Annotated in this window: 44 protein-coding genes, 3 tRNA genes and 4 riboswitches (2 of these 51 only partly in view); of the genes, 22 read left to right on the top strand and 25 right to left on the bottom strand. The window is 59.9% G+C overall.

What is annotated here, in order from left to right; translation table 11 throughout:
• On the bottom strand, window positions 1–2,215 hold the 5' portion of the coding sequence (locus tag BN1969_RS02420) for an S-layer homology domain-containing protein (RefSeq protein WP_050622827.1). It extends 1,289 nt beyond the left edge of the window; the window shows 2,215 of its 3,504 coding nt (coding positions 1–2,215); it begins with the start codon at window positions 2,213–2,215; its stop codon lies off the left edge, out of view.
• A 526-nt stretch (window positions 2,216–2,741) separates the two neighbouring features.
• Here BN1969_RS02420 and BN1969_RS02415 point away from each other — a divergent pair.
• From BN1969_RS02415 to deoC, 3 genes are all read left to right on the top strand, one after another.
• Complete coding sequence (locus BN1969_RS02415; protein WP_050622826.1) at window positions 2,742–3,347, top strand: cytidylate kinase-like family protein; 606 nt, start codon at window positions 2,742–2,744, stop codon at window positions 3,345–3,347.
• Window positions 3,348–3,422: 75 nt separating this feature from the next.
• Window positions 3,423–3,520, top strand: a riboswitch (SAM riboswitch).
• Window positions 3,521–3,591: 71 nt separating this feature from the next.
• The gene (gene metK, locus BN1969_RS02410; RefSeq protein WP_050622825.1) at window positions 3,592–4,773 is read left to right on the top strand and encodes a methionine adenosyltransferase; all 1,182 of its coding nucleotides are present in this window, start codon (window positions 3,592–3,594) and stop codon (window positions 4,771–4,773) included.
• A gap of 203 nt (window positions 4,774–4,976) precedes the next feature.
• A complete protein-coding gene (deoC, locus tag BN1969_RS02405) occupies window positions 4,977–5,636 on the top strand; it encodes a deoxyribose-phosphate aldolase (RefSeq protein ID WP_050622824.1) in 660 nt (219 codons plus the stop codon).
• A 121-nt stretch (window positions 5,637–5,757) separates the two neighbouring features.
• Here deoC and BN1969_RS02400 read toward each other — a convergent pair whose 3' ends face one another.
• The 3 genes from BN1969_RS02400 to BN1969_RS02390 all read right to left on the bottom strand — a co-directional run bounded on the left by BN1969_RS02400 (window position 5,758) and on the right by BN1969_RS02390 (window position 8,561).
• The gene (locus BN1969_RS02400) at window positions 5,758–6,510 is read right to left on the bottom strand and encodes an SDR family NAD(P)-dependent oxidoreductase (protein ID WP_050622823.1); all 753 of its coding nucleotides are present in this window, start codon (window positions 6,508–6,510) and stop codon (window positions 5,758–5,760) included.
• Window positions 6,511–6,527: 17 nt separating this feature from the next.
• Window positions 6,528–7,340, bottom strand: coding sequence for a sugar phosphate isomerase/epimerase family protein (locus tag BN1969_RS02395; RefSeq protein WP_077138678.1), 813 nt, complete (start codon window positions 7,338–7,340; stop codon window positions 6,528–6,530).
• 93 nt (window positions 7,341–7,433) lie between these two features.
• Entirely contained in the window at window positions 7,434–8,561 is a 1,128-nt protein-coding gene (locus tag BN1969_RS02390; RefSeq protein WP_050622822.1) for a TRAP transporter substrate-binding protein, read from the bottom strand.
• A 241-nt stretch (window positions 8,562–8,802) separates the two neighbouring features.
• On the opposite strand from BN1969_RS02390, the gene BN1969_RS02385 reads away from it, so the two are divergent.
• Complete coding sequence (locus tag BN1969_RS02385) at window positions 8,803–9,693, top strand: LysR family transcriptional regulator (RefSeq protein ID WP_050622821.1); 891 nt, start codon at window positions 8,803–8,805, stop codon at window positions 9,691–9,693.
• Window positions 9,694–9,802: 109 nt separating this feature from the next.
• On the opposite strand, the gene BN1969_RS02380 is transcribed toward BN1969_RS02385, so the two are convergent.
• The 3 genes from BN1969_RS02380 to BN1969_RS02370 are packed head-to-tail and all read right to left on the bottom strand — an operon-like array spanning window position 9,803 to window position 11,982.
• Complete coding sequence (locus BN1969_RS02380; protein ID WP_050622820.1) at window positions 9,803–11,095, bottom strand: TRAP transporter large permease; 1,293 nt, start codon at window positions 11,093–11,095, stop codon at window positions 9,803–9,805.
• A gap of 2 nt (window positions 11,096–11,097) precedes the next feature.
• Window positions 11,098–11,586, bottom strand: a complete 489-nt coding sequence (locus tag BN1969_RS02375) for a TRAP transporter small permease (RefSeq protein WP_050622819.1) — start codon at window positions 11,584–11,586, stop codon at window positions 11,098–11,100.
• Window positions 11,587–11,616: 30 nt separating this feature from the next.
• Window positions 11,617–11,982: a cupin domain-containing protein gene (locus BN1969_RS02370; RefSeq protein ID WP_077138677.1), complete on the bottom strand. Its 366-nt coding sequence runs from the start codon at window positions 11,980–11,982 to the stop codon at window positions 11,617–11,619.
• 376 nt (window positions 11,983–12,358) lie between these two features.
• Here BN1969_RS02370 and BN1969_RS02365 point away from each other — a divergent pair, with 376 nt between their 5' ends.
• Window positions 12,359–12,778, top strand: a complete 420-nt coding sequence (locus BN1969_RS02365; RefSeq protein WP_050622817.1) for a hypothetical protein — start codon at window positions 12,359–12,361, stop codon at window positions 12,776–12,778.
• An 80-nt stretch (window positions 12,779–12,858) separates the two neighbouring features.
• Here the strand turns inward: BN1969_RS02365 and BN1969_RS02360 are convergent, their stop codons facing one another.
• From BN1969_RS02360 to BN1969_RS02330, 7 genes are all read right to left on the bottom strand, one after another.
• Complete coding sequence (locus BN1969_RS02360) at window positions 12,859–16,812, bottom strand: S-layer homology domain-containing protein (RefSeq protein ID WP_050622816.1); 3,954 nt, start codon at window positions 16,810–16,812, stop codon at window positions 12,859–12,861.
• A 414-nt stretch (window positions 16,813–17,226) separates the two neighbouring features.
• Window positions 17,227–17,302: transfer RNA gene (locus BN1969_RS02355), tRNA-Val, on the bottom strand.
• Window positions 17,303–17,324: 22 nt separating this feature from the next.
• Window positions 17,325–17,399 (bottom strand) — tRNA-Glu (locus BN1969_RS02350).
• Between the two features lie 37 nt (window positions 17,400–17,436).
• Window positions 17,437–17,513, bottom strand: a tRNA-Met gene (locus tag BN1969_RS02345).
• Window positions 17,514–17,654: 141 nt separating this feature from the next.
• Window positions 17,655–17,885 (bottom strand): hypothetical protein, encoded by a 231-nt coding sequence (locus tag BN1969_RS02340; RefSeq protein WP_050622815.1) that lies wholly within the window; start codon window positions 17,883–17,885, stop codon window positions 17,655–17,657.
• Window positions 17,886–17,988: 103 nt separating this feature from the next.
• On the bottom strand, window positions 17,989–18,660 hold the full coding sequence (locus BN1969_RS02335) for a beta/alpha barrel domain-containing protein (protein ID WP_050622814.1): 672 nt from the start codon (window positions 18,658–18,660) through the stop codon (window positions 17,989–17,991).
• A 40-nt stretch (window positions 18,661–18,700) separates the two neighbouring features.
• Window positions 18,701–20,005, bottom strand: coding sequence for a helix-turn-helix domain-containing protein (locus tag BN1969_RS02330; protein WP_050622813.1), 1,305 nt, complete (start codon window positions 20,003–20,005; stop codon window positions 18,701–18,703).
• Window positions 20,006–20,335: 330 nt separating this feature from the next.
• On the opposite strand from BN1969_RS02330, the gene BN1969_RS02325 reads away from it, so the two are divergent.
• Window positions 20,336–21,772 (top strand): M20 family metallopeptidase, encoded by a 1,437-nt coding sequence (locus BN1969_RS02325; protein ID WP_050622812.1) that lies wholly within the window; start codon window positions 20,336–20,338, stop codon window positions 21,770–21,772.
• 91 nt (window positions 21,773–21,863) lie between these two features.
• Window positions 21,864–23,141, top strand: a complete 1,278-nt coding sequence (locus tag BN1969_RS02320) for an SLC13 family permease (protein WP_050622811.1) — start codon at window positions 21,864–21,866, stop codon at window positions 23,139–23,141.
• A gap of 94 nt (window positions 23,142–23,235) precedes the next feature.
• On the opposite strand, the gene BN1969_RS02315 is transcribed toward BN1969_RS02320, so the two are convergent.
• The 6 genes from BN1969_RS02315 to BN1969_RS02290 form a co-directional block, all read right to left on the bottom strand.
• Complete coding sequence (locus tag BN1969_RS02315) at window positions 23,236–26,940, bottom strand: phosphoribosylformylglycinamidine synthase (protein WP_050622810.1); 3,705 nt, start codon at window positions 26,938–26,940, stop codon at window positions 23,236–23,238.
• Window positions 26,941–27,085: 145 nt separating this feature from the next.
• Window positions 27,086–28,606 (bottom strand): ABC transporter substrate-binding protein, encoded by a 1,521-nt coding sequence (locus tag BN1969_RS02310; RefSeq protein ID WP_050622809.1) that lies wholly within the window; start codon window positions 28,604–28,606, stop codon window positions 27,086–27,088.
• Between the two features lie 14 nt (window positions 28,607–28,620).
• Window positions 28,621–29,430, bottom strand: a complete 810-nt coding sequence (gene pgeF, locus BN1969_RS02305; protein ID WP_050622808.1) for a peptidoglycan editing factor PgeF — start codon at window positions 29,428–29,430, stop codon at window positions 28,621–28,623.
• 348 nt (window positions 29,431–29,778) lie between these two features.
• Window positions 29,779–32,010, bottom strand: coding sequence for a formate C-acetyltransferase (gene pflB / locus BN1969_RS02300; protein WP_050625368.1), 2,232 nt, complete (start codon window positions 32,008–32,010; stop codon window positions 29,779–29,781).
• A gap of 2 nt (window positions 32,011–32,012) precedes the next feature.
• Window positions 32,013–32,750, bottom strand: coding sequence for a pyruvate formate-lyase-activating protein (gene pflA / locus BN1969_RS02295; protein ID WP_050622807.1), 738 nt, complete (start codon window positions 32,748–32,750; stop codon window positions 32,013–32,015).
• A 70-nt stretch (window positions 32,751–32,820) separates the two neighbouring features.
• Window positions 32,821–32,901, bottom strand: a riboswitch (ZMP/ZTP riboswitch).
• A 112-nt stretch (window positions 32,902–33,013) separates the two neighbouring features.
• Complete coding sequence (locus BN1969_RS02290; RefSeq protein ID WP_050622806.1) at window positions 33,014–34,447, bottom strand: alanine/glycine:cation symporter family protein; 1,434 nt, start codon at window positions 34,445–34,447, stop codon at window positions 33,014–33,016.
• 118 nt (window positions 34,448–34,565) lie between these two features.
• A riboswitch (glycine riboswitch) is annotated at window positions 34,566–34,662 on the bottom strand.
• Window positions 34,663–34,748, bottom strand: a riboswitch (glycine riboswitch).
• A gap of 252 nt (window positions 34,749–35,000) precedes the next feature.
• Here BN1969_RS02290 and secA point away from each other — a divergent pair.
• The 10 genes from secA to BN1969_RS02240 all read left to right on the top strand — a co-directional run bounded on the left by secA (window position 35,001) and on the right by BN1969_RS02240 (window position 46,356).
• A complete protein-coding gene (secA, locus tag BN1969_RS02285; RefSeq protein WP_050622805.1) occupies window positions 35,001–37,775 on the top strand; it encodes a preprotein translocase subunit SecA in 2,775 nt (924 codons plus the stop codon).
• 114 nt (window positions 37,776–37,889) lie between these two features.
• A complete protein-coding gene (locus BN1969_RS02280; protein WP_050622804.1) occupies window positions 37,890–38,258 on the top strand; it encodes a DUF3870 domain-containing protein in 369 nt (122 codons plus the stop codon).
• Between the two features lie 164 nt (window positions 38,259–38,422).
• Window positions 38,423–38,758 carry a DUF3870 domain-containing protein gene (locus tag BN1969_RS02275; RefSeq protein WP_050622803.1) on the top strand — a complete coding sequence of 112 codons (336 nt, stop codon included), beginning with the start codon at window positions 38,423–38,425 and terminating at the stop codon, window positions 38,756–38,758.
• Window positions 38,759–39,025: 267 nt separating this feature from the next.
• Window positions 39,026–40,330, top strand: coding sequence for a GntT/GntP/DsdX family permease (locus BN1969_RS02270; RefSeq protein ID WP_050622802.1), 1,305 nt, complete (start codon window positions 39,026–39,028; stop codon window positions 40,328–40,330).
• Between the two features lie 35 nt (window positions 40,331–40,365).
• A complete protein-coding gene (locus BN1969_RS02265) occupies window positions 40,366–41,193 on the top strand; it encodes a serine hydrolase (protein ID WP_050622801.1) in 828 nt (275 codons plus the stop codon).
• Between the two features lie 143 nt (window positions 41,194–41,336).
• Complete coding sequence (rlmD, locus tag BN1969_RS02260) at window positions 41,337–42,689, top strand: 23S rRNA (uracil(1939)-C(5))-methyltransferase RlmD (protein ID WP_050622800.1); 1,353 nt, start codon at window positions 41,337–41,339, stop codon at window positions 42,687–42,689.
• A gap of 23 nt (window positions 42,690–42,712) precedes the next feature.
• On the top strand, window positions 42,713–43,363 hold the full coding sequence (locus BN1969_RS02255) for a hypothetical protein (protein WP_050622799.1): 651 nt from the start codon (window positions 42,713–42,715) through the stop codon (window positions 43,361–43,363).
• An 11-nt stretch (window positions 43,364–43,374) separates the two neighbouring features.
• Window positions 43,375–44,577, top strand: a complete 1,203-nt coding sequence (locus tag BN1969_RS02250; RefSeq protein ID WP_050622798.1) for a class I SAM-dependent rRNA methyltransferase — start codon at window positions 43,375–43,377, stop codon at window positions 44,575–44,577.
• A 380-nt stretch (window positions 44,578–44,957) separates the two neighbouring features.
• Window positions 44,958–45,362 carry a hypothetical protein gene (locus BN1969_RS02245; protein WP_050622797.1) on the top strand — a complete coding sequence of 135 codons (405 nt, stop codon included), beginning with the start codon at window positions 44,958–44,960 and terminating at the stop codon, window positions 45,360–45,362.
• Window positions 45,363–45,573: 211 nt separating this feature from the next.
• A complete protein-coding gene (locus BN1969_RS02240) occupies window positions 45,574–46,356 on the top strand; it encodes a hypothetical protein (protein WP_050622796.1) in 783 nt (260 codons plus the stop codon).
• Window positions 46,357–46,508: 152 nt separating this feature from the next.
• Here BN1969_RS02240 and BN1969_RS02235 read toward each other — a convergent pair whose 3' ends face one another.
• Window positions 46,509–50,198 carry an S-layer homology domain-containing protein gene (locus BN1969_RS02235; RefSeq protein WP_050622795.1) on the bottom strand — a complete coding sequence of 1,230 codons (3,690 nt, stop codon included), beginning with the start codon at window positions 50,196–50,198 and terminating at the stop codon, window positions 46,509–46,511.
• Window positions 50,199–50,658: 460 nt separating this feature from the next.
• On the opposite strand from BN1969_RS02235, the gene BN1969_RS02230 reads away from it, so the two are divergent.
• From BN1969_RS02230 to BN1969_RS02210, 5 genes are all read left to right on the top strand, one after another.
• Window positions 50,659–51,063, top strand: coding sequence for a MerR family transcriptional regulator (locus BN1969_RS02230; protein ID WP_050622794.1), 405 nt, complete (start codon window positions 50,659–50,661; stop codon window positions 51,061–51,063).
• Between the two features lie 35 nt (window positions 51,064–51,098).
• Complete coding sequence (locus BN1969_RS02225; protein WP_050622793.1) at window positions 51,099–51,527, top strand: cupin domain-containing protein; 429 nt, start codon at window positions 51,099–51,101, stop codon at window positions 51,525–51,527.
• Window positions 51,528–51,635: 108 nt separating this feature from the next.
• The gene (locus BN1969_RS02220; protein ID WP_082203469.1) at window positions 51,636–52,160 is read left to right on the top strand and encodes a DUF4352 domain-containing protein; all 525 of its coding nucleotides are present in this window, start codon (window positions 51,636–51,638) and stop codon (window positions 52,158–52,160) included.
• An 11-nt stretch (window positions 52,161–52,171) separates the two neighbouring features.
• Complete coding sequence (locus BN1969_RS02215; RefSeq protein ID WP_050622791.1) at window positions 52,172–52,936, top strand: TatD family hydrolase; 765 nt, start codon at window positions 52,172–52,174, stop codon at window positions 52,934–52,936.
• Between the two features lie 69 nt (window positions 52,937–53,005).
• Window positions 53,006–53,626, top strand: coding sequence for a TatD family nuclease-associated radical SAM protein (locus tag BN1969_RS02210; RefSeq protein ID WP_050622790.1), 621 nt, complete (start codon window positions 53,006–53,008; stop codon window positions 53,624–53,626).
• 661 nt (window positions 53,627–54,287) lie between these two features.
• On the opposite strand, the gene BN1969_RS18185 is transcribed toward BN1969_RS02210, so the two are convergent.
• The 4 genes from BN1969_RS18185 to BN1969_RS02195 all read right to left on the bottom strand — a co-directional run.
• Window positions 54,288–54,464 carry a hypothetical protein gene (locus tag BN1969_RS18185; protein WP_170116196.1) on the bottom strand — a complete coding sequence of 59 codons (177 nt, stop codon included), beginning with the start codon at window positions 54,462–54,464 and terminating at the stop codon, window positions 54,288–54,290.
• 106 nt (window positions 54,465–54,570) lie between these two features.
• Entirely contained in the window at window positions 54,571–55,698 is a 1,128-nt protein-coding gene (locus BN1969_RS02205) for a DHHW family protein (protein ID WP_050622789.1), read from the bottom strand.
• 12 nt (window positions 55,699–55,710) lie between these two features.
• Complete coding sequence (locus BN1969_RS02200; protein WP_050622788.1) at window positions 55,711–57,114, bottom strand: MBOAT family O-acyltransferase; 1,404 nt, start codon at window positions 57,112–57,114, stop codon at window positions 55,711–55,713.
• Window positions 57,115–57,180: 66 nt separating this feature from the next.
• Window positions 57,181–57,671 carry the 3' portion of an Ig-like domain-containing protein gene (locus tag BN1969_RS02195; protein WP_050622787.1) on the bottom strand. 478 nt of this gene lie beyond the right edge of the window, so the window shows 491 of its 969 coding nt (coding positions 479–969); its start codon lies beyond the right edge, outside the window; it ends in the stop codon at window positions 57,181–57,183.

The raw sequence follows: 57,671 nt of genomic DNA, 5'->3' as shown, positions 1-57,671 counted from the left end.
CCAGGGCGCCCAGATCCTGGTCCACGTACACGGACTGCTTCACGCCGTTGACATAGGCGTTGGTGTACTCCCAGTAGTAGTCGCCGTCGTACTTCAGGGACTCGCGGGTGGTCTTGCTGAGCATGAAGTAGGTGCTGGCGCTGTCATAAACATCGCCGTCCACGATGAAGACGATCTCAGCCACATTGCCGTTCTTGGTGCTCAGCACATAGGCCAGGGTGGCATTGTCCACATCGGGCACCTCATTGTAGCCGGTATAGGCGGTCTCGCCCTCCACGTCCACAAACACGGTCTTCTTGTCCACGATGAAGTCGTTCTTGCCGTCGGAGATATAGGCCTTGCCGTTGTTGATCTCGGCGTTGGTCATGGTCTTAGAATCCACAGCCTTCAGGGTGTAGATCTTGTCCTCACCCACGGTGTAGGCCCAGACCTTCTCGTCGATGTTGGTCTTATCCTTCTTGTCCTGGTCCTTATCTACCCAGTCGATCTTGACCTTGTCCTTGCCGTCCTTGTACTCATCGTCCAGGTCGGCCTTGACAGAGGTGGCGTCAGCCAGAACGACCTTGGCGACCCAGTCACGCAGCTCCTCGTCGGAGTCCTTCACGTACAGGTACTGGGTGCTGCCGGTCTCCTGCACGAAGCCCAGCACATAGCCGTTGGGATCCAGATACAGGGTGTACTGCTCGTTCAGAGCGGGGTGGGCCTTCACGTTGTCGTCGTCCAGATCATAGACGATGTGGCCGTCGCCGGAGTAGCTGTACTTGGCACCATCGGCCAGCTTCAGATAGGTCTCGCCGGTCTCGCCCTTGCCGGTCTCGGCGTCCTTATCCTTTTCCACGCGGGTGACCTCGCCGTTGACGGTCTCGGGAGCCATCAGCTCGCAGATGTAGAAGTCCTCGTCCTCGTTGTAGTCCACGGTGAAGACAACGTAGTCGTCCTCCTCATAGCCCTCAGCATAGAAGTCGTTGTCGTCCAGCTTGGGCTCGGTGGAGATGGCCTTCACGGTGACATACTCGCCCTTGGAATCGCTCTTCACCTTGGAGACCTGGCCCAGATAGTAATTGATCTCGACCACGGTCACAGTGGCGTCGGCGTCGTCGATGTAGATCTCGGTGACGGTGCCCTTGCCGGTGTACTTCCAGGTGGAGTCGTCCTTGGAGGTGGGGATGTTGTCATCCACGTCCTTATCTTCCTTGCCGTTGACATAGGCAGTCCAGGTGTAGCCCTCGTCCTTGGCATTGTCGCGCAGGGTGCACACAGACTTGCCCAGGTCCTTGTAGACCTCGTCGATGTCCTGGCCGGAAGTATAGGTGTAGGTGGGGGCGTTGGGAACAGTAATGATCTCGTCCTTGTCCAGCATGCGGACCTTGGAGGCGATCAGGCCGCCGTTCTCGGTCAGATTATCGGTCTTGCTGGTGCTGCCGGCCTCGGTCTTGACGTTGTAGGTGCCGGTGCCCCAGGTGGTGGCGGGACGGCCGTAGATGGTCTCGGTGTCGGTGCGGTACACCAGGTCGAAGTTCTTGTAGCCCAGGGTCTGCAGGTAGTTGAACTCCAGGGAGTAGATGATGCCCTGGTTCTCGTTGTAGTACACACCCAGCAGCTCGTTGTACTGAACAGGCACGGCCTTGGTCAGGGCGTTGAACACCAGCTCAGCCACGTTGTCGCGGGTCAGCCCGGCGTTGGCGGTGAGCTTCAGGTCGCCGTACAGGCCCAGAGCGGTGCCCTTGGCGGTGGCGGCCAGCATCCAGTCATTGCCGAAGTCAGCGGCGCTCTGGAAGTAGCCCAGGGCGCGGCACAGCATCAGCACGGCCTGCGCGGTGGTCACGGTGGCGTTGGGGTCGAACTTGCCGTCGCCCACGCCGGCCACGATGCCCAGGCTGGAGCACAGGTTCACATAGCCCTGCGCCCAGGCGGGGACGTCTGTGAACACATTGGTCTCCGCGAACTGGTTGACGTTCACACCGGCGCCGTACAGCATGGTGCAGATGATGACCGCCATCTCGGCGCGGGTGACTACGTTCTCGGGGCCGAAGGACCCGTCCTCGTAGCCCTCGAACATGCCGATGGCAGAGGTGACCGCCACGGCATCCTGATTGACGATCTCGGCCTTGTCGGTGAAATCGTCGATACCCTTAGCGCTGGAGCCCACGACCATCATGCCCAGGAGCATAACGGAAGCCAGAGCCAGGCTGAGAGCACGCTTCAGGTTTCTCATTGGATATTCCTCCTTTTTATATTGACAAAAGTCGCTGTTTTCTGACAAACCGGGCCTTTTCTAGAACATTTCGGCCCACTATGCCTGTACAACACTTCTGACACAGGAGGAATTGGTTATAAAAAGGGAGAGATCAGGGGAAAAATCCCCGAGATTCTACCCAAAAAGTTTCCCTGGTAGACATTTGGTAGACACATGAAAACAGGAGGGGCGGCGAGGCCCTGAAACTCCAGGCCCCTGCCGCCCTTTTTTGGTAGACTTTTGGTAGACATTTTGCTTTTTTACATCTGTCTTTGCAACGGTGTATTCCCTGTACACTTGAAAAACCTGCATTGGCATAGTATAATCATTAAAAATCTCTAATTTCGGTTTTTGTTTGTGTGTAGAGGTTTTCGCCCCCTAGGGGGCACACAAAAGAATCGGAGTTTTCGGAAATACAGTGTACCTTTTCTGAAGGGTATGCCTCAGTGCATATCTTTTCTGTGGCCAATAGTCTCAAGATCCGGTGTTGTAGGAGGACGATAGTATGAGCAAACGAATCATTACGATCAGCCGTGAGTTTGGCAGCGGCGGGCGCACCATCGGCAAGGAGGTGGCACAGAAGCTGGGATATTCTTATTATGACAAGGAGCTGGTCCGCCAGGTCGCGGTGGAGACCGGCTTTGATGAGAAGTACATTGAACAGGCTGGCGAGTATGCCCCCTCCAAAAACTGGCTCTCTTTTGGTTTTGCTGCCCGGGGGTCCCAGGGAGCCATGGAGGGAATGTCCGCCAATGATTTTCTTTGGGCCATTCAGTGCAGGGTCATTCGGAGCCTTGCGGAAAAAGAGCCCTGCGTCATCGTGGGCCGGTGTGCCGATTATATCCTGCGGGAACGGGAGGATTGTCTCAACGTATTCATTCACGCCTCTATGGCGGCCCGGGCGGACCGTATCGTGCGCCTGTACGGCTCCAGCGAGAAGAGCCCGGAAAAACGCCTGGAGGAGAAGGACAAGAGGCGCCGCGTCTACTACAAGCACTATACCGACGGGGATTGGGGCATGTCCCAGAACTACCACCTCTCTCTGGACAGCGGAATCATCGGCATCCAGCGGTGCGTGGACATCATCTCCGAGATGGCAAAGACACTGTAAAAAACTGCGGCGGATCTTGATCTTTCCATTGACAAATCTACAAAATCTGATAGAATGATTTTTACAAACTGAATAGCCTTATCAAGAGTGGTGGAGGGAACGGCCCGATGAAGCCCGGCAACCTGCGTTCCGCAAGGTGCCAAATCCGGCGGTAGTGTATCGAAAGATGAGGGTGCATGGACTCTGACGCTCCGCCTCGGCGGAGCGTTTTTCATCCCCCCGACAGAAGAAAGGACGAAATATTATGGCAAAGCGACTGTTTACCTCTGAATCAGTGACCGAGGGCCATCCTGACAAGATCTGCGACCAGATCTCAGATGCGGTACTGGACGCCATCCTGGCCCAGGACCCGGACGCCCGGGTGGCCTGTGAGACCACGGCGTCCACCGGCCTGATCCACGTGATGGGGGAGATCACTACCTCCTGTTATGTGGACATCCCAAAGATCGCCCGACAGGTTGTGAAGGAGATCGGCTATGACCGGGCCAAGTTCGGCTTTGATTGTGACACATGCGCGGTGGTCACCTCCATCAATGAGCAGTCCCCCGACATCGCCATGGGCGTGGACAAGTGTCTGGAGGCCAAGGAGGGCACCCAGGACGACGGCCTGGACAACGGGGCTGGGGACCAGGGCATGATGTTCGGCTACGCCTGCGACGAGACCCCCGAGCTGATGCCGCTGCCCATCTCTCTGGCCCAGCGGCTGGCCCGCCGTCTGACCCAGGTCCGCAAGGAGGGACTGGTGGACTACCTGCGCCCTGATGGCAAGACCCAAGTCACGGTGGAGTATGACGGAGAGAACCGCCCCCTGCGGGTGGACGCGGTGGTGGTCTCCACCCAGCACGGGCCGGAGGCGTCCCTGGACCAGATCCGGCAGGATATGATCCAGCTGGTCATCAAGCCTATCATCCCTGCCGAGCTGCTGGACGATCAGACCAAGATCTACGTCAACCCCACCGGCCGGTTCGTCATCGGCGGTCCTCAGGGAGACTCCGGCCTCACCGGGCGGAAGATCATCGTGGACACCTACGGCGGCAGCGCTCCCCACGGAGGCGGCGCTTTCTCCGGCAAGGACCCCACTAAGGTGGACCGGTCGGCCGCCTATGCCGCCCGCTGGGTGGCGAAGAACGTGGTGGCCGCCGGGCTGGCCCGGCGCTGCCAGGTCCAGCTGGCTTATGCCATTGGTGTGGCCCGCCCCGTCTCCGTCCGCGTGGATACCTTCGGCACCGGAACGGTGCCGGACGAACAGCTCTCCGACGCAGTGGAACAAGTCTTTGACCTGCGTCCGGCTGCCATCATCCGGGATCTGGGGCTGCGCCGCCCCATCTACCGCCAGCTGGCGGCCTATGGGCACTTTGGGCGGGACGACCTGGACCTGTCCTGGGAGAAGACCGACCGGGCAGAGGCACTGAAGGCGGCTCTGTAACGGCGTCAGCGGCCAGGAATCTTTTCAGTTGGCGCCTCATAGACTGTACAGGCGCAAATAAGGGCCGGAGGAGATCCTCCGGCCCCTTCTTTCTGAATGACCGGCCCCGGGGCTGGACAATCGCCGCGCCATAGGGTAAAATAGAGAGAAAACAGCCGAAAATGGGTATCTCTGCGCCCCATACAGGAAGGAGATCATAGAATATGGATTACAGCGAACTGCTTCGCCACGTGGATCACACACTTCTGACCCCCACCGCCACCTGGGACCAGGTCAAGACGGTCTGTGACGAGGGCCTCACCTGCCGCACTGCCTCCGTCTGCATCCCGCCCCGCTATGTGAAGCGGGCCGCCGCCTATGTGGGCAATCAGCTGAAGATATGCACCGTGGTGGGTTTCCCCAACGGCTACTCCACTCCTGAGGTCAAGGTGTTCGAGACCGAGGACGCCATCCGCGGGGGAGCGGACGAGATCGACATGGTGGCTGATCTGGGCCTGGTGAAGAGCGGCGACTGGGAGGGGGTGCTGGAGGAGATCAAGGCGGTCAAAGCATCCTGTAAGGGACGTATCCTGAAGGTCATCGTGGAGGCCTGCCTGCTGACCTGTGAGGAGAAGCAGGCCATGTGCCGTATCGTCTCCATGTCCGGAGCAGACTTTATCAAGACCTCCACTGGCTTCTCTACCGGCGGCGCTACCTATGAGGATGTGAAGCTGTTCCGGGAGCACTGCAGCCCCGATGTGAGGATCAAGGCGGCCGGCGGCATCCGCACCCTGGAGGAGGCCCAGACCTACCTGGAACTGGGGGCCGACCGTATCGGCAGCAGCGGTCTGGTTGCCCTGGTCCAGGCTCAGAGCAACGGCTGAGCCCAGCCCTTTTCACACCGAAAGATCCCCGTCCATTGTGAAAATGGACGGGGATCTTTTTGCGTTCTGCAGGCGTATCCCGCAGGAGTGACCTCTCGTTGGGCCCACGGTTCTGGATCGGTCAGTATTGCAGGCCTCCGTTCACATCCAGCACCTCACCAGTGGTCCAGGATGCGTCATCGCTGCCCAGGTATGCGATGGCGCCGGCGATGTCATCCAGCTCTCCCAGTCTCGGGATGCGGACACCCGCAGAGAGCTTATCCACCTTATCCTGAGAGAGAGAGAGGAACATTTTCCCCTTCAGCGGCCCAGGCGCTACGCTGTTCACGGTAATGTTCCAGGGGCCCAGCTCATATCCCAGGCACATGGCCATGCCGTTGATCCCAGCCTTTGCGGCAGCGTAATTCACCCCCACCCCCGGGCGGCCCGTGCGGCCCCCAATGGAGGAGATCAGTACGATCCGGCCGTAGTTCTGCTCCTTCATGGCGGGGACCACCGCTTTCACCGAATGATAGACCCCTGTCAAGTTAATGTCGATCACATCCTGCCACTGGGCTTCTGTCAGCTCATCGATGGGAAAGTGACGGAGAATACCTGCCGTGGCTACCAAGACGTCGATCCTGCCCCACTTTTCCTTTACTTCGGCTGCGGCGGCCTGGCAGTCCTCCAAGCTTCGGACGTCGCCCGGGATGGTCATCACCCGGTCCTCATCCCAGCCTTCCTCTTTCAGCATCCTGGCCTCCTGGTCCAGCGCCTCCCGGGAAAAATCGGTCAGCGCCACTTTTCCGCCCTCAGACAGCAGCCGCCGGGCAGTGGCGCCGGCGATATCCCCCGCGCCAGTGATCAGCACAACTTTATGTTCATATCGCTCCATTGCATATCCCTCCAGTCTTATCGTTGCTCCCCCAGACATGCCTTTGCCCCTTCCAGGGCCCGTCTGGCATGGGTCTCATAGCCTATCTTTTCCACTCTTGTCAGGTGGGGCACTTCCACACCGCACACCACCTGCGGGATCCTGGAAATGATCTCCGCGATGGGGATTGCACCCTCCCCGGGATACAGGCGTTCCGCCCGGCCGGTGTGGATCAGTGCCGCCTCATCCGCGGGAATTGGGGCCTCACAGTCGCACAGGTGCGCGTAATGGAACCAGCTCTGGGGGCACTCCTCCAGCTCATGCAGCTGGACCCGGGAGCGGTAAAAGTGCAGGCAGTCTACCACCACGCCCACGTTCTCTTTGCCGGAGTCCAGGAGCAGCTGCCTGACCTGACGGAGATCGGTGACACTGGCCCATGTGACGAATTCCACGCTGACCGTCTGCTCATATCGGGCGGCCAGCTCACACAGCCGGCAGAACTGATCGGTATAAAATGAGCGGTCCGGGGTCCAGATGTTGGTCAGGATGTGCCGGATGCCCAGCTCTGCTGCGGCCGCCAGCGCCGGTTCATAGTCCTGCACATCCACTCCAGCCGCGATGCGGGCATTCTCTGTATCGTGCAGCAGGATGCCTGTCTCCTGAGCGGCCCGCCGGGTCTCACGAAGCAGATGGGGATCCTTTGCGATGTCATAGGGACGCTCCCCCGGCAGCCCCATGGGGATGGTCCGCAGGCTGACCGCATCATAGCCCGCCCTGGCCGCCACCCGGATCATCTCCGGGGGCGGACAGCTGATGTTTGTCAAATGGACCAGGGAGTAAAGGTGTTTCATCAGTTGCCTCCTAAAAGATATCATCCTCCGGGAAACGGGGCCCGCGGTGCCCGCTCCCCGGAGGACGAACAGTTTCTATCTCAGACGTTCCGCTCAGGCGTATTTCTCAGCGGTGCTGATCTGCATGTCCACCAGCTCATCGCCGTAGGTGGCGCGGACCTCGTCATAGACACCGGAGCACTTGTCCCGCAGCTGCTCCAGAACGTCGGCGGGGAGTTCCACGATCTCGGTTCCGGTCTGAGCCACCAAGTCCATACGCTCAGAGAGCCGGGCGTCGCACTGCTCTCTGGAATACTGAATGGCGGCCTTGCCCACAGCCATGATCAGCTCCTTGTCTGTATCGCTCAGGCCGTTGTAGACGACCTGGCTGATCAGCAGGTTGTGGGATGCGGGCAGATGGTTTGTCAGGATCACATAGTCCTGCTGCTCATACAGGCGGTTGGCGTAGATGACCTCAAAGGGGTTCTCCTGGGCATCGATGGTGCCCTGCTGCAGCGCCATATAGACCTCAGAGAAGGCCATAGGGGTTGGGTTGGCGCCCAGCGCCTGCCAGATGGAGATGTGCAGTTGGTTCTCCATGACCCGGATCTTCTGTCCCTGCATGTCGTCAGGGGACTGGACCTTGATGTTGCTGGTCATCTGACGCATGCCCTGGTCGAAGAAGCCGATGAGCTCAAAGCCTTTATCCTGGTATTTCTCCTCGTAGAAGCGGAAGACCGTCTCATCGTCCATGGTATCCCGGAACTGTTGGGCATCCTGATAGAGGAAAGGGAGATCAATGGCATTCAGCTCAGGGACGAAATTGGCGGTGAATGCGGTGGACCCCAGGAAGAAGGCCACATCACCGGCCTGTGTAGATTCGCACAGCTCAGTGTCGGTCCCCATGGAGCCGTTGAAATACATCTGCAGCTGGATGCGGCCGCCGGTGATAGCGTTAAGCTGATCCGCCATGTAATGGACCAACAGGCCGTCCACGCGGTCCTCGGCGCCGTCGGTGGCAATGATGAAGGAGTAGGAGTCGCCCTGGGTGTAGTCCACAGAGCTGTCCAGTTCAGGCTGGATGTCGTAATCCGCCACGCTCTGAACGGCGCCGGAGCCTGTGCTGGAGCCGGACGGGGGCGGGGTGGAACCCGCGGAGGTCCCCCCTCCTCCACAGGCTGCCAGAGACAGAGACATTGCTGCTGCGAGGGTCAAGCTGATCAGTTTCTTTGTGGTGTTCATTTGAATTCTCCCTTCCTGATTTGACTCGCCGCCTGAGGCGGCCGCTTGTTCTGATGACTCAATCTTATCAGAGCCCTTTTCAGAATTCCAATACCGGTATCACATACCAGAGATCGGTTTTGAACATACCTTTCTTTTTGGTTCTTTTTGGGACTTTTTCCTGTCTTGACGCTGTGGAAAAAGGGGTGCTATAATAATTTTAGACAAAATTTGACCCAAATTCCGGGGAGGGACCGCTGACATGAATCTTCAGCAGCTGTATTACTTTCAGGCCATCAGCAGGCTGAAAAACTATACCAAAGCCGCAGAACAGCTCCTGGTCGCCCAATCCAGCCTGAGCCATTCCATCGGGGATCTGGAGCGTGAGCTGGGCGTCCCTCTCTTCTTCAAGGTGGGGCGGAATATTGATATCACAGAATACGGAAAGCAGTTCCTGATCCATGTGGACCGGATCACCGCGGAGCTGGAGCTGGCCAACCAGGAGCTGAAAAACATGCTCAACCCCAACATGGGCAAGATCCGCATTGCCCTGGCTTACACCGTGAGCAACCGCTTTATCCCCAATATGATCAAGGGCTTTTACGAAAATGAGGACAACCGGGCCATCCAGTTTGAGTTCAGTGAAAAGCAGGCGGCAAAGATCATTGACGCCTTTGCCAACCGGACTCTCGACCTGGGGTTCGGCGCCCGAATGGACAGCGACCAACTGGAATATTTTCACATTTTTGACGAGGAGATCGTCGCCGTGGTCTCCAGCCGCCATCCCCTGGCTCTGCGCGGGAGTGTGAAGCTCCAGGATCTGATTCGGGAGCCCATGGTCTCCTATACCTATAACTGCGGGACCCGGTACTGGATAGACGACGTCTTCCGCCGGTTTCAGCTCACCCCCAACATTATCCAGGAGGTGGACACGGAAAAGGTGATGGCCAGTGCTGTAGCCTCTGGTCTGGGCGTGGCCCTCATGCCCAGAATGACAGAGCTGAGCATCTACGATGTGGTCCCCCTGACGCTGGAGAATTCGGAGCTCCACCGCCCCATGTTCATGTGCTGGCCCAAGGGGGAGACCCTGCGGCCAGTGGTCAAAAATTTTCGGGACTACATTATGGACCGGGTGGGCGAGCTTCCCTCCTGAACCGTTCCCACAGCACAGGGGCGCGATGTCCCGCATATATAGAAAAGCAGAAAGACGCTGCCCGGGGAGAGTGGGCAACGTCTTTCTGCAAGAGAAGAGGAAACAGAAGTCAGCGGATCAGGCACAGCGAGATCTGTGGGAAGATCACGATCAAAACTAGGCCGATGGCAAACAGTATGGTAAAGGGCAGCGAGACCTTTGCGATCCGGATCACCGGGATCTTGGTCATGGAGCTGGCGACAAACAGATTGATCCCAACGGGAGGAGTGACAAAGCCAACTGCCAGGTTCACCACCATCATGATGCCGAAGTGGACCAGATCCACCCCGATGGCGGTCATGACCGGCGCCAGGATAGGCGTGAGGATCAGAATGGCCGGGGCGGCGTCCATCACCATGCCCACGAAGAGCAGGAAGATGTTGACCACCAGCAGGATCGTCCACTTGCTGGAGAAGGAGGATGTGATCCAAGCACCCACCATCTGCGGCACGTTCATCAGGGCCAGCACGCGGCCGAAGGAGACGGCGGCGGAGAGCACGAAGAGGATGGGGGCGATCGTCTTCAGAGACTCCATAAAAACAGCGGGGATCTCCGAGACCTTGATGGTCTTATAAATGAACACGCTGACGAACAGGGCATAGTAGACCGAGATCACCGCCGCCTCAGTGGGAGTGGCGATGCCGCCGTAGATGCTCCCCAGGATGATGACCGGGGTGAGCAGCGCCCAGAAGCTGTCCAGGAACAGCCGGAGGAATCCCTGTCCCCTCAGCTCCCCCATCACCGCCTTGATGCGCACCCGGTCCTCCCCTCTGCGGGCGGAGTAGTAGACCGCATAGATCATCAGCAGGCCGCCCAGCAGCAGGCCCGGCACGATGCCGGCAATGAACATATCGCCCACGGAGGTGCCCGCCGAGGTGCTGTACAGCACAAAGGGGATGCTGGGGGGGATGATGCAGCCCAGGCCGCCGGCCACCGTGACCACAGCGGTGGAAAACTCTTTGGAATAGCCCAGGTTGACCATGACCGGGATAGTCATGGCGCCCACAGCCGCCACTGTGGCAGGGGCGGAGCCGGAGATAGCCCCGTAGAACAGGCAGGTGATGATGACGGCACAGGGCACGCCGCCGATCACATTGCCCACGAAATAAGTAAAGACGTCAAAGAGCTTTTTGGAGATGCCACCCCGGGCCATAATGGTGCCGGACAGCATAAACATGGGGATGGCCAGCAGAGTCAGGCTGTTGACGCCGCTCATCATCTGCCGCAGGACCATGACCAGATTGGCCGCGAAGGTGTTGTCCACGACCCAGGGCAGGATGGAGCTGATGCCCATGGTGACCGAGATGGGCAGGCCGAAGAGCAGGATGACAAAAAACAGGACAAAAAGGACCACGGCTGACATACTCACTCATCTCCTTTCTGAAGCAGGGTGCGCAGGTTGCTCCATACCCCCTGAGCCGCCCGGAATGCGGCCAGCGCAAAGCCCACCATCAGGGAGCCCTGGACAAAATACATAGGTATCCCGCAGGCGGCGCTGGTCTGGCCGTTTTCCACTGAAGCGTAGGCGAACTCCCAGGCACTGGGGAGCAGATAGAGGAAAAAGACTGTCATCACAACGTCTCCCAACAGCAGGATGACCGCCTGTACCTTTTTGGGGAAGAGGGAGATCAGAGTGTCGATCTTCAGGGAGATCCCTTCCTTCAGACAGAACCCTATGCTGAGGAAGGTGCTCCAGATAAACATGAAGCGGGCCAGCTCCTCCGACCAGGTCAGCGAGTTGTTGAGCACGAAGCGGCAGAATATCTGGATACCCAGCACCAGCGTCATACCCGCCAGCAGGAGAAACATGACCCAGCGTTCCAGATTCTTGTCGATTTTTTTCAGCAGTTTCATTTTATACCTCCTCATTTCCTTGTGTGCAGGTCAGCCCTCCGGCATGGGAGTGTGCGCCGTACAGACCAGAAGGACGATCAGCGGCGCCCTTCCGTCATTGAAGATCCGGTGGATCTCACCCCGGTCTATCAGGATCAGTTTTCCCTGATCGATATGGGCCTTCACATTCTGCTCCATGTCCTGGATCACACCGGAGCCGCTGATGACATAGCTCAGCTCCTCAGAGGAGGGGTGGTTGTGGAACACGCTCCCCTCTCCAGGTGCGTACACTGTGACATTGGAACAGAAGTCCACCGAGTTTTTGATGCCAAAGCACTGGAATCGCTTGCGCATCGTGCCGGGACTGTCCCCCTGCCAGACTCCTTCTCCATCTAAAAATGGATCGATTACTTTCATGCCGTTACCTCCCGTCGTTTTCCCCTGGGAGGGTCCAGCGGCAGTGTCACCTCCCAACGGCCTGTCTTGTACTTGTATTATCCGAGAAACCTGCACAAAAGACAAATACCAATATCACATAGCATCTATTGCTTTTGACCATGCGTTTTGAGAGGGCGTCCCGCCATCTCAGCAGGGGTGTGGATGGGGCGGCGGTGGGACGCCCAGCGCATGACCCGCAAAGTGCCCAAGGTGTGCTGTATCCGCGGAGGTAAGCTGGGCATAGTTCTGCCAAGCTTCCATAATTTGTATCAAAACATCTCACAAAACAGCGTTTCCCTCCGGTTTTGAACGGGCCCGGATATGACGGGCCCAGTCAGAACAGGAGGGAATTTTTATGGCAAGCGGACAGACACAGTATTATGAGCTGAATCAATGGAAGGGCCGGGACCAGGTATTGCGCACCGAGTTCAATGCGGACAACGCCAGGATCGACAGGGCCCTCCACGAGCTGAGAGCGCGCAACTGCCAGCTCTACATGCTCACCTATACGGGGACGGGGAGCGGCGGCCGCAGCTTCACCTTTCCCCACAGGCCGGCGGCGGTGCTGATCATGGGCGGGATCGTGACCTTTTTGTGTGCGATCCAGGGGGAATCCTACATCTATCTGCGGTACGGGAACGTGGACACCAAATCCCGGGCTGTATGGGAGGGCAGCACCGTGAGCTGGGAACTGGCCAATGACGACCCGGTGCTTGCCGCAAACGCCGCCGGGGAGCGCTACACCCTGCTGGCCCTGCTGGACGCGGATGCCTGAGCCGTAATAAGAGCACCCCCGGGCTTCGGCCCGGGGGTGCTCTATGATTCCGTAGTAGTTTAAATTTCAGAGAAATCTACTCAGGAAATCGTAGCAGTAACGGTAACATTTCCGCTGGCAGGATCAATGGTCAGAGTATTCTCACGCACCATATCGGTCGCAATAACAGAGAAAGTATCATTATCGCTGGTAACATTAGTACCAGCAATCGCAACCGTCGCGGAATCACCCACCTGCTTGTTAGCACCCACGCCATAGGTCACCTCGAGGGAAGTCTCGTTATACTTGACTACCTCTTCACCGGTGATACCAATGTCATTAGTGTCAACATAGGTCACAGTAACATAGCCACGATACACGACCACATCGCCAGTCATATCGGCAGCGGGGATAGCGCTACTATATGCCAGATAGCCCTTATCAACATCGCCCACAGTGTAGATGAAGCCAGTGCCGTTTGCGCCGGTCACAGCGGCAGGAGCCTCGCCAGCAACTACGTAATCGCTGCTGGACTCGGTATCATCCGCATTCATGATGGTGTACTTCACAAAGCCGGTGGTGACGACGGTATCGGCATTCAGGGCGGCGCTCGCATCGCCATAGGCCACATAGTCAGCGCCGATCTTGGCGGTGGTGGAGCCATCCTTCGCCTCAACGGTGTAGGTGGAGCCATTCTTGATGTACTCAGGCTTTCCTCCATCCACAGTGATCGCCAACATGTCGGTGTCGATCACATCGCCAGCCTCAGGGATGACATCAGTCTGAACACCCTTGCCGTTCACCACGATCCAGTTAGAAGTGTACGTGATCGTCTCGCCTGCGGGAGCGGTCGTCTCTTTTCCGTTCAGGGTGTAGGTGATGACCTCGACCAGATCAGTGTCGACATCCCAGGTGAACTTGCTGTCATAGCCCAGCTTATCCTGGCCGCTGAAGGTATAGGTGGAGCCGGCCTTGCTGATGGTCACGTTCTTGTAACCCTCGTCAGCCAGCTTCTTCTCGATGGCCGCAATGGCTGCCTCCAGAGCGGGCATCTCGCCCTCGTAGGTCACAGTGATGGTGCCGTCACCGTTTAGAGTCACAGTGCCGTCAGCCTTCACGATGGCCTTGGTGGTCACCTCGACCTTCATGTCCTTGGTGACGTTCTTGATGGTGTAGACGCCGTCTTTGGCTGTAAGTACGGTGCCGTCTTCCAGCTTCACGGAGACCAGGTCATAACCGTCAGCAGCACTGATAGAGAACTTGGCATCCATGCCCTTGTCGTTGACAGTGGCCACCTTGCCGTCCACAGAAGTGGTGGCGGACTCGGACTTCACAGTGAAGTCAGAACCGGTGAAGGTGATATCGCGGGTGTCGCCCTTCTCGGTCTCAGTCCAGAAGATGTACACCAGACGGGCAGTCTCGTCATCAACGGTCTTCATAACCCAGGCATCCTTGGCGGAGTAGGTGGTGTTCTTGTCGGACTTCAGGTCCTTCAGATCGTCGATGTCACCATCGTCGATCTTCCACTCCACATTGCCCTTCACGTCCACCAGCTTGCGGACGGTGACATAGATGGTCTCCTCGTCGGTGTCGAACTTGTGCTCCTTATCGTTGGCATCGTCGATCCAGAAGGCATTGTCGCCGACGGCAGTGGGCTCGCCGCTCACCTTAGCGGCGGCCTCCTCCAGCTTGGAGATGTACTGGCCGTCCTCGATGGTCTGGGTGGCCTTATAGAGCACGCCTTCCTTCAGGACAGTTCTGGGGCTGCCGTACAGATCGTTCACGGCGTCATAGGTCACGAACACGCTCTGCTTCTGGCCGTCCACATAGGCGTTCTCATACTCCCAGTAGTAGTCGTCATCGTCATAGTCGCCGGACTCGCGGTCGGTGTCGGCCAGGACGAAATAGGTGGCGTTGTCGTCATAGATCTCGCCGTCCAGGATGAAGACGACCTCGGCGATCTTGCCATCCGCCTTCTCGTTGTTGTCGCCGTCCAGGACATAGGCGATCTCGGCGTTCTCCACATTGGGGACCTCGTCATAGCCGGTATAGGCCACTTCGCCGTTCACATCCACGAAGATGGTCTTGCGGTCCACGATGAGCTTGAAGTCCTCGTCGCCGGCGTCGATGTAGGCCTTGCCGTTGTGAATCTCAGCGCCGTCATAGTAGTACTGATCCTCGGCATAGGTCAGGGTGTACACGTCAGAATTGCTCACAGAGTATTTCCAGATCAGGTTGTCAATGCCGCTGACGGTCTTCTCATCCTTTTTGACCCACTGGATCTCGTCATCGGCATCGAAGCCATTGGAGTTGAAGTTGGTGGGCCAGAAGTCGCCGTCCTCAAGCTCAGGCAGGTCGCGGACCTTGCTCTTCACGTCCACCTTGGCGGTGGTGCCGTCGGGCAGGTACACGCGGGCCACCCAGTCTTTCAGCTCCTCGTCGGAGTCGTCCACATACAGGTACTGATCGATGGACTCCTCAGCGGGCTCAAAGCCCAGAACATAGCCTTCGGGGGTCAGATACAGAACGTACTCCACGTTCAGCTCGGGGTGCTTGTCGCCCCAGGAAGGATCGCTCACATCATAGACCATGTGGGTATCCAGAGCGGTGTAGTAGTACTTGCCGTCATCACCGCTGAGACGCACATAGGTATTCTCGCTGTTGTCCTCATTCTGGACGCGGGTGACCTGGCCGGTGACGGTCTCGGGGGCCATCAGCTCGCAGATGTAGAAGTCCTCGTCCTCGTTGAAGTCCACAGTGAAGACCACATAGTCGTCCTCAGCAAAATCGGTGGTGTAGAAGGTGTTGTCGTCCAGGCTGGGTTCCTCAGACAGAGCGCGGACGGTGATGTAGTCAGCGTCGTCATCATCGGTCTTCACGTTGGAGACCTCGCCCAGGTAGTAGTTGATCTCCACCACGGTCACGTCCAGGGTGTAGTCGTCGATGTAAATCTCCACGACAGCGCCCTTGTCGGTGTACTCCCACTTCTCATCAACATTCTTCCCGGGGATGATCTCATCATCCTGCTCCTCACCGTTGATGAAGGCAGTCCAGGTGTACTCCTCGTCAGCCTGCTGGCCGCGGGCGTCATTGCACACGGCAGCACCCAGATCAGCATACACGTCAGACTCATCAGTGCCGTTGGTGTAGATGTAGTCGGGGGTGTTGGGGACGGTGATGATCTCGTCCTTGTCCAGCATCCGGACCTTGTCGGCGATCAGGCCGCCGTTTTCAGTCAGATACTCGTCCTTCTGAGTGGTGCCGGCATCGGTGCGGGCGTTGTAAGAGCCGGTGCCCCAGGTGGTGGCGGGACGGCCGTAGATGGTCTCGGTGTCGGTGCGGTACACCAGGTCGAAGTTCTTGTAGCCCAGGGTCTGCAGGTAGTTGAACTCCAGGGAGTAGATGATGCCCTGGTTCTCGTTGTAGTACACACCCAGCAGCTCGTTGTACTGAACAGGCACGGCCTTGGTCAGGGCGTTGAACACCAGCTCAGCCACGTTGTCGCGGGTCAGCCCGGCGTTGGCGGTGAGCTTCAGGTCGCCGTACAGGCCCAGAGCGGTGCCCTTGGCGGTGGCGGCCAGCATCCAGTCATTGCCGAAGTCAGCGGCGCTCTGGAAGTAGCCCAGGGCGCGGCACAGCATCAGCACGGCCTGCGCGGTGGTCACGGTGGCGTTGGGGTCGAACTTGCCGTCGCCCACGCCGGCCACGATGCCCAGGCTGGAGCACAGGTTCACATAGCCCTCCGCCCAGGCGGGGACGTCGGTGAACACGCTGGTCTCTGCGAACTGGTTGACGTTCACACCGGCACCGTACAGCATGGTGCAGATGATGACCGCCATCTCGGCGCGGGTGACTACGTTCTCGGGGCCGAAGGACCCGTCCTCGTAGCCCTCGAACATGCCGATGGCAGAGGTGACCGCCACGGCATCCTGATTGACGATCTCGGCCTTGTCGGTGAAATCGTCGATACCCTTAGCGCTGGAGCCCACGACCATCATGCCCAGGAGCATAACGGAAGCCAGAGCCAGGCTGAGAGCACGCTTCAGGTTTCTCATTGGATATTCCTCCTTTTTATATTGACAAAAGTCGCTGTTTTCTGACAAACCGGGCCTTTTCCAGAACATTTCGGCCCACTATGCCTGTACAACACTTCTGGCACAGGAGGAATTGGTTATAAAAAGGGGAAGATCAGGGGAAAAATCTCTGGGATCACGCCTAAAAAGTTTCCCTGGTAGACATTTGGTAGACACGCAAAAACAGAAGGAACGGCAGGGCCCTGAAACTCCAGGCCCCCGCCGCCCTTTTTTGGTAGACTTTTGGTAGACATCGCGCAAATCGGTGTTCTTATGATACCCAGAGAAAATTGCTGCGCAGATCCTGCATTTTGTTTCACAGGGACAGGGAAATCGTTCCCGTCTCAGAACAATATAAGAAGAGTGCCACACCTATTGGTGTGGCACTCTTCCTCTTGGTGGAGACAACAGAACTCGAATCTGTGACCTTCCGCGTGTGAGGCGGACGCTCTACCGGCTGAGCTATGCCTCCATATGGACGGCTCAAAAAAAGGTGGTGACCCGGACGGGAATCGAACCCGTGTTACCGCCGTGAAAGGGCGGTGTCTTAGCCGCTTGACCACCGGGCCGTATATGGCTCAGAGCCAATGCTCTGTTAGATTGTAATGGTAGCGGCACCTGGATTTGAACCGGGGACACTGCGGGTATGAACCGCATGCTCTAGCCAACTGAGCTATGCCGCCATGTCTGCCCGTCTCGAACAGGGCAAGAGTTAGTATAACCGAAGTGTTCCGATTTGTCAACATTTTTTTGCAAGAAAATCTGTTATTTTTTCCGGTGGGAAAAGAGCGGGGACGAAGGGGGCTCCGCCCCTGCTCTTTAGGTCAGTGCAGAAGAACAGAAAGCCCAAAGGCGACAGCGGCAGGGATCAGATTTTCCCAACGGAAGGGATGGTCCAGCAGTCCGCGGATCAGCAGGACCGCGGCGGCGATGCGCAGAAGCCAGGGCAGCAGGCCCAGGATGACCAGGAACGGCACACTGAGGATGGTCAGCACCACGCCCAGGACCAGGATCACAGCCAGGCAGAGCAGAGACAGCGTGAATAGGGTAATCATTTTGAATTTCCTCCTTCCTACTGACGCTATCCTACCATTTGATTCTGAAAGGGGGAGAAAGCCAGCATTAAAAACAGCTTAAAAGCGGCGGCGGTCATACCTTTTATTCCGGATGGAACTGGGCGCGGTACTGGTGCATCCGCACGGAAAACAGCTCACCGGTGGAGGGAGGGGTATAAGTAATGGCGTTGGCTCCGGCCTGGATGGTGCGGAGGATGTCCTCCTCTGTGGGGCCCCCGGTGGCAATGATGGGGATGTCTGGGAAATCTTTTCGAATCTTGGCCACGATCTCAGGGGTGCGTGCGGCCCCTGAGATATTCAAAATATCGGCTCCGGCCCGGACACGCCCGGCGACATCCATCTCAGAAGAGATGATGGTGGCGATGACCGGGATGTCCACCACATGCTTGATCTGGGTGATGGTCTCGTCTGTGATGGGGGCGTTGACCACAACGCCGAAGGCCCCCTGGTGCTCTGCGTACTCCGCCTGCCGGACGGAGCGGGAGCCGCTGGTCATCCCGCCTCCCACGCCCACGAACACCGGGACGTCGGCCACACTGATGATGGCCTGGGCAATGGAGGGCTGGGGGGTAAAGGGATAGACCGCGATGATGGCGTCTCCGTTGACGTTCTTGATGATGGCCACATCGGTGGTGAACACCAGGGATTTGATGCGGCGGCCAAAGATGCGGATGCCGCTGCATTCTGAAATACAGTGGGGGACGGCCAGCAAATGGCTGCGCAGAGTCCCGCTGTATGTAGGGATCTTTTTCATAGGCGTAGTACCTCCTGCGGATGAGACAGGTTTGGGGGCGTCAGGTCAGGTCCTGGATGTGGATCTGATAGATCTTGGCCGGGCGGCCTCTCAAGTTGAGCTGCCGCCGGAACTGTACAGAGGCGTAGCCGCCGGCCTCCAGCTTGGATAGGATCCGGAGAGCACTGCGAGGGGTGATATCCAGATAGAAGGATAGCTCCTCCGCAGAGAGAGTGTCGTTTCCTTTCTGGGTAAGGACGGAGACGATCTTACTCAAATAGAGGGGGGAGATGGAGAGACGGTGGCTGAGCTCCAGCCGCTTTTCATCGGGCGCATCGGTATAGGAAATGCGGCGGACGCTGGAGAGCGGGCCGATGATGGTGTTGTCCTCCATCACGATAAAGGCGGCGGACCCCTTGCACAGCAGCGCCTCTTTCAGCGCCCGCTGGGCGTTTCGGTGGGCATCCACTACGTTGCCGGCACAGCCCCAGGCGGTACAGATGGGAAAATCCAGTCCCGCCTCCAGAAAGGCAGTCACAGGACAGATGGTGTACTGCTGCGTGAGGTCTTTCAGGACTGAAATATTGGTGGTGATCTCATAGTGCTCCCCGTGCTCATAGATGAGGAAGGGGGTGCCGAATTGTTTGTTGCAGGCCTGAAGACGGTCCCCCAGTGCGGCCCACTGTTCCTTGGACAGGGGCATGATGGAACGGATCAGCCCCAGGCAGGCGGCGGAATCATGCATAGACTGGGTGCGCAGCTGCATGACCAGACCGCGGAAGGTCTCCAGCATAGAACCGGGAGAGGGGAAAAGGAACCTGTGGCGGATATTGTGCTGACGGAAGTAGTCCTCCATACTGCCGAAACGGGTCACCAGCAGGTCCACCTTTCCGCTGTCCCAAATCTCTTTGTAGTACAGTTTGAGAGGCTGATACCAGTCCGCGGCGTCCACTGTGCTCCAGTCGATGGGGGCGGTGCCCAAGAGAGGGACACCGTCCCTGAGAAAGATAGAGTGGAAATCTACTGGGATCTCCGGCCGGTCGAAGTAAATGCGTGAGAAATCAAGCTCCGGATTTTGGACCGCCAGGTGGGCGATCAGCTGATAGTAGTCTCGGTCAGAGATATTGAAGTAGGAATGGGGGATCTCTTCCACACTGGGAAATCGCTTTCGGATGACATTATAAGGGTAGGAACCGCTGAATATCAGGGCATCGAACTGCTCCGCGTTTTGCTCATAGAGATAGAGCAGGTGCTCCAGAGTGGTATAGGGCAGGTAGGTGACATTGCAGAAGGTGCGGATCTCCTGATCGATGTCCATGATGTGCTGGAGGGAGCGTGTGGTGGTAAAAATGCCGACAGAGTTCATTGGGACCGATCACCTCAGCTCATATTATATCGGAACCGCTCCGCGCAGACAAGCGTATGACGCAAAATAAGACGAAAATCTTTTCTGCGTGTCGTCAAATCAAGATGTCCAAAAGAACGGCCAGATATGCAAGACAAAGCTGGTGATCTGACTAAATCAAGAACAAAATATTTGTAATAAACGGGGAAATTAAAAAATGCTGTCCTTTTCTATTGACAGTCTGGGCATGGAAATAGTATAGTTACACCATAATTTCCGAAACATGTCTGTAATTATATATTTAATTTCCAATAATTCCGAGACAGGAGCAGTAGGAAGGAGAACGAGTAAATGGCGACAAAAAAGGAGCGGGCGCTGGAGGTCATTGAGGAAAAAAAGGCGCTGCTTTGGCCCATGAGCGACACACTGTGGGACCACCCGGAGACCGGGTTCCACGAGCGCTATGCCGCTGAGCTCTATGGCAAGACGCTGGAGCAGGAGGGCTTTCAGGTGGAGCGGGAGCTGGCCGGCATCCCCACCGCCTTTTCCGGGACCTATGGCCAGGGCGGGCCGGTGATCGGATTTTTGGGAGAATTTGACGCGCTGCCCGGTCTCAGCCAGGCGGCCGGAGCGGACGAAAAGCGGCCGGTGGAAGAGAACGGCCCCGGACACGGGTGCGGGCACAATCTGCTGGGGGTCGGCTCGCTGGCCGCCGCCATCGCCCTGAAGCACTACCTGCAGGACTCCGGCCTCCCCGGCACCGTCAAATTCTTCGGATGCCCGGCGGAAGAAAACGGGTCCGGGAAAGGATTCATGGCGCGGGATGGCGTGTTTAATGGAGTGGACATCGCTTTCAGCTGGCATCCCGGGGAAGTAAATAGCGTCTCTACGGAGAGCACCATGGCCAACTACCAGATCAGCTACCGCTTCCAGGGAGTGTCGGCCCACGCAGCCATGTCTCCCGAGCTGGGAAGGAGCGCCTTGGACGCCCTGGAGCTGATGAATGTGGGAGTGCAGTTCCTGCGAGAACACGTCCCCACAGACACCCGCATCCACTATGCCATCACTGATACAGGAGGCAATGCCCCTGGTGTAGTGCAGTCCCACGCCCAGGCACTGTATCTGCTGAGAGCAGTCCAGCTGCCTCAGGTAAAGGAGCTCTACCAGCGGGTCAATCAAATTGCCAGAGGAGCGGCAATGATGACAGGGACAGAGGTGGAGATCACATTTATCAAATCATGCTCCAACATGCTCATTAACACGGAGCTCAACCAGCTGATGCAGCGAAACTTGGTGGAGGTCGCCCCTGTCCAGCTGGAGGAGGAGGACCTGGAACTGGCCCGGCGCATTCGGGAGACATTGGGCCCAGTACACTCTTATTTCGATACTGTGGCCGCTGAGATTACCGACCCGGAGGAGCGTGCCAGAGTGGCGGCGGATGCCGATTCCCTGGTCCATAGGATCGTGCTCCCGCTGGCCAGAGAACGTCAGGGCTTTGTCTCCTCCGATGTGGGCGATGTAAGCTGGAACTGCCCGGTAGCGCAGATCAATGCCGCCACCATGCCAGCAGGAGTGCCCATGCACTCCTGGCAGATGGTAGCTGTAGGGAAATCTGCTATGGCAAAAAAGGGGATGCTTTATGCCGCCAAGGTCATGGCCGGGTCGGCCATTGACGCGCTGGAGGACCCCGAGATCATACGCCGGGCCCAGGAGGAATTCTGCCAACGCACAGGTGGTCAGAAATACGCGTCCCCCATACCGCCGGAGGTAAAGCCCAGGATCGACTGAACGGCTCTGGCCGGCGCACGGAAAAGCGGCCCGCTTGGTAGGGAGGGGCGGGCATAGCCTGAGACGGAGAAAAGCAGAGGAGGAAAAAAGAATGTCACCTATTGTAATCTGTATCGCGCTGTTTGTGGTGATGCTTGTTCTGTTCTTCACGAACAAGATCCCCATGTCCTTTACCGCGCTGGCGGCCATGGTGGCCCTGGTGCTCTTCGGATGCCTGGACAGCAGTGCGGCCATTGCCACATTTGGCAGCAACACGGTCATCACCATGGCCTCCATGTTCGTAGTGGCCGCGGGACTGACCCGGACCCAGATGATCAATAATGTCACCAGGCTGCTGTACAAGGTCACGGAGGGCTCCTTCACCAAGGTACTGGCGTCCTATGTGGTGATCACCTGCATCATTGGACAGTTCGTGCCCAGTATCGTGGCCATCTTCGCGCTGGTCCACCCGCTGGTCCAGAACATGTGCGACAGAATGAACATCAGTCCCTCCAAAATGATGTACCCCATTGCCATCGCGGCCGTTTCCACCAGCTTCATCATCGAGCCCATCGGCCCCTATGCCGCCTGGTATGTGACGCAGAACGGGTACATGGAGTCCTATGGGTGGACCTCTACCCAGCTGAACATGTGGAACGAGACGGCGGTCTTCCTGCCGGTGGGGATCGTCACTATCCTGCTGGCCATTTTTGTTGTTCCTCGCTTCCTCCCCGATCAGCCGGAGCGGCCCATTACGGCCATCGGCGGGCGCAAGCTCCAGGAGCAGGCTCCCCTCAGTCCGGTGCGGGAGTTCCTGGGCTACGGTGTGTTCGTGGCCGTCATTCTCGGCCTGATGCTGGGCTATACCTCCTGGCAGGTGACGCTGATCGGCGCCATCGTTCTGGTGGCCTCCGGGGTACTGACAGAGCGGGAAGCCATTGAAAACATGAACATGAGCACCGTCCTGCTATATGTGGGTGTGTCCGCATTTGGAACGGCTCTGGCCCAGACCGGTGCCGCCGAAATGCTGGCCGATGTGTTCTCCAAGATGCTGGATGGGATTACCAACGGCTATATTGTCGGCTTCACTTTCTATGTGGTGGGCTTCCTGATGACCTCCCTGCTGTACAACCGGGCCGTGAGCACGGTGCTGATCCCCCTGGTGGTCATTACATGCAGTTCTATCGGCTGTGACCCCCGCGGTCCCATCATCCTGGTGGCGCTGTCCACCATGTCCTCTCTGGTCACCCCCATGGCCACTGCTGTGGTCCCTATGGCGATGAATGCTGGCGGATACAGCGCTAAGACCTGCCTGAAAGTCGGACTCATTCCCGGCGTGGTCCGCGGGATCGTGGGCACCCTGATCGCTATGACCCTGTACCCCATGTAAACTTGTGTTAAATGGAACCGCGCGCCGACAGCTCCCTGGATACAAAACACTCCCCCGAAGGCTTACTGCGTTCGGGGGAGTGTTTTTTGACATTTTACTTGAAATATTCCGCACCGGACTCGAACAGCGGCTGGTGCTTATCTCCGGGAATGTTCCGGCCCACAAAGTCGCCGTACCGCTCCGAGTGCCCCATCTTGCCGAACACCCGGCCGTCCGGGGAGAAGATGCCCTCGATGGACATGATGGAGCCGTTGGGGTTGACGTCGATGTCCAGGGAGGGGACGCCCGCCCCGTCCACATACTGGGTGGCCACCTGGCCGTTCTGGATCAGACGGCGGACCATCTCGTCGGAGGCCACAAAGCGGCCCTCGCCGTGGGAGATGGGGATGGCGTGCAGGTCGCCCACCTGGGACTTCAGCATCCAGGGGGAACGGACCGAGGCCACCCGGGTGGTGACGTACCGGCTCTGGTGCCGGCCGATCAGGTTGTAGGTCAGAGTGGGGCACTGATCGTCCATGGGGCGGATCTCCCCGTATGGGACCAGCCCCAGCTTGATGAGGGCCTGGAAGCCGTTGCAGATGCCCAGCATCAGGCCGTCCCGGTCCCGAAGCAGGTCATGGATCGCATCGGTCAGCCGGGGGTTGCGCAGGAAGGAGGCGATGAACTTGCCGGAGCCGTCGGGCTCGTCGCCGCCGGAGAAGCCGCCGGGCAGGACCACCATCTGGCTGCGGCGGATGGCCTCTTCAAGGGCCTGAGCGGACTGGGCCAGCAGGTCGGTGGACAGGTTGCGTACCACCACGATCTCGGGCTGGATGCCCGCCCGCAGGCATGCCTGGGCGGTGTCATATTCGCAGTTGGTGCCGGGGAAGACAGGGATGACCGCCCGGGGCCGGGCCGTCCGGCTCTGGCAGACGATGGGGGCTCGCTCCCCGCAGGAGATGGCCTCCACTTTTTCCGTCTTTCCCGCCTGGGTGGGATACACCTGCTCCAGCACCCCTTCGTTCCGCTCCAGCAGCTCGGCAATGGAGGCGGTGTCCTCCCCGATGGTAATGACTGGCTCCTGGGTGGTGGTGCCGATGCGCCAGGCCATGCCGGGGAGGAACTCCTCCCCTTCCAGCTCAAACACGATGGCGCCGGAGCAGGGGCCGTACCAGGGAGCGGCGGCATCCACATCGGCCTGGAAGCCGATGGAGTTGCCGAAGGACATCTTCATCACCGCCTCGGCCACGCCGCCGGCCTCCACCGCCCAGGCGGCCTTCACCTTGCCCTGGCGGCACAACTGGTGGAAGGAGTCCCAGGCAGTCTTCAGCTCCCCATAGGAGGGGAAGCCGGGCAGCAGATACACCGGGTGCCCCGCCCCCTTGAATTCGGGCGTAAGCACTTCCCCGGCCTTGGCGGGGGCGATGGCGAAGGAGATCAGCGTGGGGGGCACGTCCAGATCCAGGAAGGAGCCAGACATGGAATCCTTGCCGCCGATGGCAGCCACATCCAGCCCCAGCTGGGCGTCCATGGCCCCCAGCAGGGCAGAGAAGGGCTTGCCCCAGCGCAGGGGCTCGTCCCGAAGCTTCTCAAAATACTCCTGGAAAGTGAGGTAGGCCTGGCGGCGGTCACAGCCGGCGGCCACCAGCTTGGCCATAGAGTCCACCACTGAGGCAGCCGCACCGGTGAAGGGGTCGCGGACCATGGTGTCTGGGTCGAAGCCCCAGGCCATCACGGAGCACAGGTCGGTGCTCTGGCCGGGCAGCACGGGCAGCAGGGCGGCCATAGACTGGGCCGGGGTGCGCTGGGTGCTCCCGCCGAAGGGCATGAGCACGGAGGCGGCGCCGATGGAGCCGTCAAACCGCTCGGTCAGTCCCCGGCGGGAGGCGCACTTCAGGCTGGAGGCCATGTCCCGCAGGTCCTGGAACCGGGGGGAGGGCTGCCGCTGGGCGGCGGAGCGGTCGGGTACGGTGACAGAGGTGTGCTTGTCCGCCCCGTTGGTGTCCAGGAAAGCCCGGGACAGGTCGGCGATGGTCTGGCCCTTCCAGGTCATCACCATCCTGGGGCTCTCCGTGACCACCGCCACGGGGTATGCCTCCAGGTTTTCCGCCTGAGCGGCGGCGATGAAGCGGTCCGCGTCCTCCGGGGCCACCACCACTGCCATGCGCTCCTGGCTCTCAGAGATGGCCAGTTCGGTGCCGTCCAGGCCGTCATACTTCTTGCGTACCGCGTCCAAGTCGATGCGCAGGCCGGCGGCCAGCTCGCCGATAGCCACGGAGACGCCGCCGGCGCCGAAGTCGTTGCACCGCTTGATCATGCGGGTGACCTGGCTGTCCCGGAAGAGGCGCTGGATCTTCCGCTCCTCGGGGGCGTTGCCCTTCTGGACCTCGCTGGCCATGGTGGTGAGGGAAGCCTTGTTGTGGCTCTTGGAGGAGCCGGTGGCTCCGCCGATGCCGTCCCGGCCGGTGCGGCCGCCCAGCAGGACGACCACGTCCCCGGGGGCAGGACGCTCCCGCACCACGTTGGAGGCCGGCGCGGCGCCCACCACGGCGCCCACCTCCAGGTGCTTGGCCACATAGCCGTCGTGGTACACCTCGGCCACATGGCCGGTGGCCAGGCCGATCTGGTTGCCGTAGGAAGAGTAGCCGGCGGCGGCGGTGGTGGCCAGCTTGCGCTGGGGCAGCTTGCCCTCCATGGTCCGGTCATAGGGGGCGCGGGGGTCGCCGCACCCGGTCAGGCGCAGAGCCTGATACACATAGGCCCGGCCGGAAAGCGGGTCCCGGATGCAGCCGCCGATGCAGGTGGCCGCGCCGCCGAAGGGTTCGATCTCGGTGGGGTGGTTGTGGGTCTCGTTCTTGAACATGAGCAACCAGTCCTGCGCCTCCCCGTCCACCGTGGCGGTGACGTGGATGGAACAGGCGTTGATCTCCTCCGACTGGTCCAGGTTCTGGAGCAAGCCCCGCTTTTTCAGCACCTTGGCTCCGATGGTGGCCAGGTCCATCAGGGTCTGGGGCCGGGCCGCGGCCTTCTCCGGTCCGTACACCTCCGCTCGGGCGGTGAGGTAGCGGCGGTAGGCGGAGTCCACCGCGGGGTCCAGGATCTCCACCCGGTCGATGTGGGTGGAAAAGGTGGTGTGGCGGCAGTGGTCAGACCAGTAGGTATCCACCACACGGACCTCCGTGATGGTGGGGTCCCGCTTCTCCTCATCCCGGAAATAGGCCTGGAGGAACTTCAGGTCGTCCAGGTCCATGGCCAGCCCCAGCTGGGAGAGCAGGCCGGCCAGTCCGGGCTCGTCCAGGGTGGTAAAGCCCTGGATCACGGCCACATGGTCGGGGGCCTCGTGGGTGCGGACCAGGGTGGCCGGCTTGTCCATGGAGGCCTCCCGGCTCTCTACCGGGTTGATGAGGTAGCGGCGGATCTTGTCCAGCTCCTCCTCAGTGAGCCGGCCGCCCAGCAGGTACACCTTGGCGTAGGCGATCAGGGGGCGGTCCACCCCGGCCATGAGCTGGATGCACTGGGCGGCGGAGTCGGCCCGCTGGTCGAACTGCCCCGGCAGGGCCTCCACCGCCAGGATGCGGTGGGGATACTCGGGGACGGGGAAAGTCTCGTCATACACCGCATCCACCTGGGGCTCGGAGAAGACGATGCCCTTGGCCTGCTCATAGATCGCGGGGTCGATCTGGTCGGCGTCGTAGCGGTTCAGAATGACCACAGACTCCAGGCCGCGGATGCCCAGCTGGTCCCGCAGAGCACCCAGCAGCCCCTGGGCCTCCACATCGAATCCGGTCTTTTTCTGTGAATAACAGCGCAGTACGCTCATGTCCATTCCTCCAGATATATATTATTTTTTATGTTTCGATCCGTCTGTGTGTCCCGCCCCCGGGGGAGCGGGGGCGCGCAAGGGAAACCTTTGTGGATAGTTCAGGATGGGAAAGGCGGTGGACCTCCCACGCTGGAGCGGGCGGTCAGGGGTCCAGGACCCAGTTCTCCAGCCCATGGAACACGTTGTCCCGCACTGGGTCCAGTCCGCTTAGCCGTCCCCATTGGGTCAGCACGGAGCCGTTTTTGAAGCAGATGGGGACGATGGGGGCGTTCTGGATCAGGTGGGAGCACAGTGAGGCGGCGGCAGAGGAGCGCAGCTCCGCGCCCGCGGCCCGGAAGGCGGATAGCAGGCCGTCGGTGGCCGGGTCGGACCAGCCGCCGTAATTCAGGCCGCCCCTCGTTCCCACCAGCTGAGTCAGATCGAAGTCGGCGGTGAGGCGCACCTCCGCCAGATACAGATCAAAGTCCCCCCGCTCCAGGGCGGCCAGATATTCGGTCCAGGAAAGGCGCTCCAGAGAGATGGACACTCCGGCCCCTGAGAGCTGGTCCACGATGCGCTGGGCGGCGGCCACCTTGCTGCTGTTCTCGCTGTTCACCAGAAAGACCAGCCCGTCGCTGCCCAGCTGCTGCCCTTCCAGACCCTTCACCAGATCGTCGGGGGAGTAGTCCGCGGAGTCTGACAGCAGTTGGTGGTACAGCGGGCTGTCAGGGTGGATGGGTAGCGCTGTGGGGACGGCGTGGTGGGCAAAGGAGATCTCCGCAATGGACCGCCGGTCGATGCCCCGGGACAGGGCACGCCGCAGCTGGGCGGAGCGGAAAGGTCCCCGCTGGGTGTTGAAGCCCAGATAGATCAGATTGGTGGTGCTGTAATCCCATGCCTCATAACTGCCGGAGTAGCCCAGGCTGTTGGTGCCAGTGAGGTCGGCATCCAGCAGGGTGATGTCCCCGGCGTCAAAGGAGGAGATCAGGTCGTCCGCCTGCCCCACCGAGGCTAAATGGATGGTCTGGAATGGGAGGGACCTGCCCTGCCACCAGCCGGAGCGGGCAGTGAGGACGGTCTCCCCTGTTGCCTCCTCCGTCAGCACATAGGGGCCGGTCCCCAGGGGGCGGTCCCCGTCTCCCAGGGCAATGGGGATGTCCAGCAGAACCGGCAGCGCCCCGTTGGGGGTGGAAAGAGTGACGGTCACCGTCCCCTCTCCGGCGGCCACCGACCGCACGCCCCCCAGCCGCTGGGCGTAGTGGGAGTCCGGCGCCATAGCGTCCCGGAGGGCCTGGGCGGCAACCGTCCCCGTCAGGGGGGTGCCATCGGAAAAGGTGATCCCCTCCCTCAGGGTGAAGGTCCAGGTCAGCCCGTCCTCGCTGACGGTGTAACCGCTGCACAGCAGGGGCTGGGCCTGAAAAGAGGCGTCCACCGAGAAGAGCCCCTCATAGAGCAGGGAGCCCAGAGTCAGATTTGCCCGGTTGGCCGCCCGGGCGGGGTGGAGCGTGTACTCGGGGTAAAAGGCGAGGGTAAAGGGGATAGAGGCGGGGATGGCCTGCTCCTCCTTCGCCGCAGAGGAGAAGTCCGTGCCGGAGGCGGAAGGGGGCTCCGCCTGGCCGCAGCCGGCAAGGGACAGGGCCAGCGCCGCGCTGAGAAGCAGCAGGAAAATACGCCGACGACCCATGGGGAACCTCACAGTCATAAAAGTTGGATAATGGCGGCCATGCTGCCCCGCCGCTCCCCCATCACCCGATGAGACCAGAAGCGGTCGGTGCGGCAGGCGGTGCAGTCCGGGCAGAGGGCGATGTGCTCCGGTGAGAGCCCCGCACGGCGGAGCCAGAGGGCGTTGGCCCCCTTCAGGTCCACGTGCCAGCGCCCGTCCTCCGCCGGGCGTATGCAGGTCTCCGCCTGACTGCCCAGCCCATCCCGGAGGGCACCAGGCACGTCGTCGCGGGTCAAAAAGCAGCAGGGGGAGATCCCAGGCCCGATGGCGGCCCGGATATGTTCCGGGCGGCAGCCGTAGTCCTCCCGCATCCGGAGGGCGGCCCGGGCTGCGATGCCCAGGGCGGTCCCCCGCCAGCCGGCGTGGACAGCAGCAGCGCAGCGGCGCACCGGGTCCAGCAGCAGCACGGGGATGCAGTCGGCGGAAAAGATGGTCAGGCACAGGCCGGGCTCGTCCGTGATAAGGCCGTCCGCCTCATACACGCCGGGCTCAGCGGAGCTGGACATCACATCTCTCCGGGTGACGGGCCGCACCAGATCCCCGTGGACCTGATGGTTCTTCACCAGGGCGGCGGGGTCGGCCCCCGCCGCAGAGCAGAAGCGGCGGAAATTCTCCGCCACCCGTTCCGGGGCGTCCCCCCGGTTAGCACCCAGGTTCAGGCTGTCCCAGGGAGCGGGAGAGACGCCGCCCAGCCGGGTGGAGAAGCCATGGGCGCAGACGGATGGATCAAAGCCGCCACAGGCGTAAAACGGGACGCTCTGACAGGTGCGCAGGGTGACCTCCATAGGTGTGCCCCTCCTTTGCCGAGATGTAAAGACCTTAGCACTTTATTGTATCCTAAAATCCTCCGTCTGACAACCCGTTACAAGGGAGAAAAGAGGGCACGTTTTCCTGGCGGGGCGGGCGCTTTTCCCAATGGGGCGCTCCGGCGTGCTGCTGCCCGGGACCTGCCCCGCAGCCGGAAGCGGGCGCCCTGCACAGGGGCCGGAAGGAATATCACCCTGCAGGCCCCTGTGCCCCTGTGGGGCGGTCGCCTCCTATGGACCTCTGCAAAGCATCTTTCCGGCGGCCGGCCTGTGCGGCCGCTCAAAAGTACTTGAGCCCCGGCGGTGTCACCGCCGGGGCTCTCTGGCTCACAGGGCGCAGTGGAAGGTGCGCTTGATGACCTCCTCCTGCTGCTCTCGGGACAGGCGGTTGAAGTTGACCGCGTAGCCCGAGACACGGATGGTGAGACTGGGATATTTCTCCGGGTGTTCCATGGCGTCCTCCAGGGTGGCCCGGTCCATCACGTTCACGTTCAGGTGGTGGGCCCCCTGGCAGAAGTAGCCGTCCAGAATGGCCACCAGATTGGCCTCCCGCTCCCCCTGGTCCCTCCCCAGGGCGTGGGGAACGATGGAAAAGGTGTTGGAGACCCCGTCCTGGCACACGTTCCGATAGGGGATCTTGGCCACCGAGTTCAGGCTGGCCAGGGCCCCGTTCTCGTCCCGGCCGTGCATGGGGTTGGCGCCGGGGGCCAGGGGCTCTCCCAGCTTGCGCCCATCGGGGGTGGAGCCTGTCTTTTTCCCGTACATCACGTTGGAGGTGATGGTCAAGGCGGACAGGGTGTGCTTCGCTCCCCGGTAGAGGGGGTGTTTTTTCAGTTCCCGGATGAAGGTCCGCACCACGAACACCGCCTCGTCATCCGCCCGGTCGTCGTCGTTTCCGTATTTTGGGAAATCCCCCTCCGTCTCAAATTCCACCGCCACCCCGGCCTCATTCCGTACCGGCCGGACGGAGGCATAGCGGATGGCGGAAAGGGAGTCGGCGGCCACGGAGAGGCCGGCAATGCCGAAGGCGGTGAGCCGCTCCACCTGAGTGTCATGGAGGGCCATCTGGCTGGCTTCATAGGCGTATTTGTCGTGCATGTAGTGGATGATGTTCACCGTGTCCGCATACAGCTCCGCGGCATAGGAGAGCACCTGCTCATAGTTGGCCCGGACCGCTTCATAGGAGAGCACCTCGTCCAGGATGGGACGGATGCCGGGGACCACCGTCTCACCGGTGCGCTCGTCTACGCCGCCGTTGATGGCGTACATCAGGCATTTGGCGATGTTGCACCGGGCGCCGAAGAACTGCATCTGTTTGCCCACCGCCATGGCGGACACACAGCAGGAGATGGCGTAGTCATCCCCATACACCGGGCGCATCACGTCGTCATTTTCGTATTGGATGGAGTCGGTGAGGATGGACATTTTGGCACAGAAGGCCTTGAAGGGGGCGGGGAGGTGCTCCGACCACAGCACGGTGAGGTTGGGCTCCGGGGCGCTGCCCAGGTTGCCCAGGGTGTGGAGATAGCGGAAGGAGGTTCGGGTCACCAGGGTGCGCCCGTCAATAGACATGCCGCCGATGGCCTCGGTGACCCAGGTGGGGTCCCCGCCGAAGAGCTCGTTGTACTCCGGCGTACGCAGGTGGCGGACCAGCCGCAGCTTGATGATGAACTGGTCGATCAGCTCCTGGGCCTCCTCCTCGGTGATGACCCCTGCCTCCAGGTCCCGCTGGAGGTAGATGTCCAGGAAGGTGGAGGTGCGGCCCAGGGAGGTGGCGGCCCCGTTGTTCTCCTTGATCCCTGCCAGATAGGCCAGGTAGACCGCCTGCACCGCCTCCCGGGCAGTGGCGGAGGGGCGAGACAGGTCCACCCCATACCGTGCGGCCATCTTTTTCATCTCCTCCAGGGCCCGGATCTGCTCCGAGACCTCCTCCCGCAGGCGGATGCGCTCCTCGTCCATGGGGCCGTCCAGGGCGTCCAGGTCCCGTCTTTTTTCCTCCACCAACCGGTCGATGCCGTACAGGGCAACCCGGCGGTAGTCCCCGATGATCCTCCCCCGGCCGTAGGCGTCCGGCAGGCCGGTGAGCAGGCCGGCGTGGCGGGCCTTCCGGGTGCGCTCCGGGTAAGCGTCAAAGACCCCCTCGTTGTGGGTCTTGCGGTACTGGGAGAAGTGGTCCTCGATCTCCGGGTCCAGGCGATAGCCGTACTGCTCCAGGGCGGACCGGGCCATCCGGGTTCCGCCGTACAGGTTGACGATGCGCTTGAGGGGCGCGTCGGTCTGAAGGCCCACGATGACCTCGTTCTCCCGGTCGATATAGCCGGGGGCAAAGCTGTCGATTCCGGAGACGATGTGGGTCTCCACATCCAGCACGCCCTTCCGCAGCTCCTGGCGCAGCAGGTCCTCACACCGCTCCCACACCGCCCGGGTGCGCTGTGTGGGGCCGGTAAGAAAGCTGCCGTCCCCCTCGTAGGGGGTCCAGTTCTTCTGAATAAAGGAGCGCACATCGATGCTGCGCTGCCACTCGCCGCCATGAAAGCCCTTCCATGCCTGATTTTCCATCTTCATACCGCTCTTCCTTTCTCCGCAGTTGTGGTGTAGGGAGCAAAAAATTCCCGCTCCAGCCGCCGGCACAGATCCCGGTCCATTGGAGGTGTACCTGCCAGAGGGTCGGTCCGTTCCAGAGCCTCATACTTGTGGGCCCCCAGCTTGTGGAAGGGCAGCAGCTCTACCCGCTCCACATGGGGCAGGGTGTCCACATAGGCCCGCAGTCCCTCCAGGTGGGCCCGGCTGTCGGTGAGGCCGGGGACCACCACGTGGCGGACCCACATGGGGGTGCCCGCCCGGCGCACTGCTTCTACAAAGTCCAGGGTGGCGGCCATGTCCCCGCCGGTGACTGCCTTGTAGCCCGCCGGCTCATGGTGCTTCACATCATAGAGCACCAGGTCGGTGTGGTCCAGGATCTCCCCATAAATTCCCCTTCCGGCTCCCGAGGTGTCCAGACAGGTGTGGACACCCTCCGCCTTCAGCCGCCTGAGGCACGCCAGCAGAAAGTCCGGCTGGGCCAGAGGCTCGCCGCCGGAGAAGGTCACGCCCCCGCCGGAGCGGTCAAAGTAACTGCGGAAGCGCAGCAGCCTGCGGACCAGCGTGCCGTCCTCCACCGGCCGGCCGCCCCTGCACTGGGTGTCGGGGTTGTGACAGTAGCGGCACCGCAGGGGGCAGCCCTGGAGAAAGACCACTGCGCGCACCCCTGGACCGTCCACCAGCCCCATGCTCTCCATGGAGTGGATATATCCCGTCATCCTGTTTCCTCCTTGCTTTTCTGTGATGGCGGGGCAAAAAAGGGCGCAAAAAAGCCGCCCCTCCGGGCCCCTTCAGCGCCCAGACGGTCGGCATGGTGACGATCATACTCCCTGTGGTTTCACTCCACTTCCGTCAGTCATATGATCCACATCCACAATACAGCAGAGACCCGCCTCCTGTCAAGAGGCGGGTCCCCGTTTCTACTTTTTCCACAAATCAGCTGGGCCGAGGGAAGGAGTTCCTGTATCTTGCGGCCGCCGGCTCACCGGCGCAGGGGGGTGCTGTCCGGGTCCTCCCGCCGGGCCACCCTGACTACCACGCTGGTCAGGGCAAACAGGGCGATGGCGTTGGGGATGACCATCAGGTTGTTGAACATATCGGTCAGCTCCCACACCAGGTCGTTGGACATCGTGGTGCCCAGGAAAATGAAGATGAGGGCGACCACGGTATAAATAGTGGTGCACAGCTTGGGGGACTTCTTTCCAAACAGGTAGATCACGTTGATCTTACCAAACAGGTTCCACCCCAGCACGGTGGAGAAGGCGAAGAAAAACAGGCAGATGGCCACGAACTTGGCGCCCAGCCCGGCCCCCATCACAGTGCCGAAGGCGGTCTGCGCCAGGTTGGTCTTGTCCAGAACCTCAGTCACCCCGCCCACGTAGCCGCCAGCCAGAGGGCCGTCGGCGGTGTAAAGGGTGGAAATGATGACCAGTGCGTTCAGGGTGAGGACCACGAAGGTGTCGATGAACACGCCGACCATGGCCACCACGCCCTGATCGTGGGGGTCGGTCACATTGGCCTGGGCGTGGGCATGGGGGGTGGAGCCCATGCCGGCCTCGTTGGAGAACAGGCCCCGCTTGGCGCCCTGGCTGATAGCGGTCTTCAGGGCGGCGCCGAAGCCGCCGCCGATGATGGCCTGGGGCTGGAAGGCGTACTGGAAGATCATGGCAATGGTGGCAGGGAGGTACTGGATACGGGCGATAAGCACCACCAGGCCGCCCAGCAGGAAGATGGCCGCCATGACAGGGACGATCTTCTCCGTGACAGAGGCCAGACGCTGTACGCCGCCCAGGAAGATGATGGCGCAGATGACCACCAGCACGATGCCCACCACCCAGGATGGGACGCCGAAAGCGGTCTGGAATGTGGAGCCGATGGAGTTGGACTGGACCATGCAGCCCATGAAGCCCAGGGCCAGGGTGATGGCCACGGCGAAGAAACCAGCCAGGAACTTGCCGAAAGCGCCCTGGAAGGCGGTGGTGATGTAGTACACCGGTCCACCGTGAATATTGCCCTCCTGGTCTACCCTGCGGGTCTTGATGGCCAGAGTGGCCTCAGCGTAGATGGTGGCCATGCCGAAGAAGGCGATGATCCACATCCAGAAGATGGCCCCCGGTCCGCCGGTGAGGATGGCTCCGGCGGAGCCCACGATGTTGCCGGTGCCCACCTGGGCGGCGATGGCGGTGGCCAGGGCCTGGAAGGAGCTCATGCCGCTGGCATGCTTTTTGCCCCGCAGGGTCAGGTTGCCGAATACCTTCCGCATGCCCTCGCCGAAGCAGCGCACCTGAACGAAGCGGGTCCGGATGGAGTACCACAGGCCCACCGCAATGAGCAGGAAGACCAGGATGTAGCTGGACAGGTAGTTGTTGATGTTTACAACGATGGGATAGAGCGTGGCTTCTAAGGATTCCAACATAGTGTTTTCTCTCTCCTTTGGGACAAAAAACGGACCGTGGAGCAGGCTCCGCGGTCCGTCGCATAGGGCGAGGAAAAACTCCCTCGCCGCGGTCCGTTCCTGGACTGCGGCAGGGCAGTTCATCGTCTCTGTCCTTTTGCCTGAGAGATTGGCGGAAGCGTCCCCGCTTCCGTCTTGCACCTTCGGCACCCGATCGTCGAGCTTCTCCAGAGTCACATCCACGCGCAGTCCTCGTCCCGGCAGGGACACCTGAGAGTGTTACTCCTTCGGCAAGCCATAGCTGTTTTCCTGCGCGCTTCGTCTGTCCTATTTTGTTTTCGAGCAATACCTTAACACAGCCGCGGTCAAATGTCAACCACTGGCGTACATTTATACATATCCGGCGGATTTTCCCCCGGCACTCCCCCGGATATTGGGCATTTTCGCAGACAAAGTTTACAGTTTGGCCTTTTTTCCGGGAGAAAGGTATGATATACTGAGATGCTACGATCCATCAGGACGCCCTTTTTCCACAATGATTGAGGATCAACATCAACATCCGAGGTGTTTTCCAATGAGTCTATTTACTAAAATCTTCGGGACCTCCTCCCAGCGCGAAGTCAAGGCCATCACGCCGCTGGTGGATAAGATCGAATCTCTGGAGGAGGAGTACAAGGCCCTGACAGACCAGCAGCTGCAGGCCAAGACCCCCGAATTTAAGGAGCGTCTCCAGAACGGTGAGACGTTGGACGATATCCTGCCCGAGGCCTTTGCTGCCTGTCGGGAGGCGGCCTGGCGGGTGCTGGGCATGCGCCCCTACCGGGTCCAGCTCATCGGCGGCATCATCCTTCACCAGGGCCGCATCGCTGAGATGAAGACCGGTGAAGGCAAGACCCTGGTGGCCACCCTGCCCGCTTACCTCAACGCCCTGGCCGGAAAGGGCGTCCACATCGTCACCGTCAACGACTACCTGGCAAAGCGCGACAGCGAGTGGATGGGCAAGGTGTACCGCTTCATGGGCCTGACCGTGGGCCTGGTCATCCACGGGGTCATGGGCCCGGCCAAGAAGGCCGCCTATCAGGCGGATATCACCTACGGCACCAACAACGAGTTCGGCTTCGACTACCTGCGGGACAACATGGCCATCTACTCCAGCGAGCTGGTCCAGCGCGGCCACTCCTTTGCCATCGTGGATGAGGTGGACTCCATCCTCATCGACGAGGCCCGCACCCCCCTTATCATCTCCGGCCAGGGGGAGAAGTCCACCCAGCTCTACACCATCGTGGACCAGTTCGTCTCCCGCCTGAAGTGCCAGCGCATCGCCAAGGTGGACAACAAGGAGGAAGAGGACGTCAACCTGGACGCTGACTACGTGGTGGACGAGAAGGCCCGCACCGCCACCCTTACCGCCCGGGGCATCGCCAAGGCTGAGCAGGCCTTCAACATCGAGAACCTGGCCGACCCGGAGAACACCACCCTCTCCCACCACATCAACCAGGCCATCAAGGCCCACGGCGTGATGAAGAGGGACATTGACTACGTGGTGAAGGACGGACAGGTCATCATCGTGGACGAGTTCACCGGGCGCCTCATGTTCGGCCGCCGGTATAACGAGGGGCTCCACCAGGCTATCGAGGCCAAGGAGCACGTGGAGGTTGCCAACGAGTCCAAGACCCTGGCTACCATCACCTTCCAGAACTATTTCCGCCTCTATGACAAGCTCTCCGGTATGACGGGCACCGCCATGACCGAGCAGGAGGAATTCGGCACTATCTATGAACTGGACATTGTAGAGATCCCCACCAACAAACCCCTGGCCCGGATCGACCGGCCTGACGTAGTCTACAAGACCGAGGCGGGCAAGCTGCGGGCCATTGTGCAGCAGATCGAGGAGTGCCATCAGAAGGGCCAGCCCGTCCTGGTGGGCACGGTGTCCATCGAGAAGTCGGAGCACCTGTCCGAGATGCTCCGGCGCAAGGGCATCGCCCACAGCGTCCTGAACGCCAAGAACCACGAGAAGGAGGCCGAGATCGTCGCCCAGGCGGGCAAGTTCGGCGCCGTCACCGTGGCCACCAACATGGCCGGCCGCGGCACCGACATCATGCTGGGCGGCAACGCCGAGTTCCTCGCTAAGGCTGACCTGCGCAAAGCGGGCATGACCGACGAGCTTATCGCGGAGGCCACCGGATTCGCGGAAACGGACAACGAGGATATCCTCAACGCCCGGAAGATGTTCACCGAGGCGGAGGCCAAGTATAAAGACGAGATCCGGGCGGAGGCGGACAAGGTCCGCACTGTAGGCGGCCTGTTCATCCTGGGCACCGAGCGCCACGAGTCCCGCCGCATCGACAACCAGCTGCGGGGCCGCGCCGGCCGTCAGGGCGACCCTGGTGAGACCCGCTTCTTCCTCTCACTGGAGGATGACATCATGCGCCTGTTCGGCTCTGAGCGAGTCATGGGCATGATGGAGAAGCTGGGGGTAGACGAGGACACCCCCATCGACGCCAAAATGCTGTCCAACGCCATTGAAAACGCACAGAAGCAGGTGGAGTCCCGCAATTTCCAGACCCGGAAAAACGTGCTCCAGTACGATGACGTGATGAACACCCAGCGGGAGGTCATCTACAAGCAGCGCCGCCAAGTGCTGGACGGCGAGGACCTCCAGCAGTCCATCCAGTCCATGCTGCGCAGCACCATTGAGAACGCCATCCGCGGCCACATGGGAGAGCAGAAGCATATGACTGCGGAGGAGTTCCGGGAGGCCACCGCTCTCTTCCACACCATGTTCCTTTTGCCGGACGAACTGCGGCTCACAGACGAGGAGCTGCAAGGCTACACTGCGGACGGGCTGGTAGATCTGGTCATGGAGAAGGCCCAGGCTGTCTATCAACGCAAGGAGCAGGAATTCACACCGCCCCTGATGCGGGAGCTGGAGCGGGTCATCATGCTGCGGGTGGTGGACGAGTACTGGATGGACCAGATCGACGCCATGAATGACCTCAAGCAGGGCATCGGACTGCGGGCCTACGCCCAGACTGACCCCGTTGTAGCCTACAAAAAGGAAGGCTACGAGATGTTCGAGCAGATGATCGCTGCCATCCAGGAGGAGACCCTGCGCCGCCTGTTCCTGGTGCGCATCCAGCGCAAGGCGCCTGATGCCCCCGCCCCGGAGATCAAACGGGAACGGGTGGCCAAGATCACCAGCGAGTCAGGCGCCAGCGACGGCACGGTCAAAAAGCAGCCGGTAAAAAAGGCGGTCAAGATCGGCCGCAACGACCCCTGCCCCTGCGGCAGCGGCCTGAAGTGGAAAAAGTGCACCTGCAAGGAGTATCACAGCGAGCAGCAGTAAGAACCCACACAAAAGCAGTGGACCCGTATCTGGAGCAAGGCGGCATAGGCGCACAGCTTATGCCGCCTTGCTGTGTACCAGCCTTTGACGATCAGGAGGAAAAGGAGAGCACAGATGGAACAGACAGATCTGATCCGCAGGGCCCGCTATGGCCCCAATACAATTTTGGCAGCCGGGATGTCCAGGGCGCTGAACACGGCGCTGAATTCGGCGGAAAGTGAGCTGCTCCTCCTGGTCCTGATCCTGGACCGGGACAGCGGACGCATCCTGGACGCAGAGTGCAACATCATCCTGGGCATCAACAGTGACTACATCGCATCCCTCCTGGTGGGGCGGAACTTTTACCAGGAGCTGGACGAGATCATCCTGTCCATCCAGCAGCAGTATTTCGGCCCGGGTCAGCGGGCGCTGATTGTCTGTCTGAAGGATGCGTACTCCAAGATGAGGGCTCGCAGCCCCCGTTCCCTGCCGCTCCGAAAGTAGGGCCGGCGCTCTCTCGCTCTGTCTGATTGGTAAAAAACGACAGTAGAACGGGAACGGGATTTTGCTTTTTGCACAATTTCTGTTGACAAGAGCGATCTTTTTTATTATAATTCAGGCATATAATCCGTTCCGCTTCCCAGCGGGCCAAGGGGGCTGGAGGGTATATGTCCGATTTCCCTTCGGGGGCCATCTGTGTCGTTGGCCTGGCCAAGGTGGCGAACCAGAACCCGATCCACAGCGTGCACCGCGCCCTGGCTGGCTCTTTTATCGTGGACCCCTCCAGCGGCCTGGTGTATGATGTCCAGTTTGACACAGTCTGCCAGATCACCAGCGATTTTCTGGCGTCCCTGCTCATTGGTCTCAGCCTCCACACGGACCTGGAGGAGATGATCTCCCGGGTCCAGAGCCGCTACTTCGGCGACTCCCGCCGGGCTATCACCGTCATCCTACGGGATGTGGCTGCCCGCCTGAGGGAGTGCCAGGGGGGCGGGTACAACTGAATCTTTCTTTATTTATGGTGTTGGAGGTCTCCCCTCCAACAGCCGAATAAATAGGGACCTGTTTGATTGCCTGCTGGCAGCCAAGGGGGTCCCTTTGTTTTTTTAGAAATAGGCCTGGGAAACGCTCCAGGCAGAGGCAGGCCCCGGGAGGTGTATGTTGAAATGTTGCCATGAAAATGTGAGCGATGACCCCATCCCTGTCCCCGCATATCTTGTCTGCCTGTGCCGGTAAAAACAACTGTGTGAATCAAGAAAGGAGAAGCTGCCATGATCTTCAACCTTCCCCCTATCTGCGGTCTGTTTCCGCTGCTGCTGTACATCGTCCTGGCATTTAAAAAAGGGATGCATCCTCTGGTGAACGTGTCCATCTGCGCTGTTGTGGGCGCAATCATGGTGAAACAGCCCCTGAACGGCCTGGGCGCGGTGATCTACGAGTCCATGGGCTCCTTCCTGGCCCTGGTGGGATTCATCATCATGCTGGGCTCAGGACTGGGCATGGTGCTGAGAAAGACAGGCGTAGCCGCCGCCATCGTCAATGTGCTGATGCGGAAGATCGGCGTCCGTACCCAGAAGCGGGCTATGATCGCCACCATGGTCTGTTCCGTGGTGCTGGTCACCCTGCTGGGCACTTTGGCAGGTGCCAACGCCGTGATCGCCCCCATCGTGATCCCGCTGGTAGCTGCGGTGGGCATCACTCCCTCCGCGCTGGCCGTCATCTTCCAGGGCGCCGGTCAGACCGGACTGTTCCTCAGCCCCTTCTCCCCGCCTATGGTGACCCTGATGAGCATCACCGGGCTCTCCTATCCCCGCCTTTTGCTGTGTGCGGGACTGCCCGTATCCATCGTCATGTGGGTGGGCACCTTCCTCATCGCCAACAAAGTCCAGAAGGAGACCCAGGGGACGGAGAACTTCGGCCCTGACGGGGAGGCCGCTGCGGAGAACTTCCAGATGGACCCGGCCACCCGCCGCGCCACCATCGCCTTTGCGGTCACTATGGCTCTGATGGTGATCTATGGGATCGCCACCAATGGCGGCGCGTCCTTCGTGATCCTGGTGATGATCGTGGCTGCGATCATCACAGGTCTGTTTGCCAGAATGCCCGTTGGCACCATCTTTGACAGCATGATGGAGGGCTGCGGAAAAATGATGTGGCTGTTCTTCATGTTCCTCATTTTTAACCCCTTCCTGAACTTTGTCACCCAGTCCGGTGCCTTTGATGCCCTTCTCCAGCTACTGGAGCCTCTGATCGGCCCCACCGGGAAGGTGGGCTTCACCCTGCTGACTGTGCTGGTGGGCATCTTCGGCATCAACGGTGCCGCCGTGGCCCAGGCCATGATGATCGATAGCCTGTTCAGCTCCTTCCTCCCGACCCTGGGCATTTCCATGGAGCTGTGGGGCATGATCGTCCTCATCGGTCATCAGATCACCTCATTTGCCTATCCCGGCGTGGACATGATCGGACAGATGGGACTGGCCCATGCCAGCAACATCAAGCCGATGATGAAGCTCTCGTACTTTGCCATTATACCCGGCACAGTGATCCTCGCAGTGCTGGCGTCGTTCATTCTGTAACTAGCTTTCGGAAATAGGACAGGAGGCATATTCTCATGAAACGTATCCCTCAAAATGAAATCTATCGCATCCTCTCCGGACTGGCCGGGACGGTGGGCCTCTATGTGGAGGACTGCCAGTCCGGCGAGATCTTCACCATCAACCCGGAGCATGTGTTTCCCTCGGCCAGCGTCATCAAGGTCCCTATGCTGGCCCTTCTCATGCGGGACGCACAGCAGGGGCTGGTGGACCTGGACGCCCCCCGCACCATCGACCCCCGCAACCGGGTGGGCGGGACCGGCATCCTGTGCGAGCTGGGCACCGATTACACCCCTTCCCTGCGGGATCTGGCCAAGCTGATGATCGTACTCAGCGACAACATCGCCACCAATGAGATCATGGATGTGATCGGAATGGAGCGGTTCAACAGCTTCTGCCGGGAGATGGGCTATCAGAATATTACCCTGATGCGGAAAATGATGGATTTTGAAGCCATCCAGCAGGGAAAGAACAACTACATGTGCGCCGGGGAGACTGGGCGTCTGCTTTCTGCTATCTCCCGGGGCGAATTCGTCAATCCGGAGATCTCCCAGACCATCTTCGATATCATGGCATCTCAGCAGTGCCGCAACAAGCTGCCCGCCCTTCTGCCGGCAGTTGCCTCCTACTCCGGCTCCAAGTCCGCCATCCCGGAAGGGCAGGTCCTGGTGGCCAACAAGACAGGCGACCTGGTGGGCATCCAGCACGACGTGGGCATCTTTGAGCTGCCTGACGGCCGCCGCTACCTGATTGCCATGTTCACCGGGGATCTGGAGAACGACAGCGCGGGCATCGCCGCCATCTCCCAGGTCTCCCTGGCGGTGTATCAGGCCCTTCGGGACTGACCGCCGCCCTCTGCGCCCTATGCGGAGCGCCGCCCGAAAGGGCGGCGCTCCTGTTCTCTCTGCCGTCCTGAGGCAAAATGGGCTTTACGGCTCCATCCGGCCATGATATGATAAGAAAAACGGTTTTGAAGCGAGGGAATCCCATGGCCGAGGTCAGAAAAAACACAGTGCATCCCCTCCATATCGAGGGCTATACCGCGGAAGGAATGGGGGTGGCCCGTCTGGACGGCCGGGTGGTCTTCATTCCCGGGACCATCCGGGGGGAGGACTGGGAGGTCCAGCTGCTCAAGGTGAACAAGGGTGTGGCCTGGGGCAAAGGGACACGCCTGATCTCCCCCTCCCCCGTCCGGCAGGAGCCGGACTGCCCTTACAGCGGGCGGTGCGGGGGGTGCCAGTACCGCCACATGTCCTATGAGGAGGAGCTGGCGGCCAAGGGCCAGCGGGTGCGGGACGCCCTGGAGCGGGTGGGCGGCGTCCATCTGGAACTGCCTCCGGTGCTGGGGGCGGAGTCCCCCCTGCGCTACCGCAACAAGGTGCAGTTCCCTGTCTCCCGAGGAAAGTGCGGGCTGTCCATCGGCTTTTACCGCCCCAGGAGCCATGACGTGGTGGACACGGAGGACTGCCTGCTCCAGCCGGAGGCGGATACGGCCCTGCGTCTGGCCTTCAAGGGCTGGATGGAGGACTTTCAGATCCCCGCCTATGATGAGTGCACCGGCCGGGGGCTGATCCGGCACCTGTATATCCGTACCAACCGGGCGGGGGAAGCCCTGTGCTGCGTAGTGGCCAACGGGAAGGAGCTGCCCCACACCGGAGAGCTGTCCGGTGCCCTGCGCGCCGCTGTCCCCAAGCTGGCCGGGCTGGTCCTCAATGTGAATCTCCGGGACACCAATGTGATCCTGGGCGATGCGTACCGCACCCTCTGGGGCCGGGACTGGCTGGAGGAGGAGCTGTGCGGGCTCACTTTCCGCCTGTCCGTTCCCTCCTTCTTCCAGATCAACCGGGATCAGACGGAGCGGCTGTACCAGCTGGCGCTGGAATTCGCCGGGCTCACCGGGGAGGAGACGGTGCTGGACCTGTACTGCGGCATCGGCACCATCTCCCTGTGCCTGGCCCGCCTGGCCGGGCATGTCATCGGGGCGGAGGTGGTCCCCCAGGCCATCGAGGACGCCAGGGCCAACGCCCTGCGCAACGGTGTCACCAACGCGGAATTCTTCTGCGGGGACGCGGGGGAGGTGGCGGCCCGCCTGGCCGGCCAGGGCGTGCGTCCCCAGGTCATCTGCGTGGACCCGCCCCGCAAAGGGCTCGCCCCGGAGGTGCCGGCGGTGCTGGCCTCCATGGCGCCGGACCGCATCGTCTACGTCTCCTGCGACCCGGCCACCCTGGCCCGGGATGTGAAACGGCTGGAGGAGCTGGGCTACCGGGCCGTCCAGGCCCAGCCGGTGGATCTGTTTCCCAGGACCGCCCATGTGGAGACGGTGCTGCGGATGGAACGCTAAAAAGGTACAGAGGAGGGTGCAGTATGCTGGAAGCAATCACATATCAGGCTATGCTAGAAGATATATCCAGAAACAACATACTGGAGGACACGATTGGGATCCTGATCACTAGGCCTGAATTGGAAGTCGGAAAAGACATTTTATCCAGTCTGAATTATTATCATCATGCAAGCAGCAAAAATGTAAACTTTTATCTTCCGGGATATGGGGCGTATTGGCATGGCACCTATCCGGACGGAAGGGTAGTTACGAAGATCAATGGTGTAGACTGGTCCTTCAGTGATTCCATGTTCGTACAATTTGTAGGTGAGTTGCAGGCACACAGCAGCTGGAGATACTCTGGCGAGAGCGAACTGCTCATGCTGGAGTATAAGAACGGGGTCCTTCGATTTGAAAAAGTCATGCGCTTTTATTTGGAGAATATGCTCCGGGACAATCTGATCCATTCTACGTCATCATTTTTTCAGCAGCTGCTCACAGCGTGCGGGCAGGATAAATCCCCAGGGGGACTGAGCGACCGACTTGCACAGGCCGGAGCAATTCAGGTAACAAAAAACGCTCTGATGGACAGGCTGCCGAATGAAATAAAAGGTCTGCTCCTGCGGGGGAAATACTTATGTGTCCAGGACTTTTCCCCAAAGAACAAGCAGGTAAGTTCTTCAGAAGGCAGATAGGAGGAACTTTTATGACAGACGCTGTTGTGACACTGAAAAAAGGAGAGGGACGGTACCTGCAGAAAGGCGGCCCCTGGATCTATGACAATGAGATCGCGGATATCTCGCCGGGGGCGGAGGACGGCGGCCTGGTCCGGGTCTGCGGCGAGAACGGCTGGCCGCTGGGCCAGGGCTTTCTGAACCGGCGCTCCAAGCTCACCGTTCGGATGCTCACCCGGGACCCGGACGCGGAGATCAACGAGGATTTCTTCCTCATGCGGCTGAAAAACGCCTGGGAGTACCGGAAAAAGGTAGTGGACACCAGCAGCTGCCGCCTGGTTTTCGGGGAGGCGGACTTCCTGCCGGGGCTGGTGGTGGACAAGTTCTCCGACGTGCTGGTGGTGGAGTCCCTGGCTCTGGGCATCGACCGCTTCAAGGTCACCATCGTGGAGCTGCTGAAGGAGCTGCTGGCCCAGGACGGCATCGCCATCCGGGGCGTCTATGAGCGCAGCGACGCCAAGGTCCGCCTCCAGGAGGGGATGGAACGGTATAAGGGCTTCCTGGGGGCTCCCTTTGACACCAAGGTGGAGATCGTGGAGAACGGGGTCCGCTACTTCGTGGATGTGAAGGACGGCCAGAAGACCGGCTTCTTCCTGGACCAGAAGTATAACCGCCAGGCGGTGGGGCGGCTCTGCCGGGGCGCCCGGGTGCTGGACTGCTTCACCCATACGGGCTCCTTCGCCCTCAACGCCGGTATCTGTGGGGCGGAGCACGTCATCGGGGTGGACGCCTCCGAGCTTGGGGTGGCCCAGGCCAGGGAGAACGCGGCCCTCAACGGGCTGGAGGACCGGGTGGAGTTCCTCTGCGCGGATGTGTTCGACCTGCTCCCCCAGCTGGAGCAGCAGGGGGAGCAATTCGATGTGGTGATTCTGGACCCGCCTGCGTTCACAAAGTCCCGCAGCTCGGTGAAAAAGGCGGTCAAGGGATACCGGGAGATCAACCTGCGGGCCATGAAGCTGGTCCGGGACGGGGGCTTTCTGGCCACCTGCTCCTGCTCCCACTTCATGGACTATGAGCTGTTCACCCAGACCATCGGTCAGGCGGCGCGGAACGTCCACAAGCGCCTGCGGCAGGTGGAATACCGCACTCAGTCGCCCGATCATCCCATCCTGTGGGCGGCAGACGACTCCTATTATCTGAAATTTTATATCTTCCAGGTGTGCGACGAAAAGTAACTGTTTTGACAGGGCCCGGTGATGAAGGCGCGGCAGCGCTCCATCACCGGGCTTTTTTGTTCCGTCCAAACAGTGAGGCCGTCGGCCCGGCCTGTTCCAAACGGCGGCTTCTATGGAAAAGTTCAGGGGACCCTTTCGTCATGTGGCCCCCCCGCCGCAGGCAGGGCGCGGCGCCCCAGTACGCCGTGACAAACGACGGGGTATTTTTCTGCCGGGTCGCTCTCCATATCCCGCGCTCCTCCATAGCCCCAGCTCTCTTCCGAAAGTGTCTTTTTTGGAGGTGGAATTGCGAGGATTTTTGTCGTTTTATGTCTCTTACCATCTGTTTCCCGGAATTTACTTTATGATAGGGGCATATTCCAGGGAAAGGATAGGTCTTTATGACGAAAACAGAAACTGTTATCCGCTCTATTTTCGGGGCCGCCGGGATCGACACCCGCCCCTTGGCCCGTGCTGTGGACATTGCCGCAGAGCTGCTGTTCACCCACAGACAGACCATCGATGAGCTCCACTTCACACGGGACATCTATTCTCCGGTGGCTGTGCTGCTCCGTGGCAAAAACGGGGAGCCGCAGTCGGTAAAAACCATCTCGAAAAGCATTGAGCGTCTGTCCAACCAGTGCTGGGACATCCTGGTCGCCAGAGGATTGGTGGGCAAGTACATCGGCGCTGAGATCGGCGACATCCACGCACCCAGGGATATCATCATCTATCTGGCCTTTTACAGCCATCTCGGCGTCCCCTTCTTCACCGCCATGGAACAGGAGTCCGCCCTGCACGGGTGAAATGGGGGCCGCGGGGAGAAGAAGGAGGCGCGGCGCCGCCATCGGGCCCCCCTCTCTCAATACCGGGGCTTCCGCACAGGCGGGGCGGAAATGGGCGCAGTTCCGCTTTGCTTCCATAATTTGTATTGAAACGTCTCACAAAACAGCTTTTCCCTCCGGTTTTGAGCGGGTCCGGATCTGCCGGGCCCAGTCAGGACAGGAGGGATTTTTTATGGCAAGCGGACAGACTCAGTATTATGGGCTCTCCCAGTGGGAGGCCGCGGACAAGGTGGAGCGGGTGGACTTCAACTCCGACAACGCCAAGATCGACGGGGCGCTCCGCGCCCTGGCGGAGCAGGCGGGCCAGAAGGCCGACAGATCTGCAGTGGACAGCCTGTCCAACGCGGTGGAGCAGAAGGCTGACAAGACCGCCCTCTCGGCGGCGGAGGGGCGCATCTCCGCCCTGGAGAGCGGAAAGGCTGACAAGACGGAGCTGGCCGCCCAGATCAGGGCCCTGAGCCAGTCCCACGAGGCAGACACGGCGGCCCTGCGGAGCGAAAACTGCTGGGTCAGGCTGGGGGAATGGTCTCTGACAGAGGAAAGCAGTCTGATCAGTTTGAGCTTCCCGGAGATCGACAAAAGCCGTTTCCGCCAGCTGCGGCTCCATTTCCACATCTGCGGCGTCTCAGCTCTGGGTAATGTTATCCTGCGGATGAACCAGGTCAGTTCGGGCCAGTATGACACAGGGGGGATCAACAGGACAGACGGCCTGTATCTCTCCTTTACCAACTCTCTTTTTGCCGCGGGATTCGCGGAGTGGTTTTTTATCCCCGGTGCCGCGGACCGTCTGCCCTGCCATGTTTGGTACTGTTCCAAGGCGGTCATGAATGGTTCAGACAGTGCGGCTCTGGTGGGGGCCGACTGGGAGAGCCTCTCCAGCGTCCAGTTTGTCCCAAAGGACGGCACTCTCTGCGCTCCAGGCTCGGAATTCGCCCTGTATGGGTTGAAAAGATGACCCACAATTTTGTTCTATGTTCCTGGGCCGCATTTTCCTTTTGATATTCTCATTACCCCAGGGGGATATCAAAAGAATCATAAAAATAAACAGTGATCCCCCCGGACGTCAGTCCGGGGGGATCATCTCAGCCTTTAGGAGCTAAAAGCGCCTTAGGCCAGGACCATTGCAGTCAGCTCGGTATCTGCAGCAATTGTAAAGTCAAAGGTCACAATTTCGGGAGTGTCCACAGTACCAGCAGTAACCTGTCCATTGGAGATGCTGATGGTAGGAGTAGCAGTCACACTGTTAACGGTAGTATTTGCGGTTACACCGTTGGTAGTCTTGGTCAGGGTTACCTTAACGGTCTCACCCTTCACATACTCCTCCTTATCAGTTTTGAGCTCATAGTCGGCAACAGAACTGGTAACAGTGTAGGTTTTCGGAGTTCCCTTCACGGCGCCGACAGTGGTGTCCTCAGTCATGGTCAGCTGATAGGTCACCTTAGCCTTGGTTCCAGTGCCATTGCCCTGGGCAGCGATGGTGGCAGTTTCGGCCACACCGTTGATCTCAATGGTGGCGGAAGCCCAGTCGGTAGCAGTATCGTCCGCCGCCTCATAGGTAATGGTCACCACGGCATCCTTGGGAACCGCAGTAGTGGCGTCCGCAGCAGCAGTCTGGGAATCCCAAGCACCGGTCACATTAGCGGGCAGGGTCAGATCAAAGGTCTCCACGCCAACGGTCAGAGTGCCGGCGGCGGTAACGATCAGCTTTTCAGCGGAACCGTAAGTCTTCACACTGACATTCGCGTCGCCCGCGACGGCCTGAGCATAGGCAGGAACGCCGCCCGCATACACAGCCTCGAAGTCATAGGTGCCGGGGAGCAGGCTGATCTCCTGATCGGCCAGGTACTCCTTGCCGTCGATGGTCACGATGGCATCCTGGTTGAACACCAGCTCCACCTTCACGGACTTATCCTTCTCAGTCAGGACGGTGGTCAGGGTGACATTCCCGTTCACAGTGTAGGGGCTGGTCACAGTGTTCCCGGCCTGATCCTTCACAGTGACATCGTAGTTGGCGGCATCGGTAGCAGTGGCAGTGATGGTCAGAGCAGTGCCGTTGGCGACCTTGTCACCGCTGGCAACGGGCTGGCCGTTAGCGGTCACAGTCAGGGTAGTGCCGGGCACGGCGCTGTAGTTCACAGTGGAGTAAACGGTGGGCTTCTTCTCCCACTGCTCGATGAAGATCAGGTCAGCGGTCTTGCCATCGTTGGAAGTCTTGGCAACATAGACATAGGTGAAGTAGTCGCCGTCGTTCTTCACATCCTCCTTCAGGTCATCCAGAGAACCGTCGCCCACAGAGGGAGCCTTATAGGTGCTCTTGTTGTCCTTCAGGTCATAGGTGGCCAGAACATAGACGGTCTCGTTGTTCACAGTCAGCTGATCCTGGTTGGCGTTGTTCAGGGAGAAGCTGCGGGAGCCAACAGACTTCACGGTGTCGAAATCAGCGTCCTTCACACCATTGGTGTTGGTGCCGATGTAGGTCACGGAGGTGACGATGCCGTCGCCGTTGGTGGTCTCAACGCAGTAGACGCCCTTGTCGGTGACGCTGTTGTGGGCGCTCTGGGTGAAGACCATGGCAACGGGCTCGCCGTCCACGTAGACGTTGTGCTCCTTGTAGGTCTTGTTCTTGTCGTAGGTCTCGAAGTCGCCGGCATCCTTCACATAGAAGTAGGTCTTGTTGCTGTTGGAGGCCACGCCGCCATAGATGAATACAGCGTCCAGAACGCCGTCATCGGTGCTGTCGATGGCCCAGAACTTCACATAGTCGGTGCCGTCGCCGTTGCGGTAGTCAGGCACGTTCTCGAAGCCAGTGTAGAGAGTCTTCTCGTCCACATCCACAAAGGCAGTCTGCTCGTCCACGATGTAGGAGGTGCCGTTCGCCTTGATGTAGGCGGCGTCGTTGTTGATGGTCACGTTCCCGCTGCCAGTAGTATCCTCAGCCTGGTCCTTGGTGTCCTTGTAGCGGTTGGTGCTGGGACGGGAATCGTCCATATCCACGATCTGACGCAGGGTGTAGACGCCGTTGTCCTCAGTGTAGGCAAAGACGTTGCCGGCCAGCAGGTTGACAGCGGCGGTGATCTCGGCATCCTGGATCTTGCCGTCGTTATTGGTGTCGAACTTGGTGTTGCTGGAGCTCAGAGCGACATACTCGTCATCGATCTCCACGGTCTTGGCGGTGCCGTCGGTGAAGACCACCTTGGCGGTGATGGTGCTCAGGGACACGTCAGCATCCTGCACATACAGGTAGTTGTCGTAGTAGCCCTCCAGAGCCTTAAAGCCGATCACATAGCCGTTGGGGTCCAGATACAGACGGTAGGAGATGTCCAGAGTGGGATGCTCCTCATTGATGTCGTCCAGGTCGGACGCGGTGTACTTGGAATAGGTGTGCTTGCTGCCATCGTCCATCTTCACATAGCTGCCCTGGTTGCCCTCGGGGTCGGAGTCCTTGCTGACGCGGGTCACGGTGCCCTCGACAGCCTCGGGATCAGCGATGGAGGCGATGAAGGAGTCGTCATCGTCGTTCACGTCCACGGTGACCACCACATAGTCGCCCTTGGCAAAGCCGTCAGCGATGATGGTGCGCTCGTCGATGGGGTTGGTCATGGTGGCGTTGCTGAGCACGCGGACGGTGTTTTCGCCGTCCTTGACCTTGGTGACCTCGGCCATGTAGTGGTTGATCATGACCACGGTGACGGTGTCGTTCACGTCGTCCACATAGATCTCGGTGGTAGCGCCCTTGGCAGTGTAGGCGTAGTTGGTGTCCTTGTCGTTGGCAGGGATCGCAGGGTCAGCCTGCTCATCGCCGTCCACATAGACATTCCAGGTGTAATCGTCCACCACGCTCTTGCCAACGGCCTTGTAGATCACGTTCTCCTTGGTGTTGGCGGTGTAGGTGAAGTCGGGGGTGTCGGCCACAGTGATGATCTCATCATCGGAGGTCATCTTCACCCGCTCGGGGATCAGGGAGCCGTCCTCATTCAGAACGCCTTCCTTGTTGCCCTCGCCGGAGGGGTTGCCGTCCATCCGATAGGAGCCGATGCCCCAGGTGGTGCCGGGACGGCCGTAATCGGTGTTCTCGTTGGTCTTGTAGACCAGGTCGAAGTTCTTGTAGCCCAGGGTATCGGTGTAGTAGTAGGTCAGGGAGTACAGGATACCCTTGTTCTCGTTGTAGTACACGCCCAGCAGCTCATTGTACTGAACAGGCACGGCCTTGGTCAGGGCGTTGAACACCAGCTCAGCCACGTTGTCGCGGGTCAGACCCTCGTTGGCGGCCAGCTTCAGGTCGCCGTACAGGCCCAGCTGAGTGCCCTTGGCGGTGGCGGCCAGCATCCAGTTGTCGCCAAAGTCAGCGGCGTTCTGGAAGTAGCCCAGGGCGCGGCACAGCATCAGCACGGCCTGCGCGGTGGTCACGGTGGCGTTGGGGTCAAACTTGCCCTCGCCCACGCCGGCCACGATGCCCAGGCTGGAGCACAGGTTCACATAGCCCTCCGCCCAGGCGGGGACGTCGGTGAACACATTGGTCTCCGCGAACTGGTTGACGTTCACACCGGCACCGTACAGCATGGTGCAGATGATGACCGCCATCTCGGCGCGGGTGACTACGTTTTTGGGGCCGAAGGACCCGTCCTCGTAGCCCTCGAACATGCCGATGGCAGAGGTGACCGCCACGGCATCCTGATTGACGATCTCGGCCTTGTCGGTGAAATCGTCGATACCCTTAGCGCTGGAACCCACGACCATCATGCCCAGGAGCATAACGGAAGCCAGAGCCAGGCTGAGAGCACGCTTCAGGTTTCTCATTGGATATTCCTCCTTTTTATATTGACAAGGCTCATTTTGGGGCATTTTGGCCGTTTTTCAGAACATTTCGGCCCACTATGCCTGTACAACACTTCTGACACAGGAGGAATTGGTTATAAAAAGGGAGAGATCAGGGGAAAAATCCCCGAGATTCTACCCAAAAAGTTTCCCTGGTAGACATTTGGTAGACACATGAAAACAAGAGGGGCGGCGAGGCCCTGAAACTCCAGGCCACCGCCGCCCTTTTTTGGTAGACTTTTGGTAGACATTTGGCTTTTTTACATTTCACCGCTGCGGCACTTCCCTCCGGGATAAACCCCCTGCTTTGCCGGCAGTTCTCAGCAGCCATGGATCAAAAAATTTTCAGGGGGTACTTGACATGGAGTGGACTCCAGGTGCTAATCTGTTATCAGGCGGTCCTGCGTGAGCCGCTGTCTAATTGCAGCAGGAGGCGGTTTCTATGACTATTGCGGAGGTCAGCAAAAAATATGAGCTGTCCGCAGATACACTGCGCTATTATGAACGAATCGGCCTAGTTCCCCCTGTTCCCCGTAATAAAAGCGGGATACGAGACTACGATACAGAGTCCTGCCAGTGGGTCGAGCTGATGAAGTGCATGCGTTCCGCCGGGGTACAGATCGAGGCTCTGATCGAATATGTCGCCCTGTTCCAGCAGGGGGATGAGACCATTGGTGCCCGCAAGGCTCTGCTGATAGAACAGCGCGATCAGCTTGTGGAGCGGATGGCGGAGATGCAGCGCTCTCTGGACCGGCTGAATGACAAAATCGAACGGTACGATCAGGGGCTGATGACCAAGGAGCATCTGCTCCGTCATCTCCAGTCGCAGCAGTCCCGGCCAGACTAAACCTGGAACTGGATAAAATGCAGGAGGACATCCCTATGAAACATGAGATCATTCACACAATTTTTGAACGCGGCGGTGAGAATACTGCCTTTGCCCAGTATTTTGTGGGACAGAGCTATCTGAATATGCTCTCCACCCAGGGAGTAGCCATCGGCAACGTAACCTTTGCGCCCGGCTGCCGTAACAACTGGCACATCCACCATGCCTCCAAAGGAGGGGGACAGATCCTGCTGTGCACTGGCGGCCGGGGGTGGTACCAAGAGGAAGGGCAGCCCGCCCGCGCGCTGCGTGCCGGGGACGTGGTCCATATCCCAGCAGGCGTCAAACACTGGCATGGGGCGGAAGCGGACAGCTGGTTCATCCATCTGGCAGTGGAGGTCCCAGGGGAAGGCACCCGCAATGAATGGTGTGAGCCGGTCAGCGATGAGGAATATTCCAAATTAAACTTATCGGAAGCACTTTGAGCATCTTCTCTTTCTCCCGTTCATGCTTGCGTTCCCTCTCTTCCTCTGGTATAATGAGCGCAGTATCCTCCCCCCACAACGACGTATGTAAATTGAGGTGTTGTAATTATGAGAAAGAGAATCGTTTTTTCCCTTATGGCAAGCATTCTGCTCCTGCTCTCCGCCTGCGGCTCCATCCCCGGCATGGAGGGGGGAAGCTCCTCCGGCGGCAGTGCCAGCAGCAGCGACGGCACCTACCATGTAGGCGATACCATTTCCACCGCTTTCTTTGATTTTACAGTCAACAGCGCCGTGGCCTCCGCCGATCATGAGGGTTACACTGCCCAGGACGGCTATAAGCTGGTGGTGGCCGATTTGACTATCAAGAACACCGAGACTTATTCCATGCCAATGGGACAATATGATTTTATGATCGCCTGGGGTGACGGAGATGAGGACTTTGCCTATCCTCTGAACCAGTATTGTGAGTCCCAACTGGCTGATGAGTATGAGATTCCCATTGCCGGCAGTGCGGAAGGCTCTCTGGTCTTTGAGGTCCCCTCTGATCAGAAGGACTTTGCTCTCGGCTTTGAGGAGTACTATGAGGATGAGTCCGTAGGTGATCTGTATGTGGTGTACTTTACCGCTGAATAAGGAATCATTTCATGTATTTTGATACCCATGCCCACTACGACTCCGGGGCCTTCAACGCCGACCGGAAGGAACTTCTGGCCTCTATGCCCCAGAAGGGGGTGGAGCTGATCGTCAACCCGGGCTGCGACCTGGAGAGCTCCCGCACCGCAGTGGCCCTGGCAGAGGAATTTCCCCATGTCTACGCCGCGGTGGGGGTCCACCCCTCCGACTGCGGAGAATGGGGGGAGGGGACCCTGCTGGAGCTGCGGCAGCTGGCCTCCCGCCCCAAGGTGCGGGCCATCGGAGAGATCGGCCTGGATTACTACTGGAAGGACAACCCGCCCCGGGCTCTCCAGCAGAACGTGTTCCACCGCCAACTGGAGCTGGCACAGTCCCTCCGCCTGCCCGTTATCGTCCACGACCGGGAGGCCCACCAGGACTGCCTCTCCATCGTGCGGGAGCATCCCCAGGTCACCGGGGTGTACCACTGCTATTCCGGCAGCCTGGAGGATGCCAAGGTGCTGGTCAAGCTTGGGTGGATGCTCTCCTTTACGGGAGTCATCACCTACAAGAACGCCCGAAAGGCCCTGGAGGTCATCGACTGGCTCCCTATGGACCGGATCATGATCGAGACTGACTCCCCCTATCTGACCCCCGAGCCCTTCCGGGGCAAGCGGAACGACTCCGGCTATGTCCATCTGGTGGCAGAGGCCATCGCCCAGGTGAAGGGGGTCCCCCCGGAGGAGGTCGCTGCGGTGACGCTGGAAAATGGCCGGCGGTTTTTTGGCATTTCCTAAGGTGACGCATCAAGCAGGGGCCGCCAGAACGGCGGCCCCTGGGCTATTTTAAAAAAAGGATGTTTTCTCATGACCATAACCTACGAGTATGAAGACGCCCTCTATGTGAATCTCACCAACAAGTGCAACTGCAACTGCGAATTCTGCCTGCGTCACGGCCGGAAGGAAGGCTCCATTTATACGGAGGACTCCCTCTGGCTGGAACGGGAGCCCACCCGGAAGGAGGCGCTGGACAGCTTCCTCAGCCGGGACGTCTGCTCCTACCGGGAGATCGTCTTCTGCGGCTATGGGGAGCCCACCTACCGCCTGGACGATATCCTCTGGCTGGTAGACCAGCTGAAGGAGCGTTTCGGCCGAAGGCTGCCACCTGTGCGCATCAATACCAACGGCCACGCCAACCTGATCCTCGGGCGGGACGTGGTGCCCGAGCTGAAGGGCCGCATCGACACTCTCTCCATCTCCCTCAATGCGGTCACTGCTGCAGAATATACGGCTCTGTGCCATCCTGCTCAGGGAGAGGCGGCCTATCAGGCTATGCTGGACTTTGCCCGGGAGGCCACCCGGTATGTCCCCCATGTGGTGCTTACCATTGTGGACAAGGACAAGAGCTCGGAGGAGATCGAGACCTGCAGGCAGATCGCCGCTGAGCTGGGGGTGAAGCTGCGTATCCGCAGCTTCATCGACTCCTGAGGTGTTGTCCGGCCCTGCACCCATGCAATAAAAGAGGCTGTCCATCCCGCCGGGGTATGGACAGCCTCTTTTACTGTGATTTTTACGCCGTCAGCTCCAGCTCCTCCAGCGCTTCCCGTTCATTGTCGGCCGAGAAGCAAAACCGGCCGGCCCAGTCGTAGACCTCCACGTGGCCCCTTACCCATACGATGTTATAATCCATACTGTCTTGCTCCTTTCCGTTTTCTGTGCTCTCAGTATAGCGGAAAAGAAGTCCTATAAACCGGACTTTTATCGCGGCGGAGGAAGAGAGTATTTTGTTTTTTGCAGGACGTCACGGGGACATGGTCTTACAGGACTGTCCTCTCTTGATGCTCGCGCAGGGACAGACTTGGTCCTTCACGCCGGTTTCGGTCCGGCGCGGGGAAAGGCCCCCCATCCGTCACCGCTCACGCCGTGCCACCTTCCCCCAGGAGGGGGGGCTTACGGGCAGCTCTGGGAGCCGCCCTTATATGGCACCTTCAGTCACTTCGTAGGGGCGCGCATTGCGAGCCCGCCAGCTTCCTACCGCCCCCTGTTCTGCCAGGGCAGGCGCAATGCCGCCGTGGGGTGTGCACGCCATGCGCCCCCTCCCAAGCGCAAAAGAAGATCGGCTGAACTTGAAAAGTTCAGCCGATCTTCTTTACTCCTCTACGTAGTCGTCATACTCGGAGGGACAGCCGGTTTTCTTTCTCAGCTTCTCTCCAGCGCAGCCGCAGAACTCCGCCACCTTATCCCAGTAGGCGATGACCGCGCATACCACGGCGGCGGTGGTAAGCGACAGGGCCACGATCTTCAGTACGAAACGGGCGACCTTCATAAACGGGATGCCTCCTTTTCCGGTGATTCGTGTCTCTAGTGTACACGATTCTTTGGAAAATTACAATCGTTTTTCCAAATTTTCATGTGCCCTTTTCTTCCGGGCATCAGCGGGACAGCACGAATTGATACTCATCGGCGATATAGTTGGGGATGCTGTACAGCACTGCCACCGCGTCGATGCCGTTGTCCTGGATATAGCCCTGGATGCTGCTCAGGTTATACCTGGGGTCAAACAGGTGGATCTGGGAGAAGCTCTGAGTCAGGAAGGGGGTCAGACTGTCGGAGTAGGAGTCCCGGATCAGCAGCAGGCGGGGGGCGTCGGTCAGGCCGGTCTCCACCACGCACAGGGGCTGGACACCCCCCAGAAAGTAGGAGTATTTGTCCTTTACTTCCAGATAGCTGTCCACATAGAGGCTTCCCTGGGATGGGGTCCCGTCAAAATAGGAGGTCACCTTCACCCCATCCGCCGGGATGTAGGTGTCGATCCGGTCCGGGGCCACCCAGCGCACCCCGGAGGCGGAGAAGATGGTCCCATAGAACTGGTCGGTCACAGTCGTCCTCTCATAGTCCGCCAGATCCACCGGCTCCATCCCCATGGCCTCCATCAGGGCGGTGTAGCCGTAATAGGCGCCCAGGCTGGTCCAGTGGTGGTCGGTGCGGTAGTAGAGCTCCTCCCCGCTGTGGGCGGAGAGGACGGAGAGCAGATCCACCGTGCGGGCCGCGGTCCGGCTGTAAAGGGTCTTGATGATGGCCGCCTCGTCGGCAGTGGGGGCCCCGTCAGGGAGGCGGTCGTGCCACACCTGGGCGGCGGAGGGGATCAGGCCGAAGTAAACCGGCACCCCGGCGTTGCTCACCAGCTGGTCCAGATACTCCAGATTCTGGTCCAGCTGCTCCCAGGTCTCCCCGTCAGGCTCCTCCACTCGGTTGATCAGGGTGTCCTGGGCCGCAAAATAGACCCCGTTGTTCTCCTGCTTGCCGCTGAGCCGCTCCCCCCACGCCTTTGCGGCTACCCAGAGGTCCCGGCCTGCGATGTGGTCGCTGACATACTTCTCTGCATTCTCCATGAATTTCCCATTTTTCACGGTCTCTATGCTCAGCTCCGGCGGCTTCTGGAGGAAGCGGTTCTCCATCTCAGAGAACTCCTCCTTGGGCAGCAGGGCGCTGATCACCAGGACGCCCCCGATGAACACCGTGAAGAGTACGGTGAGAAAAATGCTGTACGCTTTGGTCATGATATCTCCTCCTCAGAACCGGAAGTACAGGAAGGGGTTATAGGTCCCGTCCACCAGATAGGCAGTGCACAACAACAGCCCTGCCAGGATCAGTACCGCCCCCAGGATATGGGCCGTGCGGACATTCAGCCTGCGGTAGACCGCCGCCCCCAGCGGGGTGGCAGCCAGGGCAGAGATGCAGAGGACCGGCAGATAGTTGGCCGCGTAGTACTTGAAAGCCCCATCGATCAGGGGCACGCCTCCCAGACCGAACATCACCTTCAGGTACTCCCCCAGCTGTCCGAAGTCCTCGATGGCGAAGATGGTCCAGCTCACCAGCACAAAAAACAGGGTGTAGAGGTGGCCTACCGCACCGGGGGCCCGCTTCAGCCACCGGAGCAGGACAAATTTCTCCACCAGCAGCAGTACCCAAAAGTACAATCCCCAGAGCACGAAGTTCCAGCTGGCCCCGTGCCAGATGCCGGTGGCCGCCCACACCAGGAACAGATTCAGGACCCACCGCCCCTTGGAGCAGCGGTTGCCCCCCAGAGGAATATACAGGTACTCCCGGAACCAGGTGGACAGAGAGATGTGCCACCGCCGCCAGAATTCGGTGATGCTCCTGGAGATATAGGGGTAGTTGAAGTTGCGCATGAACTCAAAGCCCAGCATCCGTCCCAAGCCTACCGCCATATCCGAATAGCCGGAGAAGTCAAAGTAGATCTGGATGGCAAAGGCCAGCACGCCCAGCCAGGCCCCGGCCACGGTCAGGTCCCCCGGCGCCATGGCCTTGTAGCTCTCCCACAGCATGCCCACGTTGTTGGCGATGAGCACCTTTTTTCCCAGGCCGATGACGAACATCTGGACGCCGGAGGCAAACTTCTCCACGGTGCAGGTCCGGCTGTCGATCTGATCTCCCAGATCCTTGTATTTGATGATAGGGCCGGCGATCAGCTGGGGGAACAGGGTAACGAAGGTGCCGAAGTTGACCAGCGACCGCTGGGCCCGGGCGTCCCCCCGGTAGACATCGATGGTGTAGCTCATGGTCTGGAAGGTGTAAAAGGAGATGCCGATGGGCAGATGGATGTTCAGGACCGGCATGAAGTTTAGCCCCACCGCCTGAAAGGAGGCGGCCAAAAAGTCCCAGTATTTAAAAAAGCCCAGCAGCGCCAGGTTGAAAAACACCGACGACGCCACCGCCCAGCGGGCGCCTCGGTCGTTGCCCCGGGCCTTACATCGCTCCACCAGCATCCCATGGGTGTAGTCGATCAGGGTGGAAGCTACCATGATGACCACATAGATCCGCTCGCCCCAGGCATAAAAGAACAGGCTTACCGCCAGAAGGGCCAAATTCCGCCCCTTCAGCGGGACCGCATAGTAGAGCAGCAAGGTCAGTGACAGATAGACAAACAGAAACAGGGGGGTGGAAAATACCATAAGAGAGTCCTCCTCAAAGCGCAGGCGGGCGAAAGCTCGCCCGCCTGCGGAATGGGTGCTTCAGATTCAAAAGAGCGCGTTGAAGTCGTCTACGATGGCATCGCACTGCTCATGGACCACCATCAAAATGTAGTTTCCGTTGGACACCACCCGGGAGCATTCGGTCCAGATACGGGTGGGCTCGGGATACCAGGCGCCGCCGTTGATCATGCCATCGATCCGGGCCTGGAGGATGGCCTTCACCCCATCCACGTCCTTGCTGTCCGTAACCTCGATCAGGGCCAGTTCCCCCATGTTCATGCTCATCTGGTTCACATAGACCAGCATCTGCTGGGAGGAGACGGCGCTCAGGCCGGGGTAGAAGATCTCCATCAGCTCCTGGTCGGCCTGCTGCATGAAGGAGGGGAACTCATAGTCCCCGGACAGCTGGGTATAAAAAGCGGACAGGTCTGCCTGGTCCGCCGCGGGCGCCTGGGAGGAGCTGCCTCCATTCCCGCTCCCCTGGGAGGAGCTGTTCCCGCCGCCGGAAACGGGCTGATCCTCCGGCAGCTTGCAGC

It is taken from the genome of Clostridium phoceensis (genome assembly GCF_001244495.1).
Classification (GTDB): domain Bacteria; phylum Bacillota; class Clostridia; order Oscillospirales; family Oscillospiraceae; genus Lawsonibacter; species Lawsonibacter asaccharolyticus.
This window is presented reverse-complemented; position numbering and strand designations above follow the sequence as displayed.

Coding starts and splice junctions, on each gene's coding strand:
- rlmD (WP_050622800.1), top strand. CDS start 41,337: ATGGCCGAGGTCAGAAAAAACACAGTGCATCCCCTCCATATCGAGGGC.
- BN1969_RS02205 (WP_050622789.1), bottom strand. CDS start 55,698: ATGACCAAAGCGTACAGCATTTTTCTCACCGTACTCTTCACGGTGTTC.
- BN1969_RS02225 (WP_050622793.1), top strand. CDS start 51,099: ATGAAACATGAGATCATTCACACAATTTTTGAACGCGGCGGTGAGAAT.
- pflB (WP_050625368.1), bottom strand. CDS start 32,010: ATGGAAAATCAGGCATGGAAGGGCTTTCATGGCGGCGAGTGGCAGCGC.
- BN1969_RS02280 (WP_050622804.1), top strand. CDS start 37,890: ATGGAACAGACAGATCTGATCCGCAGGGCCCGCTATGGCCCCAATACA.
- BN1969_RS02275 (WP_050622803.1), top strand. CDS start 38,423: ATGTCCGATTTCCCTTCGGGGGCCATCTGTGTCGTTGGCCTGGCCAAG.
- BN1969_RS18185 (WP_170116196.1), bottom strand. CDS start 54,464: ATGAAGGTCGCCCGTTTCGTACTGAAGATCGTGGCCCTGTCGCTTACC.
- BN1969_RS02265 (WP_050622801.1), top strand. CDS start 40,366: ATGAAACGTATCCCTCAAAATGAAATCTATCGCATCCTCTCCGGACTG.
- BN1969_RS02245 (WP_050622797.1), top strand. CDS start 44,958: ATGACGAAAACAGAAACTGTTATCCGCTCTATTTTCGGGGCCGCCGGG.
- BN1969_RS02340 (WP_050622815.1), bottom strand. CDS start 17,885: ATGATTACCCTATTCACGCTGTCTCTGCTCTGCCTGGCTGTGATCCTG.
- BN1969_RS02250 (WP_050622798.1), top strand. CDS start 43,375: ATGACAGACGCTGTTGTGACACTGAAAAAAGGAGAGGGACGGTACCTG.
- BN1969_RS02390 (WP_050622822.1), bottom strand. CDS start 8,561: ATGAACACCACAAAGAAACTGATCAGCTTGACCCTCGCAGCAGCAATG.
- pflA (WP_050622807.1), bottom strand. CDS start 32,750: ATGACGGGATATATCCACTCCATGGAGAGCATGGGGCTGGTGGACGGT.
- BN1969_RS02255 (WP_050622799.1), top strand. CDS start 42,713: ATGCTGGAAGCAATCACATATCAGGCTATGCTAGAAGATATATCCAGA.
- BN1969_RS02335 (WP_050622814.1), bottom strand. CDS start 18,660: ATGAAAAAGATCCCTACATACAGCGGGACTCTGCGCAGCCATTTGCTG.
- deoC (WP_050622824.1), top strand. CDS start 4,977: ATGGATTACAGCGAACTGCTTCGCCACGTGGATCACACACTTCTGACC.
- BN1969_RS02290 (WP_050622806.1), bottom strand. CDS start 34,447: ATGTTGGAATCCTTAGAAGCCACGCTCTATCCCATCGTTGTAAACATC.
- BN1969_RS02230 (WP_050622794.1), top strand. CDS start 50,659: ATGACTATTGCGGAGGTCAGCAAAAAATATGAGCTGTCCGCAGATACA.
- BN1969_RS02235 (WP_050622795.1), bottom strand. CDS start 50,198: ATGAGAAACCTGAAGCGTGCTCTCAGCCTGGCTCTGGCTTCCGTTATG.
- BN1969_RS02315 (WP_050622810.1), bottom strand. CDS start 26,940: ATGAGCGTACTGCGCTGTTATTCACAGAAAAAGACCGGATTCGATGTG.
- BN1969_RS02270 (WP_050622802.1), top strand. CDS start 39,026: ATGATCTTCAACCTTCCCCCTATCTGCGGTCTGTTTCCGCTGCTGCTG.
- BN1969_RS02360 (WP_050622816.1), bottom strand. CDS start 16,812: ATGAGAAACCTGAAGCGTGCTCTCAGCCTGGCTCTGGCTTCCGTTATG.
- BN1969_RS02330 (WP_050622813.1), bottom strand. CDS start 20,005: ATGAACTCTGTCGGCATTTTTACCACCACACGCTCCCTCCAGCACATC.
- BN1969_RS02320 (WP_050622811.1), top strand. CDS start 21,864: ATGTCACCTATTGTAATCTGTATCGCGCTGTTTGTGGTGATGCTTGTT.
- BN1969_RS02375 (WP_050622819.1), bottom strand. CDS start 11,586: ATGAAACTGCTGAAAAAAATCGACAAGAATCTGGAACGCTGGGTCATG.
- BN1969_RS02240 (WP_050622796.1), top strand. CDS start 45,574: ATGGCAAGCGGACAGACTCAGTATTATGGGCTCTCCCAGTGGGAGGCC.
- BN1969_RS02210 (WP_050622790.1), top strand. CDS start 53,006: ATGACCATAACCTACGAGTATGAAGACGCCCTCTATGTGAATCTCACC.
- BN1969_RS02325 (WP_050622812.1), top strand. CDS start 20,336: ATGGCGACAAAAAAGGAGCGGGCGCTGGAGGTCATTGAGGAAAAAAAG.
- metK (WP_050622825.1), top strand. CDS start 3,592: ATGGCAAAGCGACTGTTTACCTCTGAATCAGTGACCGAGGGCCATCCT.
- BN1969_RS02220 (WP_082203469.1), top strand. CDS start 51,636: ATGAGAAAGAGAATCGTTTTTTCCCTTATGGCAAGCATTCTGCTCCTG.
- BN1969_RS02395 (WP_077138678.1), bottom strand. CDS start 7,340: ATGAAACACCTTTACTCCCTGGTCCATTTGACAAACATCAGCTGTCCG.
- secA (WP_050622805.1), top strand. CDS start 35,001: ATGAGTCTATTTACTAAAATCTTCGGGACCTCCTCCCAGCGCGAAGTC.
- BN1969_RS02200 (WP_050622788.1), bottom strand. CDS start 57,114: ATGGTATTTTCCACCCCCCTGTTTCTGTTTGTCTATCTGTCACTGACC.
- BN1969_RS02400 (WP_050622823.1), bottom strand. CDS start 6,510: ATGGAGCGATATGAACATAAAGTTGTGCTGATCACTGGCGCGGGGGAT.
- BN1969_RS02370 (WP_077138677.1), bottom strand. CDS start 11,982: ATGAAAGTAATCGATCCATTTTTAGATGGAGAAGGAGTCTGGCAGGGG.
- BN1969_RS02215 (WP_050622791.1), top strand. CDS start 52,172: ATGTATTTTGATACCCATGCCCACTACGACTCCGGGGCCTTCAACGCC.
- BN1969_RS02415 (WP_050622826.1), top strand. CDS start 2,742: ATGAGCAAACGAATCATTACGATCAGCCGTGAGTTTGGCAGCGGCGGG.
- BN1969_RS02380 (WP_050622820.1), bottom strand. CDS start 11,095: ATGTCAGCCGTGGTCCTTTTTGTCCTGTTTTTTGTCATCCTGCTCTTC.
- BN1969_RS02365 (WP_050622817.1), top strand. CDS start 12,359: ATGGCAAGCGGACAGACACAGTATTATGAGCTGAATCAATGGAAGGGC.
- BN1969_RS02310 (WP_050622809.1), bottom strand. CDS start 28,606: ATGGGTCGTCGGCGTATTTTCCTGCTGCTTCTCAGCGCGGCGCTGGCC.
- pgeF (WP_050622808.1), bottom strand. CDS start 29,430: ATGGAGGTCACCCTGCGCACCTGTCAGAGCGTCCCGTTTTACGCCTGT.
- BN1969_RS02385 (WP_050622821.1), top strand. CDS start 8,803: ATGAATCTTCAGCAGCTGTATTACTTTCAGGCCATCAGCAGGCTGAAA.